The 57671-nt window shown below is 59.4% G+C and carries 39 protein-coding genes and 2 pseudogenes (1 of these 41 running past the window's edge); 24 read left to right on the top strand and 17 right to left on the bottom strand.

Annotated elements, in window-relative coordinates; translation table 11 throughout:
- Positions 1-3: the 5' portion of a Bug family tripartite tricarboxylate transporter substrate binding protein gene (locus tag ACQKP4_RS07085; RefSeq protein WP_427631683.1), read on the bottom strand. The gene continues 1014 nt to the left of window position 1, outside the view; the window shows 3 of its 1017 coding nt (coding positions 1-3); it begins with the start codon at positions 1-3; its stop codon lies beyond the left edge, outside the window.
- Positions 4-380: 377 nt separating this feature from the next.
- Here ACQKP4_RS07085 and ACQKP4_RS07080 point away from each other — a divergent pair, with 377 nt between their 5' ends.
- The 6 genes from ACQKP4_RS07080 to ACQKP4_RS07055 all read left to right on the top strand — a co-directional run bounded on the left by ACQKP4_RS07080 (position 381) and on the right by ACQKP4_RS07055 (position 7993).
- Positions 381-1724, top strand: a complete 1344-nt coding sequence (locus ACQKP4_RS07080; protein WP_427631681.1) for an MFS transporter — start codon at positions 381-383, stop codon at positions 1722-1724.
- Positions 1717-2688, top strand: coding sequence for an amidohydrolase family protein (locus ACQKP4_RS07075; RefSeq protein WP_427631679.1), 972 nt, complete (start codon positions 1717-1719; stop codon positions 2686-2688). The genes ACQKP4_RS07080 and ACQKP4_RS07075 overlap by 8 nt, the downstream gene beginning before the upstream one ends.
- Positions 2685-3689, top strand: a complete 1005-nt coding sequence (locus ACQKP4_RS07070; RefSeq protein WP_427631677.1) for a 4-hydroxythreonine-4-phosphate dehydrogenase PdxA — start codon at positions 2685-2687, stop codon at positions 3687-3689. The genes ACQKP4_RS07075 and ACQKP4_RS07070 overlap by 4 nt, the downstream gene beginning before the upstream one ends.
- Before the next feature lie 456 nt (positions 3690-4145).
- Positions 4146-5321: an L-rhamnonate dehydratase gene (locus tag ACQKP4_RS07065; protein WP_427631675.1), complete on the top strand. Its 1176-nt coding sequence runs from the start codon at positions 4146-4148 to the stop codon at positions 5319-5321.
- Between the two features lie 53 nt (positions 5322-5374).
- Positions 5375-6370, top strand: coding sequence for an AraD1 family protein (gene araD1 / locus ACQKP4_RS07060; protein ID WP_427631673.1), 996 nt, complete (start codon positions 5375-5377; stop codon positions 6368-6370).
- A gap of 42 nt (positions 6371-6412) precedes the next feature.
- Entirely contained in the window at positions 6413-7993 is a 1581-nt protein-coding gene (locus ACQKP4_RS07055; protein ID WP_427631671.1) for an aldehyde dehydrogenase (NADP(+)), read from the top strand.
- 131 nt (positions 7994-8124) lie between these two features.
- On the opposite strand, the gene ACQKP4_RS07050 is transcribed toward ACQKP4_RS07055, so the two are convergent.
- Positions 8125-9018: a DMT family transporter gene (locus tag ACQKP4_RS07050; protein ID WP_427631670.1), complete on the bottom strand. Its 894-nt coding sequence runs from the start codon at positions 9016-9018 to the stop codon at positions 8125-8127.
- Between the two features lie 180 nt (positions 9019-9198).
- Between ACQKP4_RS07050 and aceK the strand changes: the two genes are divergently transcribed.
- From aceK to ACQKP4_RS07035, 3 genes are all read left to right on the top strand, one after another.
- Positions 9199-10920 carry a bifunctional isocitrate dehydrogenase kinase/phosphatase gene (gene aceK / locus ACQKP4_RS07045; RefSeq protein WP_427631668.1) on the top strand — a complete coding sequence of 574 codons (1722 nt, stop codon included), beginning with the start codon at positions 9199-9201 and terminating at the stop codon, positions 10918-10920.
- A gap of 457 nt (positions 10921-11377) precedes the next feature.
- A complete protein-coding gene (gene hrpA, locus ACQKP4_RS07040) occupies positions 11378-15289 on the top strand; it encodes an ATP-dependent RNA helicase HrpA (RefSeq protein WP_427631666.1) in 3912 nt (1303 codons plus the stop codon).
- Between the two features lie 523 nt (positions 15290-15812).
- Entirely contained in the window at positions 15813-16934 is a 1122-nt protein-coding gene (locus tag ACQKP4_RS07035; protein ID WP_427631664.1) for a beta-ketoacyl-ACP synthase III, read from the top strand.
- Between the two features lie 138 nt (positions 16935-17072).
- On the opposite strand, the gene ACQKP4_RS07030 is transcribed toward ACQKP4_RS07035, so the two are convergent.
- The gene (locus ACQKP4_RS07030) at positions 17073-18404 is read right to left on the bottom strand and encodes a putative porin (protein WP_427631662.1); all 1332 of its coding nucleotides are present in this window, start codon (positions 18402-18404) and stop codon (positions 17073-17075) included.
- A 283-nt stretch (positions 18405-18687) separates the two neighbouring features.
- Here ACQKP4_RS07030 and ACQKP4_RS07025 point away from each other — a divergent pair, with 283 nt between their 5' ends.
- Positions 18688-19812: a GNAT family N-acetyltransferase gene (locus tag ACQKP4_RS07025; protein ID WP_427631661.1), complete on the top strand. Its 1125-nt coding sequence runs from the start codon at positions 18688-18690 to the stop codon at positions 19810-19812.
- A 15-nt stretch (positions 19813-19827) separates the two neighbouring features.
- On the opposite strand, the gene aqpZ is transcribed toward ACQKP4_RS07025, so the two are convergent.
- The 5 genes and pseudogenes from aqpZ to ACQKP4_RS07000 form a co-directional block, all read right to left on the bottom strand.
- A complete protein-coding gene (gene aqpZ / locus ACQKP4_RS07020) occupies positions 19828-20523 on the bottom strand; it encodes an aquaporin Z (RefSeq protein ID WP_427631659.1) in 696 nt (231 codons plus the stop codon).
- A 207-nt stretch (positions 20524-20730) separates the two neighbouring features.
- Complete coding sequence (locus ACQKP4_RS07015; protein WP_427631657.1) at positions 20731-22563, bottom strand: ABC transporter ATP-binding protein; 1833 nt, start codon at positions 22561-22563, stop codon at positions 20731-20733.
- 85 nt (positions 22564-22648) lie between these two features.
- The gene (locus ACQKP4_RS07010) at positions 22649-23212 is read right to left on the bottom strand and encodes a peptidylprolyl isomerase (RefSeq protein ID WP_427631655.1); all 564 of its coding nucleotides are present in this window, start codon (positions 23210-23212) and stop codon (positions 22649-22651) included.
- A 3-nt stretch (positions 23213-23215) separates the two neighbouring features.
- Positions 23216-24021 (bottom strand): annotated as a pseudogene (locus ACQKP4_RS07005) (alpha/beta fold hydrolase).
- Positions 24022-24035: 14 nt separating this feature from the next.
- On the bottom strand, positions 24036-24959 hold the full coding sequence (locus ACQKP4_RS07000; RefSeq protein WP_258697054.1) for a LysR family transcriptional regulator: 924 nt from the start codon (positions 24957-24959) through the stop codon (positions 24036-24038).
- 49 nt (positions 24960-25008) lie between these two features.
- On the opposite strand from ACQKP4_RS07000, the gene ACQKP4_RS06995 reads away from it, so the two are divergent.
- The 3 genes from ACQKP4_RS06995 to ACQKP4_RS06985 all read left to right on the top strand — a co-directional run bounded on the left by ACQKP4_RS06995 (position 25009) and on the right by ACQKP4_RS06985 (position 27611).
- Positions 25009-25323 (top strand): 3-phosphoglycerate kinase, encoded by a 315-nt coding sequence (locus tag ACQKP4_RS06995; RefSeq protein ID WP_427631653.1) that lies wholly within the window; start codon positions 25009-25011, stop codon positions 25321-25323.
- 234 nt (positions 25324-25557) lie between these two features.
- Complete coding sequence (locus ACQKP4_RS06990) at positions 25558-26157, top strand: FMN-dependent NADH-azoreductase (RefSeq protein WP_427631651.1); 600 nt, start codon at positions 25558-25560, stop codon at positions 26155-26157.
- A 587-nt stretch (positions 26158-26744) separates the two neighbouring features.
- Positions 26745-27611 (top strand): carboxylate/amino acid/amine transporter, encoded by an 867-nt coding sequence (locus tag ACQKP4_RS06985; protein ID WP_427631649.1) that lies wholly within the window; start codon positions 26745-26747, stop codon positions 27609-27611.
- A gap of 79 nt (positions 27612-27690) precedes the next feature.
- Here ACQKP4_RS06985 and ACQKP4_RS06980 read toward each other — a convergent pair whose 3' ends face one another.
- Positions 27691-28578, bottom strand: coding sequence for a LysR substrate-binding domain-containing protein (locus ACQKP4_RS06980; protein WP_427631647.1), 888 nt, complete (start codon positions 28576-28578; stop codon positions 27691-27693).
- Positions 28579-28737: 159 nt separating this feature from the next.
- On the opposite strand from ACQKP4_RS06980, the gene ACQKP4_RS06975 reads away from it, so the two are divergent.
- The gene (locus ACQKP4_RS06975) at positions 28738-29382 is read left to right on the top strand and encodes a hydrolase (RefSeq protein WP_427631645.1); all 645 of its coding nucleotides are present in this window, start codon (positions 28738-28740) and stop codon (positions 29380-29382) included.
- Positions 29383-29505: 123 nt separating this feature from the next.
- On the opposite strand, the gene ACQKP4_RS06970 is transcribed toward ACQKP4_RS06975, so the two are convergent.
- Positions 29506-30804 (bottom strand): mechanosensitive ion channel family protein, encoded by a 1299-nt coding sequence (locus ACQKP4_RS06970; RefSeq protein ID WP_427631643.1) that lies wholly within the window; start codon positions 30802-30804, stop codon positions 29506-29508.
- Between the two features lie 193 nt (positions 30805-30997).
- On the opposite strand from ACQKP4_RS06970, the gene ACQKP4_RS06965 reads away from it, so the two are divergent.
- Positions 30998-32344 (top strand): DEAD/DEAH box helicase, encoded by a 1347-nt coding sequence (locus ACQKP4_RS06965; RefSeq protein ID WP_427631641.1) that lies wholly within the window; start codon positions 30998-31000, stop codon positions 32342-32344.
- A 64-nt stretch (positions 32345-32408) separates the two neighbouring features.
- Here the strand turns inward: ACQKP4_RS06965 and ACQKP4_RS06960 are convergent, their stop codons facing one another.
- Positions 32409-32684 (bottom strand): hypothetical protein, encoded by a 276-nt coding sequence (locus ACQKP4_RS06960; protein WP_427631639.1) that lies wholly within the window; start codon positions 32682-32684, stop codon positions 32409-32411.
- Positions 32685-32967: 283 nt separating this feature from the next.
- On the opposite strand from ACQKP4_RS06960, the gene ACQKP4_RS06955 reads away from it, so the two are divergent.
- The 4 genes and pseudogenes from ACQKP4_RS06955 to ACQKP4_RS06940 all read left to right on the top strand — a co-directional run bounded on the left by ACQKP4_RS06955 (position 32968) and on the right by ACQKP4_RS06940 (position 48083).
- The gene (locus ACQKP4_RS06955) at positions 32968-34674 is read left to right on the top strand and encodes a ShlB/FhaC/HecB family hemolysin secretion/activation protein (protein WP_427631637.1); all 1707 of its coding nucleotides are present in this window, start codon (positions 32968-32970) and stop codon (positions 34672-34674) included.
- A 24-nt stretch (positions 34675-34698) separates the two neighbouring features.
- Positions 34699-35565 (top strand): annotated as a pseudogene (locus tag ACQKP4_RS06950) (filamentous hemagglutinin N-terminal domain-containing protein); the annotation flags it as partial.
- A 225-nt stretch (positions 35566-35790) separates the two neighbouring features.
- Entirely contained in the window at positions 35791-47655 is an 11865-nt protein-coding gene (locus ACQKP4_RS06945) for a hemagglutinin repeat-containing protein (protein ID WP_427631742.1), read from the top strand.
- Positions 47656-47669: 14 nt separating this feature from the next.
- On the top strand, positions 47670-48083 hold the full coding sequence (locus ACQKP4_RS06940) for a hypothetical protein (protein WP_427631635.1): 414 nt from the start codon (positions 47670-47672) through the stop codon (positions 48081-48083).
- Positions 48084-48309: 226 nt separating this feature from the next.
- On the opposite strand, the gene ACQKP4_RS06935 is transcribed toward ACQKP4_RS06940, so the two are convergent.
- Both ACQKP4_RS06935 and ACQKP4_RS06930 read right to left on the bottom strand, forming a co-directional pair.
- The gene (locus ACQKP4_RS06935; RefSeq protein ID WP_427631633.1) at positions 48310-48969 is read right to left on the bottom strand and encodes a MarC family protein; all 660 of its coding nucleotides are present in this window, start codon (positions 48967-48969) and stop codon (positions 48310-48312) included.
- 154 nt (positions 48970-49123) lie between these two features.
- A complete protein-coding gene (locus tag ACQKP4_RS06930) occupies positions 49124-49855 on the bottom strand; it encodes a DUF899 domain-containing protein (protein ID WP_427631632.1) in 732 nt (243 codons plus the stop codon).
- Between the two features lie 176 nt (positions 49856-50031).
- On the opposite strand from ACQKP4_RS06930, the gene ACQKP4_RS06925 reads away from it, so the two are divergent.
- Entirely contained in the window at positions 50032-50421 is a 390-nt protein-coding gene (locus tag ACQKP4_RS06925) for a transcriptional regulator (protein ID WP_427631630.1), read from the top strand.
- 125 nt (positions 50422-50546) lie between these two features.
- Here the strand turns inward: ACQKP4_RS06925 and ACQKP4_RS06920 are convergent, their stop codons facing one another.
- From ACQKP4_RS06920 to ACQKP4_RS06910, 3 genes are all read right to left on the bottom strand, one after another.
- Positions 50547-51416: a DUF6279 family lipoprotein gene (locus ACQKP4_RS06920; protein WP_427631628.1), complete on the bottom strand. Its 870-nt coding sequence runs from the start codon at positions 51414-51416 to the stop codon at positions 50547-50549.
- Positions 51417-51495: 79 nt separating this feature from the next.
- Positions 51496-52212 carry a TorF family putative porin gene (locus tag ACQKP4_RS06915; RefSeq protein WP_427631626.1) on the bottom strand — a complete coding sequence of 239 codons (717 nt, stop codon included), beginning with the start codon at positions 52210-52212 and terminating at the stop codon, positions 51496-51498.
- 206 nt (positions 52213-52418) lie between these two features.
- A complete protein-coding gene (locus ACQKP4_RS06910) occupies positions 52419-52607 on the bottom strand; it encodes a hypothetical protein (RefSeq protein ID WP_017337097.1) in 189 nt (62 codons plus the stop codon).
- A 351-nt stretch (positions 52608-52958) separates the two neighbouring features.
- On the opposite strand from ACQKP4_RS06910, the gene ACQKP4_RS06905 reads away from it, so the two are divergent.
- The 3 genes from ACQKP4_RS06905 to ACQKP4_RS06895 all read left to right on the top strand — a co-directional run bounded on the left by ACQKP4_RS06905 (position 52959) and on the right by ACQKP4_RS06895 (position 55381).
- Complete coding sequence (locus ACQKP4_RS06905; RefSeq protein WP_427631624.1) at positions 52959-53795, top strand: CvfB family protein; 837 nt, start codon at positions 52959-52961, stop codon at positions 53793-53795.
- Between the two features lie 46 nt (positions 53796-53841).
- Positions 53842-54234, top strand: coding sequence for a DUF2177 family protein (locus ACQKP4_RS06900; RefSeq protein ID WP_427631622.1), 393 nt, complete (start codon positions 53842-53844; stop codon positions 54232-54234).
- Between the two features lie 214 nt (positions 54235-54448).
- Positions 54449-55381, top strand: coding sequence for a DMT family transporter (locus ACQKP4_RS06895; RefSeq protein WP_427631621.1), 933 nt, complete (start codon positions 54449-54451; stop codon positions 55379-55381).
- Here ACQKP4_RS06895 and ACQKP4_RS06890 read toward each other — a convergent pair.
- On the bottom strand, positions 55326-56507 hold the full coding sequence (locus ACQKP4_RS06890; protein ID WP_427631619.1) for an MFS transporter: 1182 nt from the start codon (positions 56505-56507) through the stop codon (positions 55326-55328). The genes ACQKP4_RS06895 and ACQKP4_RS06890 overlap by 56 nt on opposite strands.
- 103 nt (positions 56508-56610) lie before the next feature.
- On the opposite strand from ACQKP4_RS06890, the gene ptrR reads away from it, so the two are divergent.
- Entirely contained in the window at positions 56611-57504 is an 894-nt protein-coding gene (ptrR, locus tag ACQKP4_RS06885; RefSeq protein WP_427631617.1) for a putrescine utilization regulator PtrR, read from the top strand.
- Positions 57505-57671: the final 167 nt, after the last annotated feature.

Here is a 57671-nt window from a genome sequence, read left to right as displayed (position 1 = left end):
CATGGAAGGGCCTCGTTTTTGTAGTTGTTATGAGTGGCTTGTCTGAGCGGTAAAGCCGCAAGCCTGGCCTGAGTGTGGGAAGCCTCAGACCTCGCGTCTAGTCAAAACAATACATACACCGATAGCCTGGGGTTATACGTCGCGGCGGACAAAATCGTGTGAATCGCCAAAGGCTTTGCGCTAGAGCCGTTTGAGAGGAAAGTCGCGGTAGCTGTTACACGGTGAAAGCGGGCTGAAAGCCGGGTATGCCATAACCCGAGGCTATCGCCTTATTTCAAGTTTTGATTAGACGGTTATCACTGAGCCTTCGATAGTGCTCACCAATGCCGCCACGAAGCGGTCACGTAACACCCACAAAAATAATAACCGAGGTACGCACCATGGCTCGTCCCAGTGCTTCCCTGCAGCTGCCTGACGCAGTTGCCCGATCCGCAACGGCAGCGGCGATACCGCAAGCCTCGACCACCAAGGCCAGCAGCGTGCGCTGGCGCATCTTCGCGATCATCTTTGCGTTGACCATGGTCAACCTGATCGACCGCGTGTCGCTGTCCATCGCGATGCCGACGATTGCCCATGAATTTTCCCTGTCGCCGAGCATGCAAGGGCTGATCCTCAGCAGCTTCTTCTGGGCGTACGCGCTGTTGCAGATTCCCGGCGGCTGGATGATCGACCGGTTCGGCCCGCACCGGGTGATCAGTTGGTCCACCGGGCTGTGGGGCACCTTTCAGGTGATCGCAGCCTTTGCCACGGGCGGTTTGTCGCTGCTGTTCGCCCGCGTCGCACTGGGTGCCGCCGAGGCGCCGTTGTTTCCCTCGGGCGGCAAGCTGATTTCGTTGTGGCTGGCGCCGAGTGAGCGCAGTCGCGGCGCGGTGCTGATGGACAGCGGCAGCCCGCTGGGCGTGGCGCTGGGCGGGTTGATCATTGCTTACCTGATTGCGTCGCTGGATTCGTGGCGCCTGGCGTTCGTCATCGCCGGTATCGCCACGCTGGTATTGGCCTGGCTGGCGCGGCGTTATCTTCGCGATGACCCGGCCACGCACCCGCAGGTGAATGCCGAAGAGCTTGAGAAAATCAACGCCGGCCGCGCAACGCCAGCGGCTGAAGCGGCGCGTGTACCGGTCAAAGGCTTGGGCATTGCCGCACGCTCCCTGAGCGGATTACTGATTGGTCGCGCCAGTTGGGCCATGGTCTATTTCGGCTTGCTGACCTGGGGCCCGAGTTACCTGGCGCAGGCGCGCGGCTTTGATATCAAAGGCATCGGTGCGGCGACGTTCGTGATTTTCATCTGCGGCGCGCTGGGTTCGTTGACCGGTGGTTTCCTCTGCGACGGGCTGATTCGCAAGGGCGTCAGTCGTGGCGTGGCGGTCAAGAGCCTGTTGGCGTTTTCCGGTGTGGTAGCGCTGGGTGCCTTCCTGTTGCTGCCGACCCTGAGCAATCCTTTTGCGGCCGTGGCGTTGTTGGCCATGACCGCGTTTTTCCTGATGTGGGGCAGCCTCTACTGGAGCTTCCCGGCGTTGCTTGCGGCGCCGGCGCGGGTCGGGCTGATCGGCGGCGTGATGAACATGGCCGGCAGCACTGGCGGCATTGCGGTGCCGATCCTGGTGGGGATCATTTTGCAAATGGCCGGTGGTTTCGCGCCGGTGCTGGGCTTCTTCGCCGTGTGCTCGGCGATCTTCGTGCTGGCCACGCTGTTCATCAGCCTCGATGAGGTGCGCCATGCCTGAACGCCTTGAAAGCAGGCTTTGGACCGGGCCGATCATCGACGCCCATCATCACTTCTGGGACCCGTCGATCAACGATCATCCGTGGCTGGCGCCGGACGCCAACATCCCGTTTCGCTACGGTGACTACAGCGCGATCAAGCGGCGCTATTTTCCCGAAGAGTATTTCGCCGATGTCGGTGCCCATGACGTTGTGCAAACGGTGTACATCGAGACCGAATGGAACCCGCAGGACCCGATTGGCGAAACCCGTTTCATCGAAGGGCTGGCCGCTCGCTACGGCGTGCCGAATGCCATCGTTGCGCAAGCCTGGCTTGATCATCCGGACGCCATCGCGGTGCTGACCGAACAAGCCGCTTTCAAGTGCGTGCGCAGCGTTCGCCATAAACCGGGAGGGCCGACAACCCCCGCGCAAGTCGGCCACGTGCGCAGCCTTATGAGTAACGAACACTGGCGCCGCAGCTACGCCGCATTGCAAGGGCTGGGGCTGCATTTCGATTTGCAGGCGCCCTGGTGGAACCTGCACGAGGCCGAGCGCCTGGCGCGGGACTTCCCCGGCACCACGCTGATTCTCAACCATGCCGGGCTGCCCAGCGACCGCAGCGCCGAAGGCCTGGCGGCTTGGCGTTTGGCCATGGCGCGGCTGGCCGAGTGGCCCAACGTGCAGGTGAAGATTTCCGGCCTGGGGCAGGGCGGTCAGGCGTGGCGTGCCAAAGACAATGCATGGATCGTGCGCGAGGTGATCGCAATGTTCGGCAGCGATCGCGCGATGTTCGCCAGCAACTTCCCCGTCGACAGCCTGTGCGGGTCGTTCGACACCATTTACAGCGGTTTCAAATCCATCGTCGCCGATCTGCCGAGCGCCGATCAGCAGCGACTGTTCTACAGCAACGCGCAGCGGGTGTATCGCTGCGAACCTTGCGCCATTGACCGGACATGGCCTGAAGCCTTGAGGAGTGAAGCATGAACAAAACCACCATCGCCATGGTGCTGGGTGACCCGGCAGGTATCGGCCCGGAACTGATTGCACGCCTGCTGGCAGAACCTCAGGTTCGCAGCCAGGCCAACGTGATTCTGATTGCCGACGAAGCGGAAATGCAGCGCGGCATGCGCATCGCCGGGGTCGAGTTTCCGTACCGCCGTGTGGAGTCGCTAGAGCAACTGTCGTTTGTCGATGGCACGCCGCTGTTCTATGACTTTCGTGGCGACACAATCGGTGAATTTGCCCGCAGCGAAGCCAGTGTCATCGGCGGACGCTACAGCCTCGACACCCTGGAAAAAGCCCTGCGCCTGACCGAGGCCGGTACAACCGATGCGGTGCTGTTCGGGCCGTTGAACAAGACCTCGCTGCACATGGCCGGCATGGCGCATAACGATGAGCTGCACTGGTTTGCCGAACTGCTGGATTTCCATGGGCCGTTCTGCGAATTCAATGTGCTCGACAACCTCTGGACCTCGCGGGTGACCTCCCACGTGGCGCTGGCCGAGGTGCCGGGCATGCTGACGCAAGCGCGAGTGGTGGAGGCGATCCAGTTGATCGAGACCGCGCTCAAGCGCAACGGCCTGGAAAAACCGCGCATCGGCGTGTGTGGCTTGAACCCGCACAACGGCGACAACGGCTCGTTCGGGCGCGAAGAACTGGACATCATCGGCCCGGCGGTGCGCTCGGCCCAGGCGTTGGGCATTGCGGCGGAAGGCCCGTATCCCGGCGACACGATTTTCCTCAAGGTCCAGGGCGATGCGAGTGCTTTTGACGCGGTGGTGACGATGTACCACGACCAAGGGCAGATCGCGATCAAGTTGATGGGGTTCTCCCGTGGGGTGACGGTGCAGGGCGGCTTGCCAATCCCCATCACCACCCCGGCCCACGGCACCGCGTTTGATATTGCGGGGCAGGGCAAGGCCAACGTCGGCGCGATCCGTCAGGCCTTCGAAATCGCCTGCCGAATGGGCACCAACAACTACTGACTCCCTCCCTAAAACACATCCCCCTGTGGGAGTGAGCTTGCTCACGATAGCGGCAGTCCAGACACCTTTGCAGTGACGGACCGACCGCTTTCGCGAGCAAGCCCGCTCCCACAGGGGTTTTGTATTGGTCACAAAATCAGACAACAGCCTCAATCATTGTGGGAGCGGGCTTGCTCGCGAAGACGGCATGACAGTCACCGATGAATTGACTGCCCGACCGCTTTCGCGAGCAAGCCCGTTCCCACATTTTTTTGTGCTGTCTCTGATAACCGGACTTGCGCAATAACTCGATTCTGCGATCACCTCAGGTTATCGACGGATGCGCATAAGTGATTATCCGTCGCCCCCAGGCGCTGGCTAAAGTCGCTTCATCGAATGCCCGAAGCCGGCCATCCAGGCGGCTCTGCGCAGCGACTCAACAACTATAAAAAACCGGCAGCGCAAGGAACTGTATTCATGAAAATCAAAGCCATCCGTACCCGCGTTTTCGAGTGGAAAGGCAAAGTCGTCCCGCCGCAAGCGCACTTCTGCACCAACGCCAGTGACATCCTGTTCGAGCGCGGCGACGCCATGGGCTCGTTCCGTTTTCACGGCTGGCTGGTGGTGGAAATCGAGACTGACACCGGTCTGGTCGGCATCGGCAACTGCGCCCTCGCGCCGCGTGTGGCCAAGGAAATCATCGACACCTATCTGGCGCCCATCGCCATTGGCGAAGACCCGTTCGACAACGAGTACATCTGGCAGAAGATGTACCGCCAGAGTCACGCCTGGGGCCGCAAAGGCATCGGTATGGCGGCGATCTCGGCCATCGACATCGCCATCTGGGACATCATGGGCAAAGCGGTCAACAAACCGGTGTTCAAACTGCTCGGTGGTCGTACCAAGGAAAAGATCTGGACCTACGCCTCCAAGCTTTATGCCAATGACAACCTCGACCTGTTCCTCGAAGAAGCCCAGGGTTATCTGAACCAGGGCTTTACTGCGCTGAAAATGCGTTTCGGCTACGGCCCGAAAGATGGCCCGGCGGGCATGCGCAAGAACATCGAGCAAGTCCGCGCCCTGCGTAATCTGGCCGGCCCGGACGTCGACATCATGCTCGAATGCTACATGGGCTGGACCTTGGAATACGCGCGCCGGATGTTGCCCAAACTTGCTGAGTTCGAGCCGCGCTGGCTCGAAGAACCGGTGATCGCCGACGACATCGAGGGCTACATCGAGCTGAAGAAAATGGGGATCATGCCGATCTCCGGCGGCGAGCATGAATTCACTTCCTACGGCTTCAAAGACCTGCTGGAGCGTCGCGCCATCGACGTAATCCAGTACGACACCAACCGTGTCGGCGGCATCACCGCTGCGCGCAAGATCAACGCCATGGCCGAAGCGTGGTCGGTGCCGGTGATCCCCCACGCCGGGCAGATGCACAACTACCACCTGACCATGTCCACCACCGCGTCGCCGATGGCCGAATTCTTCCCGGTGTTCGACGTGGAGGTCGGCAACGAACTTTTCTACTACGTGTTCAAGGGCGAGCCGCAACCGGTCGACGGCTACATCCAGCTCGATGACGACAAACCGGGCCTGGGCCTGGAAATCTCCGATGAATACCTGAGCGACTTCAACATCATCGAGTGATCTTGATGCGCCGCTTGAGAGCGGCGCCATCCACGACTTTCTGGAGGGCCGACATGCGCCTGATTCAATTTGAAAACTCTGCCGGCGAACGCCAGGTCGGCGTCGTCGAAGGCTCGCAGGTCCAGGTGCTGACGGGCACCCGAAACACCCGTGAACTGGCACTCGCGGCGATCCGCGCTCAACGCAGCCTGCAACAAGAAGTCGCGCAGCGCGGCACCGAGCCTGGCCCGGATTACCCGCAACTGTTGCAACAGGGAAAAGTCCTGCCGCCGCTGGACCACGAAGACCCGGCGCATTGCCTGATCAGCGGCACCGGCCTGACCCATTTGGGCAGCGCCTCGGCGCGGGACAAAATGCACCAGCATGAAGGCGAAGTCGAAGCCGGCATGACCGACACCATGCGCATTTTCAAGTGGGGTCTGGAGGGTGGGAAACCAGCGGCGGGCCACGTCGGTGCGCAGCCGGAATGGTTCTACAAAGGTGACGGCAGCATCGTCGTGCGCCCCGGCGCGGATTTTCCGGTGCCGCCGTTTGCCGAAGACGCCGGCGAAGAGCCAGAGCTGACCGGCCTCTACGTCATCGGCGACGACGGTCAGCCGTATCGCGTTGGTTATGCCTTGGGCAACGAGTTCTCCGACCATGTGATGGAGCGGCGCAATTACCTCTACCTCGCGCATTCGAAGCTGCGCTTCTGCGCCTATGGTCCGGAGCTGCGCGTCGGTGAACTGCCCAGGCACCTGGCCGGCACCAGCCGGATCATTCGCAACGGCGACACCCTCTGGGAAAAAGAATTTCTCAGCGGCGAAGACAACATGTGCCACAGCCTCGCCAACCTCGAATTCCATCACTTCAAATACGCGCAGTTTCTGCGGCCCGGCGATGTCCATGTGCATTACTTCGGCACCGCCACGCTGTCGTTTGCCGACGGCGTGAAAACCCTGCCCGGCGATCGTTTCCAGATCAGCCTCGAGGCGTTCGGCGCACCGCTGGAAAACGGTATCGGCGAAAGCGCCCAACCGTTGGCCATCGGCCAGGTTCGCGCGCTTTAAGCCTTCAATCACCGGCGCTGCTGGCCGGTCAAGGACACCCTCATGACCACGCTACTGGGACACAACTACATCGGCGGTCGCCGCAGCGCCAATGGCAATTTGCAGCTGCAAAGCCTCGACGCGACCACGGGCGAACCGCTGCCCGGCACGTTCTTTCAGGCATCGGAAGCTGAAGTGGATGCCGCCGCCAAAGCCGCTGCAACCGCGTACCCGATCTACCGCAACCTGAGCGCGGAAAAACGCGCGCAGTTCCTCGACGCCATCGCCGACGAAATCGATGCGCTGGGCGATGAGTTTGTCGCCACCGTGTGCCGCGAAACGGCGTTGCCGGCCGGACGGATTCAGGGCGAGCGTGGACGCACCAGCGGCCAGATGCGCCTGTTCGCCAAGGTCTTGCGGCGCGGTGATTTCTACGGTGCGCGGATCGACCGCGCATTGCCGGATCGCCAGCCGTTACCGCGTCCGGATCTGCGTCAGTACCGTATCGCCCTCGGCCCTGTCGCCGTGTTCGGTGCCAGTAACTTTCCGTTGGCGTTTTCCACTGCCGGCGGCGATACCGCGTCCGCGCTGGCCGCCGGGTGCCCGGTGGTGTTCAAGGCTCACAGCGGCCACATGGCGACGGCGGAATGGGTAGCGGATGCGATCCTCCGTGCTGCGCAGAAGACCGACATGCCGGCCGGCGTGTTCAACATGATTTATGGCGGCGGCGTCGGTGAGTGGCTGGTCAAGCACCCGGCGATTCAGGCTGTCGGTTTCACCGGTTCGCTCAAGGGCGGCAACGCGTTGAGCCACATGGCCGCGACCCGGCCACAACCGATCCCGGTGTTTGCCGAGATGTCGAGCATCAACCCGGTGTTCCTGTTGCCGGAGGCGCTGACGGTCCGGGGCGAGCAGATCGCCGCGCAACTGGCCGGCTCGGTGACCCTGGGTTGCGGGCAGTTCTGCACCAATCCGGGGTTGGTCATCGGTGTCCGTTCGCCTCAGTTCAGCCTGTTTCTGCAAACGTTTTGCGCGAGCATGAACCAGCAACCGGCGCAGACCATGCTCAATGCCGGCGCATTGGTCAGCTACAGCCGTGGCTTGGGCGAGCTGCACGAACATCCGGGGCTGACGCATCTGGCGGGCAAACCGCAGCAGGGCAATCAGGCGCAACCGCAGGTGTTCCAGGCGGATGCCAGCCTGTTGCTCAAGGGCGATGAGTTGTTGCAGGAAGAAGTGTTCGGGCCGACCACCATCGTTATCGAAGTTGACGATCAGGCGCAGCTGGCGGCGGCGTTGCAAGGTTTGCGCGGGCAGCTCACGGCGACGCTGATTGGCGAGGCCGACGAGTTGCTGGAGTACCGCTGGCTGGCGGACCTGTTGCAGGAAAAGGTCGGGCGGATCTTGCTCAATGGCTATCCGACCGGCGTCGAAGTGTGTGAGGCGATGGTGCATGGCGGGCCGTATCCGGCGACCTCGGATTCACGCGGTACGTCGGTGGGGTCGCTGGCGATTGACCGATTCCTGCGCCCGGTGTGCTTCCAGAATTACCCGGATGCGCTGCTGCCCGAAGCGTTGCAGAACGCTAATCCATTGGGGATTCGGCGGTTAGTGGATGGCGAGGTGAGCCAGGCAGGCTTGTAGCGCCGGAGCCGACGCCTTCGCGGGCAAGCCCGCTCCCACAGTGATTGGTGCAGGACACAAATGCTGTGTTCAAGGCACAACCCTGTGGGGGCGGGCTTGCCCGCGAAGGCGTCATTTGCAACACCCTTAATTTACTGGGCAGCCACCTTCGCGGGCTTCAATACCAACCACAACGCCGCCGCAATCAACACCCCGCCATAGATGTGCGCCATCGACAACGGCTCATCCAGCAGCAACGCGCCCCACAACACGCCAAACGGCGGGATCAGGAAGGTGGTGGTCATCGACCTCACCGGCCCGATGGAGCTCAACAGCCGGAAATAGACAATGTAGGCAAGCGCCGTACACAGCAGCCCCAACCCCAGCAGCGACAACCAGACGTTCCAGCCACCCCAGCTTGCCGGTGGATGGCTGATCACGCTGTAACCGAATAGCGGCAGCAGAAAGAGGGTTGCCCCGAGCATGCTGCCCACCGCCGACAGGCGACTGTCGAGCCCGCCGGCCTGGTCCAGCCAGCGCCGCGCCAGAAACCCGGCAAAGCCATAACAGGTGGTGGCGAGCAGGCAGGCGAGGGCGCCCATCAGCAGTTGCAGATCGAACGCCACCGGCCCGGCGCGGGTCAGCACACCGACGCCGAACAGGCCGAGGAACACCCCGCCCAATTTGGCGGCGGTGAGTTTTTCGTGGAAGAACAGACCGCCGATCAACACGCCCATCAGCGGTGTCGTGGCGTTGAAAATCGCCGAGTATCCGGCCGGCAGCACTTGCGCCGCCACCGAATAAAGCGTCGCCGGAATCCCCGAGTTGATCACCCCCAGCAGCATCACGGTCTTGAGTTTGCCTTTGAAATCCCAACTGATGCGCATCAGCCCGAGAATCACCAGCAGCCCGGCGGCGGCAATCGACACCCGGAAAAAGGCAGTCGGCACGGTGCCAATCACCGGGGCAATGATGCGCATGAACAAGAAGCTCGCACCCCAGATGGCCGCCAGTGACAGCAAACGGAAAATATCGACGGGGCTCACGGTGTACTCCTTCCTTGATCGGGACGAGAGTGTTGCCGAGCGCCTTGTGCATGGCAACCGAAAAACGAGCAAGCAACTCACAAACGCATTGGTGATGAGGCCGGCGCAAAAATTACGCTTCTCCTGCACCCGGTTCACTGGCTAAGCTCAGGGCTCACGAATTCCCGCAGAGGTCTCACCATGCCGCAGCAATGGCCAGCCGCCGACATCGCCCGAATGATCCTCGATGGCTTTGACGATTACCGCGAGCATTTCCGTCAAATCACCGACGGTGCCCGGGCCCGCTTCGAGCAGGCGCAGTGGCAGGAGACGCAATCGGCGTCGGCGGCACGGATCAATCTTTATGAAGAAAAGGTCAGCGAAACCGTTGAACGCCTGCGTGCGTCCTTCGAGACCGACGCGCTGAGGGACGTCAGCTGCTGGCCGCTGGTCAAAAGCGCCTACATCACGCTGATCGACCTGCGTTTCGACGATGAACTGTCCGAGACCTGGTACAACTCGATCTTCTGCGGGTTGTTCAGCCATGACCTGATCAGCGACGGTTGCATGTTCATCCACACCACCCGGCCAAGCCTGCGCCGGGCCCGCGCCGCGCAAACCCGCACTTATAAACCTCAAGGGCAACTGTCCGGCATGCTCGCGAGCATTTTTGCCGACTACAGTTTCAGCGAAGACTACGCCGACCTGGCCGGTGACCTGCGTCGCCTCGAAGCGCAACTGCGCGAGAACCTGCCGGACTGGGTCTGCAAGGACCCGGAACTGAGCGTCGAACTGTTTTCCTCGGTGCTCTACCGCAACAAGGGCGCGTACCTGGTCGGGCGCATCTACACCCAGGACGAGCAATGGCCGCTGGTGATTCCGTTGCTGCACCGCGAAGGTCGCGGGATTCAGATCGATGCGTTGATCACCGATGAAGCGGACGTGTCGATCATCTTCTCGTTCACCCGCTCGTATTTCATGGTCGATGTGCCGGTGCCGGCCGAGTTCATCGGTTTCCTCAAGCGCATCCTGCCGGGCAAGCACATCGCCGAGCTGTACACCTCGATCGGCTTCTACAAGCACGGCAAGTCTGAGTTCTACCGGGCGCTGATCAATCACCTGGCCAACACCGACGACCAGTTCATCATGGCTCCCGGCGTGCGCGGCATGGTCATGAGCGTGTTCACCCTGCCGGGTTTCAACACGGTGTTCAAAATCATCAAGGACCGCTTCTCGCCGTCGAAAAACGTCGACCGCGCCACGGTGATCGAGAAGTACCGTCTGGTGAAAAGCGTCGACCGCGTCGGGCGCATGGCCGATACCCAGGAATTCGCCGATTTCCGTTTTCCACTGAGCAAATTCGATCCTGCGTGCCTGGAGGAACTGCTCGAAGTCGCCGCGTCCACGGTTTCGGTGGACGGCGATACCGTGCTGATCCGCCATTGCTGGACCGAGCGGCGGATGACGCCGCTGAACCTGTACCTGGAAAATGCCAACGACGACCAGGTTCGCGAAGCGCTGGAAGACTACGGGCTGGCGATCAAGCAACTGGCGGCGGCGAATATCTTTCCCGGCGACATGCTACTGAAGAACTTCGGCGTGACCCGTCACGGGCGCGTGGTGTTTTATGACTATGACGAGATTTGCTTCCTGACCGAGGCCAACTTCCGCCACATCCCGCAACCGCGCACCCCGGAAGATGAAATGGCCTCGGAGCCGTGGTATTCGATCGGGCCGCTGGACGTGTTCCCCGAGGAGTTTCCGCCGTTCCTGTTTGCCGATTCGGGGCAGCGCAAGTTGTTCGATCAACTGCATGGCGAGCTGTACAACGCCGATTACTGGAAGAGTTTGCAGGAGGCGATTCGAGCGGGGAAAGTCATCGACGTGTTCCCGTATCGGCGCAAGGGCCTGGATAACGAATAACGCCCTTGAGCGAATACCTGTGGTGATGGGGCTTGCCTGTGTGGTGGGCTTTCTGTGGCAAGGGGGCTTGTGTGGCGAGGGGGCTTGCCTGTGGCGAGGGGGCTTGCCCCCGTTGGGTTGCGAAGCGACCCCAAAACCTTCCAACTCGGTGTTCCAGATAGACCGCGATGTCTGGATTACGACTGCTTCGCAGCCGAACGGGGGCAAGCCCCCTCGCCACAGGAAACCCACCACACAGGAAGCCCACCGACACAGGCAAGCCCACCAACACAGGTAAGCCCACCAAACAGGCAAGCCCACCACACAGGCAAGTCCACCACACAGGCAAGCCCACCCACAGACAAACCCACCACAGGCAACCCCCCCCTAACCACAAAAGCAGGTTGCATTCGTCGCCATGCACCCAAATCTGCGACAATCGCCCCCCTTGCGCCACGACGACTGAATTGCGTACCCGATGACCGACGAATCGCCCTCCATCGACAAACTGCTGAAAAACCTCGATCACGCCATGCTCGCCGACCGTCACCGGCTGCGGCGGCAGTTGCTTGAGCTGCGCAAAAAACCTGACGAGGCCAAGCTGGCCGCGTGGGTGACGCGCATGCAGGCGTCCTGTGATCAGGTGTTGGCGCGGCGCGCCAGCCTGCCGCTGATTCGTTACGACGACAGTTTGCCGATTGCCGCCAAGCGCGACGAAATCAAGGAAGCGCTGCTCAAGCATCAGGTGCTGATCATCGCCGGCGAAACCGGTTCGGGTAAAACCACCCAGTTGCCGAAGATCTGCCTGGAAATCGGTCGCGGCCAGCATGGTTTGATCGGCCACACCCAGCCGCGTCGAATCGCGGCGCGCAGCGTGGCCAGCCGGGTCGCCGAAGAACTGGCGACGCCGCTGGGTGCGCTGGTCGGTTATCAGGTGCGGTTCGAGGACCAGAGCGATTCCAACACCCTGATCAAACTGATGACCGACGGCATCCTGCTGGCGGAAACCCAGAACGACCGCTACCTCGAACGCTACGACACGATCATCGTCGACGAGGCCCACGAACGCAGCCTGAACATCGACTTCTTGCTCGGTTACCTGAAAACGCTGCTGCCGCGTCGTCCGGACCTGAAAGTCATCATCACTTCGGCGACCATCGATCTGGAGCGTTTCTCCAAGCACTTCGACGATGCGCCGATTGTCGAAGTCTCTGGCCGCACCTTCCCGGTGGACACCTGGTATCGCCCGCTGACCCTGGAGCAGGACGAAGAGGGCAACCGCGTCGAGGACGACTTGACGGTGGATCAGGCGATCCTCGCCACTCTCGACGAAATCGCTGACTTCGAACGCAGCGAGCGCAAGAGCCCCGGCGACGTGCTGGTGTTCCTGCCCGGCGAGCGCGAGATTCGCGACGCCGCCGACATGCTGCGCAAGGCCCAGCTCAAGCACACCGAAATCCTGCCGCTGTACGCGCGCTTGTCACCGGCCGAGCAGCAGCGGATTTTCCAGTCGCATCCGGGGCGTCGCGTGGTGTTGGCGACCAACGTCGCCGAAACCTCGCTGACCGTGCCGGGCATTCGTTACGTGATCGACAGCGGCACCGCGCGCATCAGCCGTTACAGCTACCGCGCCAAGGTCCAGCGCCTGCCCATCGAAGCGATTTCCCAGGCCAGCGCCAACCAGCGTAAGGGCCGTTGCGGGCGGGTCGAGCCGGGGATTTGCATTCGGCTTTACAGCGAAGAAGATTTCATCGGCCGCCCGGAATTTACCGACCCGGAAATCCTGCGCACCAACCTTGCCGCCGTGATCCTGCAGATGCTGCACCTGCGCCTGGGCGAGATCACCGATTTCCCGTTTATCGAGCCGCCGGATGGCAAAGCCATCAGCGACGGTTTCAACCTGCTGCAAGAACTGTCCGCCGTAGACCGCAACAGCCAACTGACCCCGCTCGGGCGGAACCTGGCGCGTCTGCCGGTGGACCCACGCATGGGCCGCATGCTGCTCGAAGCGGCGAAACTCGGCAGTTTGCAGGAAGTGCTGATCGTCGCCAGCGCCATGTCGATCCAGGACCCGCGCGAGCGTCCGCCGGAGCGTCAACAAGCGGCGGACCAGGCCCACGCACAGTGGAAAGACGTGGATTCGGACTTTGCCGGGCTGGTCAATCTGTGGCGTGGTTTTGAAGAGCAACGCCAGGCGCTGACGGCGAGCCCGCTGCGCAATTGGTGCCGCAAGAACTTCCTCAATTACCTGCGCTTGCGCGAATGGCGCGACTCGCACCGTCAGTTGAGCCTGATCTGCCGCGACATGCAGTTGACCATCAACAAAGAGCCGGCCGATTACCCGAAACTGCACAAAGCGGTGCTGTCGGGCCTGCTCAGCCAGATCGGCCAGAAAACCGATGAAGGCGATTACCTCGGCGCCCGCCAGCGGCGTTTCTGGATTCACCCGTCCTCCGGGCTTGGGAAAAAGCGCCCGCAATGGCTGATGACCGCCGAACTGGTGGAAACCACCAAGCTCTACGCGCGAATGGTCGCCAAGATCGACGCCGACTGGATCGAGCCGCTGGCCGGGCACCTGATCAAGAAAAACCACTTCGAACCGCACTGGGAGAAGAAGCGCGGCCAGGTCGTGGCGTTTGAGCAAATCACCTTGTTCGGGCTGATTGTGGTCGGTCGCCGCCCGGTGCATTACGGGCCGATTGACCCGGTGGTGTCCCGTGAGTTTTTCATCCGCGAAGGGCTGGTGCGTGGCGAGATTCAGTCCAAAGCCAAATGCCTGACGGCCAACCAGCAACTGCTGGAACAGCTCGACGAACTGGAAGCCAAGGCCCGCCGCCGCGACATTCTGGCCGACGAAGAAACCCTGTTCGCGTTCTACGACGCGCGCCTGCCGGCGGAGATTCACCAGACCGCGACCTTCGACAGCTGGTATCGGGTCAACAGCCAGAAAGACCCGCAACTGCTGATCATGCGCGAAGAAGACGTGCTGGCCCGCGAGGCCAGCGAAGTCACCGCGTTGCATTACCCGGACACCTTGCACATCGGTGATCTGGAACTGGCGCTGAGTTATCACTTCGAGCCGAACCACCCGCGTGACGGCGTAACCCTGCGCGTGCCGGCGCCGCTGTTGCCGATGCTGCCGCCGGAACGCCTGGAATGGCTGGTGCCGGGCGTCATTGAAGCCAAATGCGTTGCTTTGGTCCGCAATCTGCCCAAAGCCCTGCGCAAGAACTTTGTGCCGGTGCCGGACTTCGTCAAAGCCGCCTTGCAGCGCATGACCTTCGCCGAGGGTTCGTTACCGCAGGCGCTGGGCCGTGAACTGCTGCGCATGACCGGCGCGCGCGTCAGCGATGAAGCCTGGGCCGAGGCGGCGCAGCAGGTCGACAGCCATTTGCGGATGAACCTGGAAATCGTCGATGGCCAGGGCAAGTTCCTCGGCGAAGGGCGGGATCTGGCGGAACTGACCGCGCGCTTCGCCGAAGCGAGCCAGGCCGCATTGGCGGTGCCGCAAACCGCGAAAAACCAGCTGCCGGTGGAGCCGAAAGTCTTCGCCGCGGTCGCTGAGAAAACCCAGCAGAAGATCGCCGGGCTGTCGATGACGGTGTATCCGGCGCTGGTGGAAGAGGGCGGGACGGTCAAGGAAGGGCGGTTCTCGACCCCGGCCGAAGCCGAATTCCAGCACCGCCGCGCCTTGCAGCGTTTGTTGATGCAGCAACTGGCGGAACCGGCGAAGTTCCTGCGCGGCAAGTTGCCGGGGCTGACCGAACTGGGGCTGATGTACCGCGAGCTGGGGCGCGTTGATGCCTTGGTCGAAGACATTTTGCTGGCGAGTCTCGACAGCTGCATTCTCGATGGCGAAGACCCATTGCCACGCGATGGCGCCGGGTTGGCCTCGCTGGCCGAGCGCAAGCGTGGCGGCTGGACCGAGCACGCCGAGCGTCTGGCGAAGCTGACGCTGGAAATTCTCAAGCTCTGGCACGGCCTGCAAAAACGCTTCAAGGGCAAGATCGACCTGGCTCAAGCCGTGGCCCTGAATGACATCAAGCAGCAGCTCAGCCATCTGGTGTACCCGGGGTTTGTCCGGGAAACGCCGATGGTGTGGCTCAAGGAACTGCCGCGTTACCTGAAAGCGGTTGAGCAGCGCTTCGAGAAAATCGGCGCCCAGGTGCAGCGGGATCGGGTCTGGAGCGGCGAATTGTCCGGGCTGTGGACGCAATACCAGACCCGCGCCAGCAAACACGCGCAGGAAGGCAAGCGCGATCCGCAGTTGGAGCTTTACCGCTGGTGGCTGGAGGAATACCGGGTTTCGCTGTTTGCCCAGCAACTGGGGACCAAGGTGCCCATCTCCGATAAGCGCCTGAACAAACAGTGGAGCCAGGTCGAGCCATAAGTCCCTGTGGGAGCGGGCTTTTGTGGCGAGAGGGCTTTTGTGGTGGGTGGGCTTTTGTGGTGACAGGGCTTTTGTGGTGATGTGGCTTTTGTGGCAAGGGGGCTTTTTGTGGCGAGGGGGCTTGCCCCCGTTCGGCTGCGTAGCAGTCGTAAAACCAGCGAACTCGATAAAACTGATTCACAAAATCACAGGTTTTGGGGCGGCTTCTCCACCCAACGGGGGCAAGCCCCCTCACCACACAAGCCCTGTCACCACAAAAGCCCCCTGGCCACAACAGCGCCCTCACCACACAAGCCCGCTCCCACATTGGGTAGGTGTTTGATCTAGCAAAAGGGGCCAAACCCCAGCGTTTATGGCAAACTTCGCGCCTATAAACGCCGGCCCCGCGGTTTTGAGCCTCTACAGGTTCGGGCGGCTCGGAATAAAGCGATGCCCGGTGTGCTTCCCGTGACGGGAACAGACCCTTTGTGTGTTGGTACGTCGGTGCCAACGCTTTCTGCCTGAACAGATTAGAGAAACGACCATGCATAACGTCGTCATCAGCGGCACCGGCCTGTACACCCCGGCCAACAGCATCTCCAACGAAGAGCTGGTGCAGTCTTTCAATGCGTACGTCGCGCAGTTCAATGCTGACAACGCCGACGCCATCGCCCGTGGCGACGTCGAGGCATTGACCGAGTCCAGCGCGGCGTTTATCGAAAAGGCCTCCGGCATCAAAAGCCGCTTTGTCATGGACAAGGAAGGCATCCTCGACCCGCAACGCATGGCGCCGCGCCTGCCCGAGCGTTCCAACGACGAATGGTCGGTGCTCTGCCAAATGGCCATCGGCGCCGCCGAGCAAGCCTTGCAACGCGCCGGCAAGACGGCTGCGGACATCGACGGCGTGATTGTCGCCTGCTCCAACCTGCAACGCGCCTACCCGGCCATCGCCATCGAAGTCCAGGAAGCGCTGGGCATCGAGGGTTTCGGTTTCGACATGAACGTTGCGTGCTCCTCGGCAACCTTCGGCATTCAAGCGGCCGCCAACAGCGTGCAACTGGGCCAGGCCCGGGCAGTCCTGATGGTCAACCCGGAAGTCTGCACCGGTCACCTGAACTTCCGTGACCGCGACAGTCACTTCATCTTTGGCGATGCCGCCACCGCGGTGATCATCGAGCGCGCTGACCTGGCCACGTCCAAGCACCAGTTCGACGTGGTCAGCACCAAACTGCTGACCAAGTTCTCCAACAACATCCGCAACAACTTCGGCTTCCTCAACCGCGCGGCGGAGGAGGGCATTGGTGCCAAGGACAAACTGTTCGTGCAGGAAGGCCGCAAGGTGTTCCGTGATGTGTGCCCGATGGTCGCCGAGCTGATCGCCACGCACCTGGAAGAGAATCAGTTGAACGTCAGCGACGTGAAGCGCTTCTGGCTGCACCAGGCCAACCTGAGCATGAACCACCTGATCGTCAAGAAACTGCTGGGCCGTGAAGCCACTGAAGAAGAAGCGCCAGTGATTCTCGACACCTATGCCAACACCAGCTCTGCCGGTTCGGTGATCGCGTTTCACAAGAATCAGGATGATCTGGCGGCTGGATCGCTGTCGGTACTCAGCTCGTTCGGCGCGGGTTATTCGATTGGCAGCGTGATTCTGCGCAAGCGCTGAGTCCGTCTTAAAGATCGCAGCCTGCGGCCGTTTCATGCCGCACGCTGCGATTTTTTTTGTCTGTTTTTTTTGGCCAAGGAACTGGCCACAGGGTAAAGAAGAGCCCGGGCTTCCTTGCCCGAGTCATGTCGCGGCGAATCAGAACTTCGCTTCAGCATCCAGTTGCAGCGTGTTGATGTCGGAATCCTTCTTGTTGATGCTGGCGTTGGTGTAGTCGGAGTTAGCCATGAAGTACGTCGCGCCGAGGGCGAAGTTCTTGTCGATTTCGTAGCTCACTTTCAACTTGCTGCCCCGCGAACCGGTGAAGCCGTTAGCGAAGTCAGAGTCAGTGAAGGCCCCCACCACCGCGTTACGCTGCACGTCGCGGTAGTTGTAGTCGACTGCAAAGCCATAGAGTTTGGTCTTGACCCCCGCCAGCCAGCCCATGTCCTGATCGTTGCTGGCGTCGTCGTTGTTGACGATTTGGCCGTACAACGACAGCGGCATTGGCAGGCCGCCGATGTCCAGTTGACCAAAGCCTTCGTACAACTTGAACTGCTCGCCCGGGCTGTTGCCGTTGACGGCCAGTGCGCACGGTGCGGTGACGGTGCCGGTGGTCGGGCAAGCGCTGTTGTCATCGTTGTCGTAGGCGTAAAGGCTGCCGCCCAAGGTCATTTTCAGGTTGTCGGTGATCGCGAAGCGCGCGCCCAACTGGCCCGCGTACAGACGCAAGTCGTGTTTGAACTGCACGCCTTCGCCATCGACGTTGTCCTTGAGGGTGTAGTGGCCGGCGCTGCCGAACAGCTCGGCGCTGCTGCCCAGCGGGTATTTGTAGGTCAGGGCCAGACCTTCCGGGTTGATGTCGCTGTCCCAGATGATGTCGCCCATGCTCACCCATTGCTGCGGCATCTTGCCGCCGACGATGTGCAGGTTCTTGATCGCGTCAGGGTGGTAATCGACGTAACCCTGGTCCAGCCAGATCGACTTCTTGTCGAAGTAGTTGTTCAGGTCCTGGTTGGTAGAGCGCGCGTCGTCGTTGCTGCCGGTGGCGATGCGGATACCGGTGTCGACTTGCGGGTTGATCTCGCTGTAGGCACCCAGACGGGCACGAATGCGCTGACGATCCTGGTCTTTGTTGTTCGGCACGCCGTCGTTGTGCACGGTTTCTTCACGGAAACGCACGTCACCCTTGAATTGGGTCTTGGCCGCCCACGCCAGTTTCTGGTCGAAGGTGCTCAGCTCCGTGGTTTTCTTCGCGGTGGCCGCGATCTGCTCGTTGGTCTCTTGCTGAGCCTGACGGGCGATTTGCTGGTCTTTCTGATCCCTGGCCAGTTCGGCTTGCAGTTCGCTGTATTGCGCGTTGGTAATCGAGCCGTTGGCCTTGAGCATGTCGAGCAGTTTGGCGTCGACTGCGGCACTGGCCGGAACACTCATGGCCAGCAGCAGACCGCCACACAAGGCTGCCGCAGTTTTCGTGGAAGCAAGACGCATATCAATCTCCGAAAATGTAAGGGGATGACCAGGCCATCCAGGACACAACCGACCGTTGATGGACGGAAAAAGGCTGCGGATTAGAACCGGACGCTCTAAAAACTGGCGCCAGTATCGCGATGGTTTATGACAAGGCAGTGGCAAAGTGATGGCGTCTCGATGACGATCCAAAAGCGTCCGCGACCGTTCTATTTCGGGGCTTGTTGCTGAATCGCGGGTGTGGATTGCGCGCCGATAAGCGATACTCGCGAGGCTGTCGTGCCGGGAAGTGGAGAGAAAGTTGATGCCGTTGCAACGTCTGGAAAGTCTGTCCGATATCGCACTGCAGACGTGGGATGCCCTGGTGCCCGAACGTCAGCCGTTTCTGCGCCACGCGTTCCTCAGTGCCTTGGAAGACAGCGCCAGCGTCGGCCCGCATTCCGGCTGGCAGCCCGAGCATCTGCTGCATATCGAGGGTGATCGGCTGATCGCCGCGTTGCCCAGTTACCGCAAATGGCATTCCTACGGCGAGTACGTGTTCGATCACGCCTGGGCCGACGCCTGTGAGCGCGCCGGCATCGACTATTACCCCAAGCTGTTGACCGCCGTGCCGTTCAGCCCGGTCAGCGGGCCACGATTATTGGCGGCCACCCTCGAGGACGGTTTTGCACTGCTGCAGAGCCTGCCGGGTTATCTGGAAATCGAAGAACTCTCCAGCGCGCACATCAACTTCACCGACCCGTTCACCGACGCCGCCCTGGCCGAACAGCCCGGCTGGTTGCAGCGAATCGGCTGCCAGTACCATTGGCAAAATCGCGGGTATCGGGACTTTCAGGACTTTCTCGATGCGCTCAGTTCGCGCAAGCGCAAGCAGATGCGCAAGGAACGAGAGCAGGTGGCGGGGCAGGGTTTCGAGTTTGAATGGCTGGAGGGTCGGCAACTGGATCAGGCGCAGTGGGATTTCGTCTACGCCTGCTACGCCAATACCTACGCGGTGCGTCGGCAACGGCCGTACCTGACGCGCGAATTTTTCAGTCTGCTGGCCGAGCGCATGCCCGAATCCATTCGCGTGGTGCTGGCCAGACAAGGCTCACGACCGGTGGCCATGGCGTTCAGCCTGGTGGGTGGCGACAGTTTTTACGGTCGTTACTGGGGCTGCCTGGCCGAGTTCGACCGTCTGCACTTCGAGACCTGTTTCTATCAGGGCATGGACTACGCGATTGCCAATGGCTTCCAGCGCTTCGATGCCGGCGCCCAAGGCGAGCACAAACTGATTCGCGGGTTTGAACCGGTGATTACCCATTCCTGGCACTACTTGCGTCACCCCGGCCTGAAAGCCGCCGTCAAAGACTTCCTGCAACAGGAGCGTCTTGGCGTGCTGGCGTATGCCGAGGAAGCGAGGACCGCGTTGCCTTATCGGCAAGGCTGATCCTCGCGACGGGCCTCAGGTGCCTTCCTTGCCCAGCCATCGATACGTCACGCCACCGACCACCGCGCCGAGCAGCGGCGCGACCCAGAACATCCACAATTGCGCGATGGCCCAACCGCCGACGATCAATGCCGGGCCGGTGCTGCGCGCCGGGTTGACCGAGGTGTTGGTGACCGGAATCGAGATCAGGTGGATCAGCGTCAGGGCGAGGCCGATGGCAATGGGCGCGAGCCCGGCGGGGGCGCGTTGGTCGGTGGCGCCGAGGATGATCAGCACAAACATCGCCGTCATCACCAGTTCACAGACAAAGCCTGTGGCCATTGAGTACTTGCCGGGGGAATGTTCGCCATAGCCATTGGAAGCCAGGCCGGCGGAAAGATCGAAGCCTTCCTTGCCGCTGGCGATGTAGTAGATCAGTGCGGCGGCGATGACCGCGCCAATCACCTGGGCAATGATGTACGCGGGCAACTCCCTGGCTGGAAATCGACCGCCGACGCACAACCCGACCGACACGGCGGGGTTGAGGTGACAACCGGAAATATGACCAATGGCGAAGGCCATGGTCAGGACGGTGAGGCCGAACGCGATGGCCACCCCCAGCACTCCGATTCCCAAGGGCGACGACGCAGCCAGCACCGCACTGCCGCAGCCCCCCAACACCAGCCAGAACGTACCCAGCAACTCAGTAACTGAACGTTTGAACAGAGACATGAGAGAGCGTCCTTGATAGGCGACCTATCGAGACTGTATCGAGTGATGCTTCCTGCAGACTTACGACAGGCTCATCTCCAGAACCTTGGCTGAGTACAGCAGGGATTCTGCCGATTTCCAGCAGGCATGAAAAAACCGCCAGGGCCCGTGGGTGGCGGGTTCTGGCGGTTTTTTTTGTATTCGGAGGCTCTAACAGGGGGGGGTTGTTCAATCGATCCCGACAAACCCGCCCGTCTGGTGCTGCCACAACCGCGCATACAAGCCGCCATGGGCCAGCAATTCGGCGTGGGTGCCGGTTTCGGCGATCCTGCCGTTTTCCAGTACCACCAAACGGTCCATCCGGGCGATGGTCGAGAGCCGGTGGGCAATGGCAATCACGGTTTTACCCTGCATCAGGGTTTCCAGGCTTTCCTGAATGGCGGCTTCCACTTCCGAATCCAGCGCCGAGGTGGCCTCGTCCATGATCAGAATCGGCGCGTCCTTGAGCAGCACCCGGGCAATCGCGATCCGCTGCCGTTGGCCACCGGAGAGCTTCACCCCGCGCTCCCCGACATGCGCATCGAAACCGGTGCGGCCTTCGGCGTCCGACAGCAACGGAATGAATTCGTCGGCACGGGCCTTGTGCACCGCTTCCCAGAGTTCGGCGTCCGTAGCGTCCGGTTGGCCGTACAGCAAATTGTCGCGAATCGAGCGATGCAGCAGCGACGTGTCCTGGGTGATCATGCCGATGCGTTCGCGCAGGCTCTCCTGGCCGACTTCCGCGATGTTCTGCCCGTCGATCAAAATCCTTCCGCCTTCGACGTCGTAAAGACGCAGCAACAGGTTGACCAAGGTCGATTTGCCCGCACCGGACGGCCCGATCAAGCCGATTTTTTCACCCGGTTTGATGTTCAGGTTGAGGCCGCCAATGATTCCGCTCTTCTTGCCGTAGTGGAAATCCACGTGCTCGAAGCGCACCTCGCCACGGGCTACCGCCAGCGGTTTGGCCTGATCGCGGTCAGTGACGCTGACCGGTTGCGAGATGGTCTGCAAACCGTCCTGAACCATGCCGATATTTTCGAAGATGCCCGTGACGACCCACATGATCCAGCCGGACATGTTGACGATGCGGATCACCAGGCCCGTGGCCAGTGCAATGGCACCGACCGAAATCAGTGACTGCGTCCACAGCCAGAGAGCCAGGCCGGTGGTGCCGACGATCAGCAAGCCGTTCATGCTGGTGATGACCACGTCCATGCTGGTCACCACGCGGCCGGCCAGTTGCGCTTTGACCGTTTGTTCTTCGATGGCTTCCTTGGCGTACTGCTGTTCGAAATTGGTGTGGGCGAACAGTTTCAAGGTGGTGATGTTGGTGTAGCCGTCGACAATCCGCCCCATCAGTTTGGAGCGCGCATCCGAGGACACCACCGAGCGTTCCTTGACCCGTGGCACGAAGTAATACAGTGCGCCAATGTAGGCGGCGATCCAGCTCAGCAGCGGGATCATCAGGCGCCAGTCGGCTTCGGCGAACAGCACCAGCGAACTGATCGCGTAGATCAGCACGTGCCACAAGGCGTCCACCGCTTGCACGGCGGAATCGCGCAGCGAGTTGCCGGTCTGCATGATGCGTTGGGCGATGCGCCCGGCGAAGTCGTTCTGGAAGAAATTCAGGCTTTGTTTGAGCACATAACTGTGGTTTTGCCAGCGAATCATGCTGGTCATGCTGGGGCTCAAGGTCTGGTGCACCAGCAGGTCATGCAGGCCGACGAACACCGGGCGCAGGATCAGCGCCACCACGGCCATCCACGCCAGTTCGATACCGTGTTCCTTGAAGAAATTGACGTTGGGCGTGCCTTGGGCGAGGTCGATGATGCGGCTCAGGTAGCTGAACAACGCCACTTCGATCAATGCGCCAAACAGGCCGACCGTCAGCAGGGCGGCGAAACTCGGCCAGACCTGCTTCAGATAATAGGTATAGAAGGGGAGAACCCGATCCGGCGGAGCCGCCGTCGGTGCATCGCGGAAAATGTCGATCAGGTTTTCAAAACGTCGATAAAGCATCAGTTCTCCGCCCGCGCACGGGCTCTCCTTTGAACAATGTGAGCGGCGCCGGACGCCGGCGGCCGCTCAAGCCTTGCGGGTTGGCTTAGTCGATGACCTTGGCCGACTTGATGTACACAGGATCGGCCGGCACATCTTTCATGCCGTTTTTGGTGGTGGTCTGGGAGTTGACGATGACGTCCACTACATCCATGCCTTTGACCACTTTGCCGAATACGGCATAGCCGTCGCCGCTGTCGAGGAAGTCGTTGTCCTTGACGTTGACGAAGAACTGGCTGGTGGCCGAATCCGGATCGGAAGTGCGGGCCATGGACAGGGTGCCACGGACGTTATGCAGGCCGTTCTTGGATTCGTTCTTGATCGGTGCCTTGGTCTCTTTCTGCGACATCTGTTGAGTGAAACCACCGCCCTGGATCATGAAACCAGGAATCACGCGGTGGAAAATCGTGTTGTTGTAGAAACCGCTGTTGACGTAATCAAGGAAGTTTTTGGTACTGATCGGCGCCTTGACCGGGTCCAGTTCGATCTCGATCTGGCCGTTGGTGGTGTCCAGCAGGACGTGCGGCGCCTTGGTGGCAGCAGGCGTTGCAGCCATCAGGTTGGCGGCAAACAGTACGGAGCCGGCGACGAGGGCGATTTTTTTCAGCATGGGTCAGTGATCCTGAGTGGGGTGGTGTCGACTGCGGTGAGAAACTCGAGCAGTGTTTGGTTGAAACGTTCGGGTTGATCCAGCGGGGTGGCGTGGCGCGAATCGGCGATCACCACCAGCCGCGCATCGGGCAGCAGTTTTACATAGGTTTGCTTCAACGCCACCGGGGTGTAATCGCGGTCGGCGCTGATGATCAGCGTTGGACAGGATACCCTCGAAAGTCGTTCCTGAACCCCCCAGCCCACGATCGCATCGAAACTGGCGAGGTACGCATGTTTGTCATTCTTCGCCCAGCGCTCGGCCATTTTCTGACGCAAGTCAGCCTGTTCCGGCTTGGGAAAGAGCTTGCCGCCCAAGGCCTTGCCGATGGTGCCCAGGCTGAGGGCGCGCATCAGGCTCCAGCGTTTGAACCACTGCCAGTAATCGTCGCGGCTGCGCAGTTTGACCTCGGGCGCGCTGTTGACGATGCACAGGCTTTTCAGCAGTTGCGGCTGATCCACGGCCAGTTGAAAGCCGATCATGCCGCCCATGGACAGGCCGACGTAATGAACAGGGCCGAGGCCGAGGTGTTCGATCAGCGCCACCAGGTCTGCGCTGAAGCCGGCGATACTGTAGCGCTCGCGGGGCTTGTCGGAGCGCCCGTGGCCGCGCACATCCGGGACGATCACCCGGTAGCGGGCTGACAATGCCGGGATCTGCATTTCCCAGTCCAGGGTGCTGGAACCGAGCCCGTGAACCAGCAGCAACGGCGTGCCGTGGCCATACTCCTCATAGTGCAGGTTGCAACCTTCATGTTCGAAATAGGCCATCGGTTCACTCCGTGTCAGGCTTGTTCAGGGGCGGCGAAAGGCGCATCCAGCGGCGCGGTGTCGAAGGTGCGCAGCAGTTCGATGAGAATCTGCGTCGCCGGGCCCAAGGGTTTGTCCTTGTTCGAGTACAAGTAAAAACTCGGGTTGCGGCTGCCGCCCTGATCCAACGGTAGCAGCTTGAGCGTGCCTTCCTTGAGTTCACGTTCGATCATGTGCCGGGGCAACCAGGCGAAACCCAGGCCGCTGCTGACGAAAGTGGCGGCGGTGGCCAGGCTGCCGACGGTCCAGCGCTGTTCGGCGCCGAGCCAGCCAACATCGCGTGGCTGCTGGCGACCGGAGTCGCGAATCACCACTTGCATCTGGCTTTCGAGGTCCTGGAAGCTCAGTTCGCGGTTCAGACGATGCAGTGCATGTTCCGGGTGCGCGACGGCGACGAACTCGACATCGCTCAATTCCGCGCCCAGATAACCCGGAATGCTGAAACCGGTGATCGCCAGGTCGGCGACGCCTTCCAGCAACACTTCTTCCACGCCCGACAGCACTTCCTCACGCAGACGCACCCGGCAGCCACGGCTTTGCGGCATGAACGCGGTCAAGGCGCGCACGAGGCGGGCGCTCGGGTACGCGGCGTCGACCACCAGCCGCACTTCCGCCTCCCAGCCTTGCTCCATGTGATGGGCCAGGTCTTCGAGTTGGCTGGCCTGTTTCACCAATTGCCGGGAGCGGCGCAGCAACACGCCGCCGGCTTCGGTCAGCACCGCTTTGCGACCGTCGATGCGCAGCAATGGCACACCGAGCTGGTCTTGCATGCGCGCCACGGTGTAGCTCACCGACGATTGCGAGCGGTGCAGCGCTTCGGCGGCCTGGGCGAAACCACCGTGGTCGACCACGGCTTGTAACGTTCGCCATTGATCAAGGGTCACGCGGGGCGCTTTCATGAATAGCTCCTCTTGTCCTAAGCTGGCAGCCCTTAATGGAGGCTGCTGAATGAAAAAGTTTTTTTGCGTGCTGCTGGCGATGCTGCCGCTGACGGCATTGGCGTACCCGATCGATGTGCAGAAGGACCTCAGCGGTTTAAAAATCGATTACGAGACGTTCGATACGGATAACGACATAGGCTCGATCCGGATCGCTAACTACGGCGACGTCGACGCGAGCTGCAAGGCGGTTTTCTCCAACGGGCCGGAAGCGCCGCGTACCCGCAAGGTCGATGTGCCGGCCGGCAAGCATAAAAATGCCACCGCCAAGTTCACTCGCAGCATTATCAAACTGCGCATCGAATTGACCTGCACCCCCAAATGACATCGCGGTCTTGTCCTGTGGTAGCGGGCTTGCTCGCGAAAGCGGTGGGTCAATCGAAAAATATGTTGAATGACTCACCGCTTTCGCGAGCAAGCCCGCTCCCACAGGGTATCTCCAGCTTATAAACGAATTTATTGATGGGTTATAGCAGTTATTTGCGCTTTTTCATCGATATGACTCTGTTTAGCCTTCACTCCATCGCCTTACAGCATTCTCAGATGGAGCCTACATCCCATGTCACGCGTTCTGATCATCGAAAGCAGCGCCCGTCAGCAAGACTCGGTTTCCCGCCAACTGACCCAGACCTTCATCCGCCAGTGGAAAGCCGCGCACCCCAACGACCAGATCAGCGTGCGTGACCTCGCCGTCAATCCGGTGCCGCACCTGGACATCAACCTGCTGGGCGGCTGGATGAAACCCGCCGAACAACGCAATGACATCGAACAGGCTTCACTGGAACGCTCCAACCAGTTGACCGACGAATTGCTGGCCGCCGACGTGCTGGTCATGGCCGCGCCGATGTACAACTTCGCCATCCCGAGCACGTTGAAAGCCTGGCTTGACCATGTGCTGCGTGCCGGCGTGACCTTCAAGTACACCGACACCGGCCCGCAAGGTCTGCTCAGCGGCAAGCGTGCGTACGTGTTGACCGCTCGCGGCGGGATCTACGCCGGCAGCGCCGCCGATCACCAGGAACCGTACCTGCGTCAGGTCATGGGCTTCATCGGGATTCACGACGTGACGTTTATTCACGCCGAAGGCATGAACCTGGGCGGCGACTTCCAGGAGAAGGGCCTGAACCAGGCAAACGCCAGGCTTTCCCAGGTGGCTTGAGGTTTTAATCGCCAGATAATCGCTGGATGTTCAAGTGACCTGGCGCAACCCCTTCAAGGCTTTATGCGCATCGAACCTCCCTTGTGCACTTGTTGCTCCTGAGTGCTGTAGCCCGATTGAACGCTTTAGCGAGATCGGGCTTTTTTTTGCCTGCGATTTGGTGGATGGATCCTGAACCGCTGTGGGGAGCGGGTTTGTGGGTGTGGGCTTGTGTGGTGTGGGGCCTGTGTGGTGAGAGGACTTTTGTGGTGATGGGGCCTGTGTGGATAGGGGGCTTTTGTGGTGATGGGGATTGTGTGGTGAAAGGGCCTTTGTGGCGAGGGGGCTTGCCCCCGTTCGGCTGCGAAGCAGTCGTAAACCAGTCACCGCGATTTTTATTAAGGATTGCGGTGATTGGTTTTGGGGCCGCTTCGCAGCCCAACGGGGGCAAGCCCCCTCGCCACAAAAGCCCTCTCACCACAAAAGCGCCCTCACACAGGCCTCCTCACCACACGGGCTCGCTCCGACAGGGGATTTATGTGTTGCCTGATGATTCGCGGTAAATAGCAAAACCCGCTATCGTCGCTGCCATTCGAAACGAGGCGAGCATGGGTTATCTACTTTTTGTGACGCTGATTCAGGCGTTTTCCTTCAGCCTGATCGGCGAATACCTGGCCGGGCATGTCGACAGTTACTTCGCGGTACTGGTGCGTGTGGTGCTGGCGGGGCTGGTGTTCATTCCGTTGACCCGCTGGCGCAAGGTCGAGCCGGCGTTCATGCGCGGCATGCTGCTGATCGGCGCGTTGCAGTTCGGCGTGACCTACGTCTGCCTGTACCTGAGCTTTCGCGTGCTGACGGTGCCGGAAGTGTTGCTGTTCACCATCCTCACGCCGCTGCACGTGACGCTGATCGAAGACGCGCTGAACCGCCGCTTCAATCCATGGGCCCTGGTCGCGGCGCTGGTGGCAGTGCTGGGTGCGGCGGTGATTCGCTTCGACCGGATCAACCCGGATTTCTTCATGGGTTTCCTGCTGCTGCAACTGGCCAACTTCACCTACGCCGCCGGGCAGGTGCTCTACAAACACCTGGTGGCGCGTCATCCAAGCGATCTGCCGCACTACCGGCGCTTTGGCTACTTTTACCTCGGCGCATTGGCAGTGGCATTGCCGGCGTTTCTGCTGTTCGGCAAACAGAATTTCCTGCCCGAAGCGCCGTTGCAATGGGGCGTGCTGGTGTTCCTCGGGCTGGTCTCAACGGCACTGGGTCTGTACTGGTGGAACAAAGGCGCGTGCCTGGTCAACGGCGGGACGCTGGCGGTGATGAACAACCTGCACGTGCCCGTGGGCTTGTTGATCAACCTGTTGATCTGGAATCAGCACGAAGCGCTGGGGCGGCTGTTCCTTGGCGGGTCGGTGATTCTGATGGCGGTGTGGATCAGCCGATTGGGTGTACGCAAGTCGTTGCCTGTCACCTGACCCTGTGTGGGAGCAACTGTCTTAACCCTGCCATTCGTCACCGCTTTCGCGAGCAAGCCCGCTCCCACAGGGGATTGCACTATGTCTCCGATAGCTGCTCCACCAGAAAATCGATAAACGTGCGGGTCTTCTGCGGCACCCGCCGTGCCGACGGGTACACCGCGTTGATCGTGATGGCGGGCGCCTCCCACTCACACATCACCGGCACCAGCCGCCCGGCCGCCAGCGCATCCTCGACGATGAAGTTGGGCAACAGCGCGATACCCATCCCGGCTTCGGCCGCCTGCGCGAGCAAGTCGCCGTTGTTGGCGTGCAGCGGACCGTTCACGGTGACCCGTTGCGTCTCCTTGCCATTGCACAATTGCAAACTGACCCCGCTTTGCAAATACCCGTAGTTGAGGCACTGATGGGCACGCAGGTCCTGCGGCGTCTGCGGTATGCCGGCCCGCGCCAGATACGCGGGGGACGCGACCATAATGCGCGGCGCCGGCGCCAGTTGCCGCGCGATCATGGTCGAGTCTGGCAGGCTGGCGATGCGGATGGTCACGTCGAAACCACCGCGTACCGGGTCCACCTGCTGGTCGCTGAGCACCAGTTGCAGCTCGATGTTCGGATGCTGTTCATGGAACAGCGGAATCAGCGGTCCCAATCGGCGCAACCCAAACGACATCGGCGCATTGACCCGCAAGATCCCGCGCAACTCGCCAATGCCATTGCGCGCGCGTTGTTCGGCTTCGTCCAGCGCAGCCAGCACTTCACGCGCCGCGTCGAAGTACTCGGCGCCAGCCTCGGTCAGGTGCAGGCTGCGCGTGGTGCGTTGCAGCAATTGCACGCCGATGGCGTCCTCCAGCGCCTGAATCTGTTTACTGACTTTTGAACGTGGCACATCCATCGCCCGCGCCGCCGCGGCGAAGCCGTTCTCCCCGACCGTGACGACGAACGCGCGCATGCATTCGATGCGATCCATGATTGTCCCTGTTTTAGAATCAATGATTCTCGATTTTAGGTAATTGTCCCTTCGAATGCTAGCGCCTAAAGTGACATCCAAGCCGACGACAAAGCCTCTGAACGCAGCGTCGACTCCCCCATTACTCATTTGAAATATCGACATCAAAAGGAACGCGCCATGTCTATTCGTGAATTGCTCAACCCAACCAACTCCGCCCTGATCCTGATCGACCACCAGCCGCAAATGGCTTTCGGCGTGCAATCGATCGACCGCCAGACGTTGAAAAACAACACCGTCGGCCTGGCCAAGGCCGCCAAGATCTTCAACGTGCCGACCATCTACACCTCGGTCGAAACCGAAAGCTTCAGCGGCTACATCTGGCCGGAGTTGCTGGCGGTGCACCCGGAGCAAAAGCCAATCGAGCGCACCTCGATGAACTCCTGGGAAGACAAGGCACTGGTCGACGCGGTGAAGGCCACCGGTCGCAAGAAGCTGATCATTGCCGCGCTCTGGACCGAGGTCTGCCTGACCTTCCCGGCGCTGGAAGCTCTGGCTGAAGGCTTCGAGGTGTACATCGTCACCGACGCCTCGGGCGGCACCACCAAAGAAGCGCACGACATGTCGGTACAGCGAATGATTCAGGCGGGCGCGGTGCCGGTCACCTGGCAACAAGTGCTGCTGGAATACCAGCGCGACTGGGCACACAAAGACACGTACGAAGCGGTGATGGAACTGGTGCTGGAACACAGCGGCGCGTATGGCATGGGCGTGGATTACGCGTACACCATGGTGCACAAGGCATCGCAGCGTCAGGCCAAGTAACCCGCAAACACCGATGCAACCTGTGGGAGCGGGCTTGCTCGCGAAGGGAGAGTTTCAGTCAACATCCTCGTTGAATGACTCACCGCTTTCGCGAGCAAGCCCACTCCCACAGGTGTTTTAGGTCTACAGGAGGTGTTTTTCCGGTTCGGCAATGTGCGCTGAGCCCAGCACCGCCGGCAATAATCCCGCCCGTAAATCCCCGCCACTCGGCTGCTGATACAGGCTCAAGCCAAACTCCGGCAGCACCGCCAACAGATAATCGAAAATATCGCCCTGAATCCGTTCGTAATCCGCCCACGCCGTGGTGCGGGTGAAGCAGTAAATCTCCAGCGGAATGCCCTGCGCGGTGGTCTGCATCTGCCGGACCATGCAGGTCATGTTCAGCTGAATCTCCGGATGACTCTTCAAATACGCCAATGCATACGCGCGGAATGTGCCGAGATTGGTCATCCGGCGCCGGTTGGCCGACATCGCCGCGACATTGCCCTGGGCTTCGTTCCAGGCCTTGAGTTCGGCGTGTTTGCGGCTCATGTAGTCGGTCAGCAGGTGCACCTGGGACAACTTCTGCTCTTCGTCATCGCGCAGAAAACGCACACCGCTGGCGTCGATGAACAGGCTGCGCTTGATCCGTCGGCCGCCGGACTGCTGCATGCCGCGCCAGTTCTTGAACGATTCGGACATCAGGCGCCAGGTCGGGATCGACACAATGGTTTTATCGAAGTTCTGTACTTTCACCGTGTGCAGCGTGATATCGACCACATCGCCGTCGGCGCCGACTTGCGGCATCTCGATCCAGTCGCCGACCCGCAGCATGTCGTTGCTGGTCAGTTGCACGCTGGCCACGAACGACAGCAGCGTGTCCTTATAGACCAACAGAATCACCGCCGACATCGCGCCCAGACCCGAGAGCAGCAACAGCGGCGAGCGGTCGATCAGCGTGGCGACGATGATGATCGCGCCGAACACGTAAAGGACCATTTTCGTCAGTTGCACGTAACCTTTGATCGAGCGCGTGCGCGCATGCTCGGTGCGTGCGTAGATGTCCAGCAGGGCGCTGAGCAGGGCACTGAGCGCCAGCAGCAGGAACAGAATGGTGAACGCCAGCGCGACATTGCCGAGGAAGTTCAGGCTGGTCTTGCTCAGCTCCGGCACCAGGTGCAGGCCGAACTGGATCACCAGCGATGGCGTCATCTGCGCCAGGCGGTGGAAGACTTTGTTGTGCCGAAAATCGTTGACCCAATGCAGCGCCGGTTGTCGGCCAAGCATCTTGGTCGCGTGAAGAATGAGGTAGCGCGCCACTCGTCCGAGGACTAGCGCAATCACCAGCAACACCATCAGCGCCAGGCTGGAATGCAGGAGTGGATGCTGTTCAAGAGCACCCCAAAGGTCTTGGACGTTGAGCCAGAGCTGTTTGATATCCATGTGCAAAAACGATTCTTCTGTAAGACGCGACCGGGCGATTAGAGCATTTAAGACGCTTCGTATTACGTTCGGCGACAAATCAGGCAACAAAAAAGCCGCTGTTTACTGCCGTTTGCATAAAGAAACTCGGCCTGAGCGCTCGAAACCGTTACCCTATGCAGCTGTTTTTTTGCATTTCTTCGAGGTAGCACCCGTGTTTTCCCAATTCGCCCTGCACGAACGCCTGCTCAAAGCCGTGGCCGAGCTTAAATTTGTCGAGCCAACGCCAGTGCAAGCAGCGGCTATTCCGCTGGCGCTCCAAGGGCGTGACCTGCGGGTGACTGCGCAAACCGGCAGCGGCAAAACCGCTGCTTTTGTTTTGCCGATCCTCAACCGTCTGATCGGCCCGGCCAAAGTCCGCGTCAGCATCAAGACCCTGATCCTGCTGCCGACCCGCGAGCTGGCTCAGCAGACCATCAAGGAAGTCGAGCGCTTCGCCCAGTTCACGTTCATCAAATCCGGCCTGATCACCGGCGGTGAAGACTTCAAGGTCCAGGCTGCCATGCTGCGCAAGGTGCCTGACATCCTGATCGGTACGCCGGGCCGGATGATCGAGCAACTGAACGCTGGCAACCTCGATTTGAAAGAAGTGGAAGTGCTGGTCCTCGACGAAGCCGACCGCATGCTCGACATGGGCTTTGCCGACGACGTCCAGCGTCTGGTGGCCGAATGCACCAATCGCCAGCAGACCATGCTGTTCTCCGCCACCACCGGCGGTTCGGGCCTGCGCGACATGGTTGCCAAGGTCCTGAACAACCCTGAGCACTTGCAGGTCAACAACGTCAGCGACCTGAACGCGACCACACGTCAGCAGATCATCACCGCCGACCACAACCAGCACAAAGAACAAATCGTCAACTGGCTGTTGGCCAACGAGACCTATCAGAAGGCCATCGTCTTCACCAACACCCGGGCCATGGCCGACCGTATCTACGGCCGTCTGGTGGCGCAGGAATACAAAGCGTTCGTGCTCCACGGTGACAAAGACCAGAAAGACCGCAAACTGGCCATCGACCGCCTGAAGCAGGGCGGCGTGAAAATCCTCGTCGCCACCGACGTCGCCGCGCGCGGCCTCGACGTGGAAGGCCTGGACCTGGTAATCAACTTCGACATGCCACGCAGCGGCGACGAATACGTGCACCGCATCGGACGTACCGGCCGCGCCGGCAACGAAGGCCTGGCCATCTCGCTGATCTGCCATGGCGACTGGAACCTGATGTCCAGCGTCGAGCGCTACCTGAAGCAGAGCTTTGAGCGCCGCACCATCAAGGAAGTCAAAGGCACCTACGGCGGACCGAAAAAGGTCAAGGCCTCGGGCAAAGCCGTTGGCGTGAAGAAGAAAAAAGTCGACGCCAAAGGCGACAAGAAGAAAACCGGCGCCAAGGCCCCGACCAAACGCAAAATCGCCAACCGCCCGAAGACCGACGCCCTGTCGCTGGTCAGCAAGGACGGCATGGCGCCGCTCAAGCGCCGCAAGCCGGAAGCGCCGGCTGCTGAATAAACCGTTGCCGTGATCCAAAAAAAACCGGACAAACATCCGGTTTTTTTATGGGCGGGATTTGTGATCAGCCTTCGGTTTTCTTCTCTGCCGAATCCAGTTCCTTCAAACGCTGATCAATCAACTGGCACTTGTCCGGCAAATCCTTGCTGGCCGTGCCCAGGTCCATCTTCTGCAACTCGTCGTTGATCTCTTTGGCCTTGGCCGGATTCTGCTGGGTGAGCTTGGTCACTTCCTTGGCCAATTGCTCGCGCTTGGCGGTGGCTTCTTCGGGGGTGCAGGCCCAGACGGGCAGGGCGCAGGCGAGGGTGGTGGCGAGTGTGAACGTCAGGAGCGTTTTCATGGGAGGCCTCGGGTTCCGTGTTGGGCGGTTAAACGGTTGAGGTTGCGGGTTGCTGAAAGTTCACACTTCGCCGTCTGTAGGACTCATCACCTTTCGCAGCACGGCCACTGTTTTTCTTGGCTCTAAGGGGAAAGTTCCTGCGTCCCTATCGGAAGCAGCTGATTCAGCCCCCACCGTTCGTCGCCTATTCTGCGCCAGCGAATTCATGATTTGACGCCAGAATGATGGCTCTTTAACATCGCGCCACTATTTTGATATCAGCTTCCGCTTCGAGGGATCGAACATGTTTTCACCCGCCTTTATGGCGAGGTTGTGCCTGGCTTGGCTGTGCCTTTCTCTGCTCAATCCTGTTCACGCCGCCACCACTCCCGGTGACACCGACCTGATCCGCGAACGCCAGACGCGTCTGCTCGAAGAGCAACGTCGACGTCTCGAAGAACTCAAGGAGTTACCCGGCAAGGAGGCTAAACCGGCCCAACCGGTGGCACCCGCTGACACGCGCTGCTTCCCGATCCAGGACATCGAACTCAAAGGCGCCGACAGCCTTTCCGAGCGCGAGAAAAGTCGCCTGCTCAAGCCTTACATCGGCCAATGCCTGGGCGTCACTCAGCTCAACGAGCTGCTAAAAGTCATCACCAACCACTACATCGAAAAAGGTTTGGTCACCAGCCGCGCCTACTTGCCGCAGCAGGATTTGTCCGCTGGGCATCTGAAGGTGCTGGTGGTCGAAGGCAAACTCGAAGGATTGAAAGGCGCCGAAGGCAGCAAGCTGTCAGATCGCGAATTGGGCATGGCTTTCCCCGGCAAAACCGGCGAGCTGGTCAACCTGCGTGAAATCGAGCAGATGGTCGATCAACTCAACCGTTTGCCCTCGAATCAGGCGCAGATGGAGTTGTCGCCGGGCAAGAACGTTGGCGGCAGCGAAGTGCTGGTCAAGAACACCCCGCGGACGCCGTGGCGCGCCGGGTTGTCCCGCAGTAACGATGGCCAGCGCAGCACCGGCGAGCAGCAGTGGGGCACGACATTTGATTGGGACAGCCCGTTAGGCTTGGCCGATCAGTTGAATCTGCGCGGCGGTCACGATGCGATGACCGATCACCAGCACACGTCCAGCAACGCGCTGCTCAATTACAGCCTGCCGTGGGGCTGGTGGAACTTCAGTTATACCTACAACCAGAGCGACTACCGCTCGCAGGCGCAAGCCAATGGCTTCAATTTCAAGCAGACCGGCGACAGCGAAAACCATCAGTTGCGCGCCGAGCGAGTGATTCACCGCGACGCCGTCAGCAAAACCTCGCTGAGCACCGGTTTGTCGTACCTGCGCACCAATAACTTCATCGAAGACAGCAAGCTCAAACTGAGCAGCAACCGCATCAGCGAAGCACAGTTCGGCATCAACCACGGCCGGCGAATCGGCAGTGCGTTCATCAACCTCGACCTGGGCATGCAGCAAGGCATCGGCGCGTTCGATGCGCAGGGCAACGGCCATCCAGGCCCCGGCGAGCCGGACGCGCGCTACCGCAAATACACCGCCACCGCGAGCTACCTGCAACCGTTCAAGGTGTGGGGCGAGTCGTTCAGCTTCAGCAGCCTGATGACCGGCCAGCGCAGTGAAGATGTGCTGTTCAGCCCGCAGCGCACCAGCCTCGGCGGCTTGTCGTCGATTCGTGGTTACAAGGACCAGTCCCTGTCCGGCGACAGCGGCGGTTACTGGCGCAACGACCTGCGCTGGACGCGCCCGGTAACGCTGGAATGGCTACGCCCGGCGTTCGCCGAATACGGCACCAGCCTCGGTTACGACCAGGGCGTGATTCGTGGCGATCGGTACAACGGTGACCAGCACGGACGTATGTCCAGCAACTCGGTGGAGTTGTTTGCCCGTGGTCAGCACCTGGCCGCCAGCGTGACCTTTGCCCATTCCCTTGAACGTCCCGACGCCCTGACCGAGCGCGAAGCGCCGATCTATTTCCGCATCGATTTTTTCCTCTAATAAAAATATTTCGAGATCACCGACATGGACGCCCGCCAACACGCCTTTCTCTGCCGTCAGCCTTCGTCTGCCATGAAACCCCGCGAACACTTCTGGGGCATGCCCAAGCGCGGATTGGCGTTCCTGTTGGCGAACGTGATGTTCTGGCAACCGATGTGGGCGCAAGCCGACGGCATCGTCGTGGCCACGCCCGGCACCAGCCTCGGGCAGGCGGGCAACGGCGTGCCGATCGTCAACATCGCCACCCCCAATGGCAGCGGCCTGTCGCATAACCAGTTTCACGACTACAACGTCGGCACCCAAGGCGTGATCCTCAACAACGTCGCCAACCAGACCGGCGCGACGCAGTTGGGCGGCATCATCATCGGCAATCCCAACATGACCAACCGGGCCGCCGCGCAAACCATCCTCAACGAAGTGATCGGCGGCAGCCCCAGCCAGTTGCGCGGTTACACCGAAGTGGCGGGGCAGTCGGCGCGCGTCATTGTGGCCAACCCGTACGGCATCAGCTGCAACGGTTGCGGGTTCATCAACACCCCACGTGTCACCTTGACCACCGGTAAACCGGTGCTGGATGGCGCGGGTCGGCTGGATCGTTTCCAGGTCGATCAGGGCAGCATTTCCATCGACGGCGCCGGGCTCAACGCCAACAACGTCGACAGCTTCGAAATCATCACCCGCAGCGCGCAGATCAACGCCGAGATCCAAGCGAAAAACCTGACGATTGTCGCTGGCCGCAACGACGTCAACGCACAGACGCTCAACGCCACCGCCCGTGTCGATGACGGCAGCGCCAAACCGCAACTGGCCATCGACAGCTCGGCACTGGGCGGGATGTACGCCGGGGCGATCAAACTGGTCGGCACCGAAGCCGGGGTCGGGGTGAAACTGGCCGGCAACCTGGCCGCCAGTGGTGGTGATATCCAGATCGATGCCAACGGGCATCTGAGCCTGGCGCAGACCTCTGCCGCCGGTGCGGTCAACGTCAAGGCCGCCAGCCTCGACGCCCAGGGAGCGGTCTATGGCGGCGCCGTCAATGTGCAAACCCAAGGCAGCCTGACCAACCAGCAAACCATCGCGGCCCGGGACGGTATTTCCCTGAGTGCCGGTGGGCAGTTGACCAACAACGGCGTCATCGAGGCCGGGGTCAACGCGGATAACAGCCGGAACCTGACGGGTGATGTGAGCCTGAGTGCGCAGAACCTTAACAACACCGGCAAAAGCGTCGTCGCCAGCCGTAATCTCGCGATTAACACCGCCCAAATGTTGAACAACCAGGGCGGTACGCTGAGCGGGCAAAGCACCCAAATCACCGCCGTAGGCCTGGACAATCAGAACAACGGGCGGGTGTTGAGCAACAGCACGTTAAACCTCAATGTCAACCAGTTGCTCAACTCCAAAGGCGTGATCAATAGCACCGGCAATCTCTCCGGCAACTTTGGCCGGCTGAACAACAACAGCGGCGAATTGAGCAGCCTGGCTGATATCGTCCTGAACGTGGCCGCACTGGATAACGTCGCCGGTCTGGTGACGGCCGGTAGCTTCCTGGACATCACCGCCAGTGGCGGCATCAACAACATCGGCGGCACCTTGGGGGCGAAAAAGGCCCTAACGGTCCGGGCGCAAAACCTCGATAACAGCCAGCAAGGAAAGTTGAGCAGCGAAGGCCAACTGACGACCCGCGTCAGCGACTTGCTGAACAACCAGAGCAAAGGGCTGATACAGGCCAACGGTGCGATGGATGTACAGGCTACGCGCTTGGACAACCGCGAAGGCAAGATTTCCAGCCTTAACACCCTGAACGTCAACAGCCGCAACACCGACAACCGTAATGGGGTGATTCGAGCGGATCAGGCGGTGCAGCTACTGATCACCGAGCTGGATAACCGCGACAAGGGCCGGCTCGAAAGCAAGGCTGCGTTGACCTTCGATGGCAGCAAACTGGACAACCGCAATAATGGCTTGTTGACAGCCAGCGGCTCACTGACCCTCAAAGCCAATGAAGTCGCCAACGATGGTGGCCGAATCTCCGGCAAGGGCAATATCGAAGCCAGCATCGATCACTTGAGCCAGCAGGGCGGCGAACTGGTGGCCGAGGGCAATCTGAAATTGACGGGCAAGTCGCTGGACAACCGAAAAGACGGTCTGGTCGCATCGCTCAAAACACTGACACTCAACGTCGATCAGATCGACAACCGTGCCGGCTCGCTGTCCAGCCAGACCGAGCTGCGTATTAACGGCGCGAGCCTGAACAACAGCGACAGCGGTAAAGTGCTGTCCGACACGACCTTGGCGCTGAAAGTCGATCAGATCATCAACCAGACTGCCGGCCTGATTTTTAGCAAAGGCGTGAGCACGGTCGGTGGCGTCGGGCTGGACAACTCGGGTGGCAAGATCGTCAGCCAGAACACCCTCGCGTTAACCTTCGACGGCATCAAGAACAACCAGCAAGGACTGATCAGTAGCGAAGGCACGCTGACACTCAACGCCGGTAGCCTGGACAACCGACTGGGCAAGCTGTCGAGCCTTGAAGCCATGATGCTCAACGTGGCGGCAGCCCTGCAGAACCAGGGTGGTTTGATCGCGTCGCAAAAAGGTCTGGTGCTGACCAGTGCGACCCTCGACAACAGCGACGCAGGCATCGTCAGCGCCATGGCGGCGTCAACCGTCACCACCGGCGAATTCAACAATAGCAAGGGTGGCAGCCTCGCGACTGACGGCACCCTCGACCTGACAGCCAAGCATCTGGATAACTCGGCCGGGCAGATTGGCAGTCAGCAACAGTTGAACGTCTCGGTCACGAGCCTGGATCAGGATGGCGGCGAGCTGTTCAGCAACAGCGACCTGACCCTCGACTTGAACAACGGTCTGTTGAACAACCAGCGTGGCAACATCCACACGCCGGGATTGTTGCTGTTGAAAAACCTCAACGAGGTGAACAACAGCCGCGGTGAAATCTCCGGTGCCAAAGCGTATAGCGTCAATGCACAAAGCCTGAACAACGATGACGGAAAGCTCCTGAGCAACGAGAAACTGACGCTGGTCATCCACCGCGTGCTCAGTAACGTCAAAGGCCTGATTGCCTCAGCCGGTCTCGACAGCCGCAGTGCCAGCCTGAATAACACCGGCGGTGAAATTCGTGGTCGCGGCGAGGTAGATCTGACGGTCACCGGTACTTTCGATAACCAGGCTGGTGTGGTCATCGCCGATGATGGCATGACCGTGATAGCTGCCAGCCTCGATAACCGTCAGGAGGGCTTGGTAGGGGCCACAAAAGCGCTGAAACTAACGGTCGATACGCTCGATAACCGAGGCGGAGAGCTGTCTAGCAAGGCGGACGTGACACTGCTCGGCCAACAACTCGACAACAGCGATGCCGGCTACATCCTGGCCGGTGGCAATCTCGCACTCACCGTGGACAAGGTCATCAATCGCACTAGAGGGCTGCTGTCCGGCGACGGCGGGCTGACGCTGACCGGACAGACCCTGGACAATGGCGGTCGCCTGACCACCCAGAACAACCTCACAGTCAACCTCTCTTCGGATCTGACGAACCACGGCAGCCTCGTCAGCGAAGGCGAACTGGCGATCAATGCCCAGAGCCTAAACAACGACGCCGGCACAGTCTCCAGCGCCAAGGCACTCACTGTTGTCACCCGAGGCGCAATCAGCAACCAGAGTGGCAAACTGCTGACTGACACCACACTGACCCTCAACAGTGCCAGCCTCGATAATCAGTTAAAAGGTGCGATCAGCAGCAAAGGCAACCTGAGCATCAACACCGGCGCGCTCAATAACAGCAACCAGCAAAGCACGATTTACTCAGGCGATCGGCTGGACCTGAATGCCGGGCAAGTTACAAATACCGAGGGCGGCATCAGCGCAGCCACCTCGCTGATCGCTAACATTACAGGCCTTGATCAGCAGGGCGGCAGGCTGTCCAGCAAAGGCAGCTTGAGCCTCGACCTGAACGGCGGGGCATTGAACAACCAGGGCGGTTTCATCAGTGCTCCAGGCCAGCTGCTGCTGAAGAATCTTGCCGCCGTGAACAACCGCAACGGCGAAATCTCCAGTGAAGAGGCCTTCGAACTGGTCGCCAATCGGCTGGATAACAATGGCGGTCAACTGCTCAGCAACCAAAAGCTCACGCTGAAAATTGACAACGCATTGACGTCGATCAAAGGCAAAATCGCCGCTGCCGCCTTGCAAATTCGCGCCGCGAGCCTGGACAACAGCGCCGGCAAGATGCTCAGCGATAGCGACCTGGAAGTGACGGTCGATGGCCAACTGATCAATCAGAACGAGGAGCAGACCCGAGGCCTGATAAAAGCGGCAGGGCAACTCAATCTCAACAGCAACGGCTTGAACAACCAGGGCGGCAACCTGTTGGGTGGCACCGGCATCCGTATCGATCTGGGCAATGCACCCGCCGACTTGAATAACCAGGATGGATTGATCAACACCAAAGGCGTATTGAGCATCGCCCACCTGCGCGACATCAATAACCAGCAAGGTGAAATTTCCAGCGTCCGCAGCTTCAGCTTGACCGCAAACCAACTGGATAACCGAGGTGGCAACCTCATCAGTAATGATCAGTTGACGCTCAACGCAGTGAGTCTTAACAACCAAGACGGTCTGCTGTCCGGCTGGAACAAACTGGCCTTGACGGGTGGCAGTCTCGATAACAGTCGCGAGGGCGCGCTCTCCAGCCTGTACGGTAATCTGGACATCAACCTGAGCGGCGCACTGATCAATACCGGCAAGGGCGGCATCGGTGGCAACGGCGACGTGACCATTACCGCTGCCAGCCTCGATAACAGCAATGGCATCGTCAGCAGTAATGGTAAGCAAACACTGACGATGAACCAAGGCTCGATCAACAACTCCGCCGGCGGTGTGATCGAAAGCGGCGACACCCTGGACATCAATGCGACGAGCCTGAACAACCACTCAGGGAAAATCACAGGCGTAAAAGCCCTGACGTTCACGGGTACCAGCCTGGACAACAACAACGGCGGCCTGATCGGAAAAGACAGCATCACCCTCGACTTGCTCGGTGCGCTCATCAACACCAACGGAGCGCTCGGCAGCACCGGGGCCCTGGTGATCAAGCGTTCCAGCCGCATCGACAACGAGGGTGGCCAACTCCTCAGCCAAGGCCTGTTGAGCCTGCTGACGGGTGACCTGAATAACAGCCAGCGCGGCACCGTCTCCGCCAATGGACAGCTCGACCTTAGAGCCACTGGCAGCGTTCGCAACAATGCCGATGGTTTGATCTACAGCCGTGACGCCGGTCTTGGTGTTAAAGCGGCCTCCTTCAACAATGTCGGTGGCGCGCTGCAAAGCCTGGGGGCAATGACCCTGGACGTGACGGGGGGCGATATCGATAACCAGAGCGGCAAGATAATCGCTCAAAACGGCGACCTGACTCTCACCGCGGCCAATCTCGACAGCCGCAGAGGCGTCCTCTCCAGCCTCAAAGGTTTGCTGCAAACCCGCCTCACCGGTGTATTACGCAACAGCGAGGGTGGAAAGATCGAAGGCAGTCGTCTCGACTTGCAAGCGTTGGGCGGCCTCTATAGCAGCGGCGGGCGTATCGCCGCCAACGGCGGTGATATTTTGCTCAACGCCGGCAACGCTGCAGTTGATAACAGCAGTGGCGGGATCTATGCCAAAGGCTTGGTCAACGTTGTTGGCGGCACGCTGAACAACAACACGGGTCAGATCAGCGGCAACGGGATTGATCTAGGTTTCAATGGCGCTCTCACCAATCGTGACGGCCTGATTGAAAGCGCTCGCGCCTTGGCCGTTCGTGCTGCCAGCGTCGACAACCAGGGCGGCAAACTGCGTGCGCTGGGCTACGGCGGAAAAACCAACTTCCAGATCGGCAGCCAGTTTGATAACCGTAATGGCTTGCTGGAAACCGCTAACACCGACCTGACGCTGAACACGCCAAGCTTCCTGAACTTCGGCGGCACCGTGACCCATGTCGGTGTCGGTGAGTTCGACATCTCGACAGCCAACGTCATGAACGCTGGCGGCACGATGGTGACCCGTGGCGGGTTGACGCTGAATGCGGATAGCTGGACCAACAGCAGCGTGATTCAGGCGGGGCGGCTGACGATTAACGTCAACAACTTGAGCCAAACCGCTGACGGCCAGTTACTGGCTTCCGACAGCTTCGTCGGCAGCGGCGGTAACTGGACCAACGACGGCCTTATTGCCAGCAGTGGGACTTTGAGTGTCGACCTCAGCGGGGCCTACGGCGGCAATGGACGCATCAGCAGCCTCGGCAACATGGGGCTCACAGCGTCGCAGATCGACTTGACTGTCGCAGCCAGCATCACTGGCGCTTCCGCCGCTACGGTCACCAGCCGAAGCAGCCTGACCAACCTCGGGCGCATGACTGCCGTTGACAGCCTGACTGTCAACGCCGCTTCGCTGATCAACAACGGCACCCTCGGCAGCGCCGAAAAATTGCGCATCAACAGCAACTCACTACTCAACCAGAACGGCCTGATCTTCAGCGGCCGCGATATGGACCTGCGGGTAGGCACACTGACCAACCGTTTTGCCGATATCTATGGCATGGGCAACATCAGCATCGCCAGGGATGACAGCAATGGCTGGAGTTCATCGATCAACAACATCTCGGGGACGATTGAAAGTGTTGGCGACCTCACCATGGCAGCCAGTTACATCGAGAACCGCAAGGATGTGTTCGAGGTGGCCGGTGGTGGGCTGATTTCAGGTGCCATTGGGATCCAGTGCAAGGCTTGTTCTTCATTCGACGATTACATGCAGCAATACCCAAGCTATCTGGTTTGGGTGGAAAACTATCAGTCCGAAATCGTCCGGGACTCGGCATCGGCGACGCTCACTGCTGGACGAAATCTGCTGGTAAATGGCGGGACTTTCCTCAACAAGGTTTCCACCGTCACGGCCGGAAACGACATGACGCTCAATCTTCAGAGCTTTACCAGTGAAGGGGCGTCGGTCGGTACGTATAGCGTCAGGAAGTCCTTTGCGATTCCATCCAAGAGTTATGATTTCTGGCATTCGATACTGGAGTACAACGCCGCCAATGATCCTCTGTACGATTCCGGTGAGCTCGCTTATATAGGCGGTAAGCAAGTTATCCGGCCCAACATTCGTTTGTGGACCACCAATGGTGTTGAATCGCTCAAAGGGGTCGGCACCAGGCAAGGCGGAGAGCAGACTCCTTACGTGGTATTTGGTCCGGTATGGATCGAGATGCCGGGTAAGCTCTATATACCCGCACCTCACTATGACGACGGTGTACGCAGTGAAGCGCCGGACCTCGTCAAAAATGCCGGTTTTTTTGAGAACACCATTACCGAAAGCAGCCCCTCGTCAACCGCCAATGCTGTCGTTCAGGCCGGTGGCAACGTCTACATCAACGCCACTAAAAATCTAACCAATACTGTGCTTCGTGACGGCTACGCTCCAGGCACACGGGGCCCCCGGGTAGGGTCTACGCAACTCGCCGGCCAGGTCACCCCGACCGTCATCAGCATCAACTCACAGTTGCCCCCGGACCTGGCCCAGCAACAGGTGAACCCGCTGACACTTCCTGGTTTTACCCTGCCGACGGGCGATAACGGCTTATTCCGCCTTAGCCATAAGGATGGTACCGAGCAAGCGGGGGGGGCGGGTCAAAACTGGGTCATCGGCACCATCGACTCAGACCTGATTCAGCGCGCTCAAGTTTCCACGTCGGTGAGGGCCACTGACTTCAAGTTCGACAAAAATGACCCAGTCTCGGTGAAGGCTCGCGACCTGGCCTTGGCGAATCGCCCGCCGGTAGACTTCAGCGACAAAGCGGCGATGGTCAGTGTCAATGCCGCCGCGGGCGATGGACCGGTGGGCGTGTTGTTGCCGAACCGCGCCAGTGGACCGATGAGCGTTCCACGCGTGCAGGGTTTGCCCGACATCAGCGTGCGCTCCAACCCGCACAAGTACCTGATCGAAACCAACCCGGTGCTCACCAACCTCAAGCCGTTCATGAGTTCGGATTACCTGCTGAGCAATCTCGGCTACGACCCGGACAACAGCGCCAAACGCCTGGGTGACGGCCTGTTCGAGCAACGGATGATCCAGCAGGCCGTGGTCGCACGCACCGGCCAGCGCTTTATCGATGGCCAGACCTCTGACGAAGCCATGTTCAAGTACCTGATGAACAACGCCATCGCCAGCAAGGAAGCACTCAACCTCTCCCTTGGCGTGACCCTGAACGCCCAGCAAGTCGCCGCCCTGACCCACGACATCGTCTGGCTCGAAGAGCACGTGGTGAACGGCGAAAAAGTCTTGGTGCCAGTGCTCTACATGGCTCAGGTCAACAATCGCCTGGCTCCTAACGGCGCATTGATTCAGGGCGGCGACGTCACCCTGATCGCCGGTGAGAACCTGGACAACGCCGGCAGCCTGCGAGCCACCAACAATCTGTCGGCCGAGGCCGGCAATGACCTGACCAACAGCGGTTTGATCGAGGCGGGCGATCGCCTGACGCTGAAGGCTGGCAATAACATCGTTAACAAATCCGGCGGTGTCATCACCGGGCGTGACGTGACATTGACAGCGACCAATGGCGATGTGATCAACCAGCGCGATGTGACGGGTGTTGATGTGATCGGGGGCGGGAATATTCGTCATCGCGACTACCTGGATAATGCAGCGCGTATCGAGGCAGCTAATGATCTGACCATCAACGCCGGCCGAGATATCAACAACATCGGCGGCGTGATGAAGAGTGGTCAGGATCTCGAACTTGATGCAGGACGTGACGTTAACATCAGCTCGGTCCAGGATCGCAACAGCACCTCGCGTGGCAGCAATTTCCTCGATCAGACCATCACTCAGTACGGTGCAGAAGTAACGTCTGGTCGGGATCTTTCGATCAGTGCGGATCGCGATGTTGCAGTCGTTGCCAGTCGCCTGGACGCCAAACGTGACATAGGCGTTAATGCGGGCAAGGACATCGTGATCACGTCGGCGGCCAACGAGAGCGATTACGTCACTCGCAGCAAAAAATTCGCAAACGAAACCCACAGCACAACGCAACAAGCCTCGGTACTGAACGCTGGTCGTGACATTGCGCTGAACGCGGGCAATGACCTGGGGATCATCGCCAGCCGGATCAAGGCTCAAGGAGACATCAGTCTTGATGCGGTACAGGACATCACTGTCGCGTCGGCCAAGGACGAAAGCTCTTCCTACTACTACAAGAAGAAAACCGGCTCTTTCGGACGCAGCAGCACAACCCAAAAAGAAAGTTATGACAGCAGCAACGTCGCTTCAGTGATTGATGCGGGTCGTGACCTGACCGTCAATAGCTCCAAGGATGGGGACGGTGGGGTCAGCCTTGATGGCGGGCGCAACGTCACCATCATTGGCAGCCAGTTGAAGGCGGGTAATGACTTGGTGCTGGGGGCGACAAACGATGTCGCAATCCTGTCTGCCACTGAAGAAACTGGTGATTACAGCAAAAAAACCAAAACCGGTCTGTTTGGCATGTCGAGCAGTGGCAAGAGCCAACTCCAGACTACCGTTACCCAGATCGGTAGCGAGCTGAATGCCGGTCAGGATGCCGTCATTCTGGCGGGACGCGATGTTCGTTTGAATGCCAGTGAAGTCTCAGCCAAAAATGACGCGGAGTTGCACGCGGGGCTGGTGGACAAGACAGGTGATATCACGCTGTCGTCGTCTGATGACCTGGCCTACAGTCGTGCCGAGGAATACAAGAAAAAGGTGGGTCTGACACTCAAGGACGCCATCGGATGGGCGGTTGGTACACCAAGTTTCGGAGGCGACATTACCTTCAGCTCGTCGCACAAGGAGGGCCGTGAAGTTGTCAGCTCCAACAGTGTGGGCAGCCAGGTCAATGCCGGGAATGACGCCATTCTGAATGCTGCCCGTGACATCAACATCATCGGCAGTGGCATCAGCGCTGATAACAGTGTCAAGCTCGATGCCGGGCGTGACGTCAACGTAGTTGCTTCTACCGATCAGCAGCGCAGCAACAGTTGGGAAACCGATAAGAGCTTTGGCCTCAAACAAACCGCCGACAACAACGGTTACACCACGTTTGTTGGAAATGAAACCAAAAAGCACGGCGTAGACAGCAGCGGTTATTCCGCCGCCGGCAGTTCCATCGATGCGGGGCTTAATCTCAGCGTCAACGCCGGTCGTGATATCAATCAGCAGGGCTCTGACCTGCATGCTGAAAACAACATCAAGCTCAAGGCCGGCCACAACATCAACATTGATGCGGCGGAGGAAGCCAGCGTTGTCACCACCCGTGACAGCGTGAAACGAACCGGTTCGACGACGACTGTCGCCTACAACTTCGGCAACACCGTTGATAGCCTCAAAGGCACTGGCAAGGGGGAGGATGGCGTCAGCAAGGGTTCCAGCGTTCTCAAGTCGGTCGATGCCCTGGGGTCGTTTTTCAGCGGGCCTACGTTCGATGGGCATATTGGTTCTTCCAGTACCGGCCAGACTCACACCCAGACATCCATAACCAACCGACCATCCAGCCTGTCGGCCGGTGGCGACATCACGCTAGAAGCTGAAAATGACGTCAACGTCAAAGGCAGCCAATTCGATGCTGGTCGCGATATCAATGTCACTGGCCGCAACATCACTTTCGATGTGGCGCACGGCGCCGAAAACAGCGAAGACAATCAGACCCAAAGCAAGGGCGGCATCAAGGGCGGCACCACTGGCGGCTTCAAACTGGGGGTCGGTATCAGTAATGCCGGTAACCAAGGCGAGTCGAGTCAAGGCTCGTCCACCGCGACGCAACTCAATGCCGGTGGCAGCGTCAAGCTGGACGCAAAAAATGACCTGACACTGGTCGCCACGCAAGTCACCGCCGAGCGTGATATCAAGCTCAAGGCTGGCAACGACCTGAACGTGCTGTCGGCGCAAAACGCATCCAGTATCGAAAACGACCGCCGCAGTTGGGGCGCTGAGGGCGGCATCATCCTCGGTAAGGACGGGTTCGGTATCTATGGCTCGGCGAATATCGGCATTGGCGATCTGAACCGCGAAGGCGTGAAGCAGCAGGAGGCTTACGTTTATGCGGGCGGCAACCTCAGCTTTGAAAGTGGCCGTGATACCAAGATCGCTGGCGCGACAATGCACGGCGATGAAGTGACGGGGGACGTTGGTCGTAATCTCACGGTGAGCTCGGTGCCGGACACCGGAAAAGCGCGCGGGCAAGAACTGGATCTGAGCATCACCGGTTCGTTTTACGGTGCCAGCGGATCGGTCGGGTACGGCAAAACCACTGGCCAGACCAATTGGGTTGAGAACCAGACGGTGATCAACGGCACTAACAAAGTCGATATCCGTACTGAAGGCCACACACAGATCGATGGTGCGGTGCTGACCGCGGACAACGGCAACCTCAAACTCGATACCGACACCCTGGGTTTTCGCAACATCTACGGCAAGGACAACGAGCACGGTTACTACCTTAACGTTAGCGGCAGCTATGGATCTGAGAGTAACTCCCAATCTGACAAACCCAATCAGGGTATGGAAGGACCGAAGAAAAGTAGCTGGGCGGTCGAAGGCTACAACTATGAAAAAGATCGTGAACAAGTGCTTCGGGCAACTGTCGGCAGCGGCGATATCATTGTTCGTCATGACAAAGTAACGGGTGCGGATTCGACGTCCGGTCTTAATCGTAATGTCGATCAAGCATATGAAGTCACTCGTGACGATGAACACCGCACTGATCTTTACGCAAGTAGCACTTCAACGAGTGCAGTAATGAGTCCGCAGCAAACAATAGATAAGTGGAATGAGCAGGTTGCAAAATATGGTGAAAATAGTCTTGAATCGCTGAGTGTTCTGAAAGATCTATTGTTTGGTGCAGGGCTGATTGCTGCTGGATACGGTTTCGAAAACGCTGACAAATTACAAATGCGTCGGATATATCTGAGGCAGTTGGGTGGTAAGGATGAAGTGCTTCGGCGCGCGATAGTCAGTGCTATGTTGTCTGACATTATCGGTGAAAATAATTCTGCTGAAGCCCAGGCCTTAACAGAAAAACTGGTTGAATTAGCGAGGCGTGATCCTGTACAAGCGTATGCGATGTTGGATCTGCTTAGCAATTTGCAGAGGCCTGGCTCTGGTGCCGGCGAGTACAAGTATGTTCATGTTGCTGCTGTTGTGGCCCTTGGCTTAGTAGTAGGGTTAGGGGCGGTGCTGTTAGCCTCTCAAAGTTCCGCACAAAATCAGGAGAATATTCGCGTTGCAGTCAACGCGGTTGTGGAGGAACTGCAGAAGGCTGGGTTTACAGTGCAGCAGCAGCTGAAACTGTCAGTCGAACTGTGGGAGAGCGTTACTAGTACTGAATTTCCAATACATTTGCTTGATAAAAAATATCAGACGTTGATAAGACTGGCCGTGGACAATAACGTCGGTCATCCAGTGAGTGTTGGTGGCCTAGAAGTGCATCCCTCCCTGCCGACGAGCACCGATGGAAGCCCGATTGATAATTCTGGTGGTTGGAGTACCACATCCCCAGCGGTGGATCCGAATCTGTCGCCAGGCAATATGTACAACAGTCCAGTTGACTATTCTCATATAATCGGCGCGGACTACAAGAGCGATGGCACACCCACTGGTGCTCATACGTTGTTGAATGGTGATGTGAGAATTGTGCCTGGATCTGCGTCAACGCCTGACCCATTTGGTGTCTATCTGGCACGGGTTGAAGTGCCTGATATAAAAAATCCAGGCCAGTGGATTGTTAAACCGGCCAGAGAGCATACAATGTTCCCTGCTGCATGGGATGAGGCACGAATCAGATCAGAGGTTGATGCTGCGTGGAATAGCCCGAAAAAAATTGTCACCGGCACTAGTTGGCGCTCAGAAACGCCGTCTGGAGTTAGTGTTCAAGGATACACATATCCAAGAGCGACGGTTTACCCTGTTTACAAACCTTAGTATTGAGGGCGCCTATGGAACTGAAGTTTTATTACGTGGCCGGGGGGATTTACCCTAACGTAGGGCGAATTTTTCATGCTGTGGCTGAGGTGTCTCCCGGACAGGATGATGCGCAACGCTACGAACTCTACGTATGTAGCACTCTGGGCGCTATCGCTCAGATTCCGCAGCAGTGTGATCGACTGTTGAGGGCTATTACATTGGTCGAGGAAGGTGCTCAGGTATCAATATCTGACGGGGCAAATGATGTCCTATTGAACATCGACTCTTCAGGTGTGCAGGTTGATATTCTGGTTAACGACGACTGGGTGGGACAGCCGGAGAGTAAGTTTACCTTGCAGGAATGGCGCATGGTCCTTGAGCAATGGAAGTACCTGCTGCAGCTGCCTAAAGGTTCTGATGAGGTTGTAATGGTGAAACTTCCATAGAAAAAATGGGCGGCGAAAAAGGAGGGGGGCGATTTGAATGACAGGAATGGAATAAGGGGACAGATTTATTTAAGTTTCATGTCCCGCTCCGATAAGTTTTATGCCTGTCTCAAGGCTAGCCCCCCGTCTTTTTCTGAAAGAGGGAAAAGGGACGGATTTATTTGTTTGCCCTGTCCCGCCCTGAACCATGTGCAAACCCATCTCAAATCTAAACAGCGACTACCAACTACCCCTTCACCCCATTCAGCAGCACCCCATAAGACTGCAAAAACTCCACCGTCCCATGAAAGATCAACCCGACGCCCATGGCCGAGACGAAGAAGCCGACGATGCGAGTCGCAGCGTCTATGCCTTGCGGGCCGATTTTATTGAGGATGCCCTTTGCGTAGACCAGTGACAGGTAGGTCGTGAACATGGTCGCGCAAATGGCCAGGGCCACTACGGTAAAGGACTGTACGGCGCGGTCGGAGTCTTTGATGGTGCTGGTCAGGCCGATCACGGTGGCAATGGCGCCGGGACCGAACATGATCGGCATGGCCATCGGGATGAAGGAGACGTCCGGGTTGCCTTTGCCGCCGCTGGGGATCAGGGAGTTGCCGGGCGAGGGAGCGAAGAGTTCGAAGCCGATTCGCATCAGGATCACCCCGCCGACTACACGGATCATGCTCAGCGGCACTTCAAACAGGCGCAGCAACATGTTGCCGAAGATCAGGAAGAAGAACATCAGCAGCAAAGCGTAGAGGCATGCCTTGCGTGCGACTCGGCGGTGTTCGGCGTCGTCCCTGTCTTGCAGCAGGCCGAGGAACACCGGTATGGCCTCCAGTGGATTGATGATCGCCAGTAAGGTCGAGAACATTCCGAGAAACAAGCTGACGTAGGAATTCATGGCGGTGCCTGTCGGGGAGGGGCGGTTGAATCAGCTTGTGTCTGTGTACTCGAACGACGCTCGGTAACTGTAGGACACATTTTGATCCTCAGGCTGCAATGGTCTTGCCGCAGACCAATAACCTTCCTCACCGGCAGGCTCGCGCTCATTGTTTTTATGAGTGGCAGCAACTCGGCAGCGCTTTCTCCTCGTATTTGTCGTGGTGCCGCACCCATTCCATGATTTCTTCCTCGTTGCGGCCCTTGGGCGTCAGGTCGAGGTAGTTGTAGGCGCCGACCAGCAGGTCGAGTCCACGGGCATAGGTGGAATAAGTGTGAAATATCTCGCCGGCATCGTTGCGATAAAACACGCTAAGCCCTGGGAGTTCTTCCTCGGCGCCGTCGGATTTTTCGTAGTTGTAGGTGGCTTTTCCGGCAGCGACGTCTTCCGCTCGGGCGGAGACGCCAAAGTCGTAGTTGAAGTCGCAACCTTCTGACGACACCCAGTCGAATTTCCAGCCCATGCGTTGCCTGAAGGCCTGGAATTCGACAAACGGCGCGTGCGACACCGCGACCACCGCCACGTCATGGTGGGCCAGGTGCAGGTTCGCGCCATCGATGTGGTCGGAGAGGAACGAGCAGCCGGAGCAGCCTTCGTCCCAGCCTTCGCCGAACATGAAGTGGTAAATGACTAACTGACTGTGGTCGCCAAACAGGTCAGCCAGTTTCAGTTCGCCGTTGGCGCCTTGGAAGTGGTAGTCCTTGTCGATTTTTACCCAAGGCAACGCCCGGCGTTCGGCGCTGAGTTTGTCGCGTTCCTTGGTGAAGGCTTTTTCGTGCGCCAGGTGTTGTTTGCGCGCGGCGAGCCATTCTTCGCGCGACACGACGGGATGATTCTGAATCTTCATGACGTTTTCTCCTGCGGGGTGCTGGGAGGTGGCTTACACAGCCTAGTCGTTCGGCCCGCGTGCATTTCGACAGGTCGCCGGTCGGTCGTTGCACAAACCCTGGCTGAACGGCTGCGCCCGCCATCGGTCACAACCTATGAAGGCCATCTCACTCTCTGGCTTGGAGGTTATTCAGGATGACGACTTATAACTGGGATTTGATTGAACGCTTGCTGCACGAAGTGCAAAACGCCGAGCCCAGCTTCACGCCACGCCCTTACGCCGAGCAATATGCGGCGGCGAAAGCGGCCGAAGGCGAGCAAACCGAGAACCTCGACCACCTGAAAGCGGTCGCTGGCGAGTACGAAAAGTTACTGCTGACGCGTGGTTACATCGAGTCTCGGCCTGAGGAGCAGGGCGGTACCGGCTCGAACTACATTTTGACGGCGCGGGGCTCGAGTTTATTGAGCCTGATCGACAGCAGCATTCCGGGTAACGACCATCCGCGGCAGGTGTTGGATGAGCAGGTGGATGCCTTGGATGAAGCGACATTTGATGAGGTGGCATCTAAGGCGCAGATTGCCTGAAGCCCCAAACACCCAATGTGGGAGCGGGCTTGCTCGCGAAAGCTGAGTATCAGTTAACGACGATGTCGACTGATGCACCGCCTTCGCGAGCAAGCCCGCTCCCACATTGGAACCCTGTTGGGCACTTAACCCTGTTTTGCCGCTTTCAGGCACTTCAAATCATTGAAGTCCTTCCTCACCCCATCGATCTTCTTCAACAGCCGCTGCCGTTGGGCTGGCGTGCTCTCGGCCATCAAATCCACGATCAATCCCCGCGCCTGGGCTTCGGTGTTGGCGTAGGCCTGACGATAAGCCGGTGTCCATAAACTCTCGCGATTCACCAGAAGCGTCTCGATTCTTTGTGGGAATTCGGGACTTTGTCGCTGCGCAACCGCCGCACTGAACTGTTTCTGCCAATGCACGCGGTTGGCGATCCATTGCGTGTTTTGGTCGCCCAAGGCATTCGACCAGGCGATCACCCGTTGTTCCTGCGTCGTGCTGAGCGGCCCGAGCCAGTCATCCAGACGTTTTTCCATGCGGTCCGCGCGTTCCTTGATCTGTTGATCAAGTGGCGGTTTGAGGTATTCGTCCTGACGCTTGCGTTGGTCCTTGGCGAAAGCCTCGTTCATCTCCGCGACTTGCTTGTCATCCAGCCCTTGCAGCAACTCTATGGCGGACGGTGTGATTTCCCGGGCGGTCTGGGCGATGGCGGCTTTGGCTTCCTGTGTGCGGGTTTGCAGCGCGGCGTCGGTGACCTGGTTGGTTTCGACCATCACCTGCAAGCGGTCGAGCCAGTCGAGATAGCCGGGCAGTTGCGTGGTGCAGTGCCAGCTCAGGTGCTCCTTGAGGCGTTCGTTGAACCAGCCTTTTTGCTCACCGTTCATGTCAAGGTAGTCGCTGAGCGTCCACGGAATGATCACGTCGAGGTTGCGATAGGCCAGGCCCACGCGGCTGCAGGCGCCGAGGGCGAGGCTGACGGTGATGATGATGGCGAGATGTTTCAACCAGCGCGACATGGGCGAATCCTTGCGAAGGCGTGGCTTCTTCAATTGGCTTCTCTATGTGAACGCAAGATGAGCGCGGCAGTTCAGCCGATCAATAGAATGCGCGTTCGGCCTTGAGGGTGACGAGGCCGTCACACTGGCTGTTGTGCCCGGAATAGGCGGAGCAGGCGCTGCCGCTGAGGTTTGAGTCGCTGTAGATCAGATCGAGGTCGACGCCCATGAATGGGCGTGAGAGCTGCACCGACCAATCAGTGAAACTGCCGACGTAACCCCCGTCGACGGACACCGGCGTGTTGAGCTGGTGGGTGGTGTATTTCATGCTGATCCCGATTCCGAACGGCTGATTGCCACCGAGATCGGCGAAGAGCGTGCTGTTCTGTTTGTCCGGGTCATTGCTGAACGCGGCGCCGAAACGACTGCCCAGAAAGGTCAAGCCACCGAATAGCTCTTGGCTGTCGAGCGTTTCTACCTTCGGGTAGCTGTAATGGATCATGCCGACTTCATAGCCGAGCGTATTGTCGAAAGGTTGTTTAAAGCCCAGGTAGGAATCGACTTCAAGATTGGCGCCAGGCGTGATTCCCATGCTCGGTGCCCATTGGCCCACGTAGAAACCGCTGTCGTGGCTGAGGTCGAGACCGCCGTGGAACGAGCCGGTGCTGGCAGGTTTGACCAACCCTTGCGCCATGCTGCGGCTGGGCGTGGTGCCGAGTTTCAGGTCGAAGTCGCCCAATTCACGCTGAAATACTTGCGCGTTGGCGACCGAGCACGACAGGAGGCTGGCGAGCAATAAACAGTAGGTTTTGAGCATGCGTCACTCCATTAACAGCGAGGGCAGGAGCAAAAATCTGCTGAAACGCTTGATCTAGACGTGTGCAAGCATACCGACGAAAACCCGGCATCGAGGGCCGTTCGTCTATTTCTGGAATATCGAGGGTGTGGGAGGGGTGTCGCGGGAGGGTTCCAGTCCAAGCGCTTCGAAGCTCAAAGCGCCTATGGACCAGTTAAAACGCCGTGTTACTTTTTGCCGAGCGTGATCTGCTTGGACGGGCCAAACGTCTGGCCGCTGACGCCTTTGGCAATTTGCTGGATTTCGCCACCGGACTTCAGGAACGCAGCGATCTGATTGTTGATCGATTCGCTGGTTTCAACGGCTGGAGCTGGCTTTGCTTTGCTGTTGGATGCTTTTACACGCATGGCGGCCATTAACCTGTAGAAAATTAACTTGGCCAGGCATCGTACAGGAAATACTTGACAATTGCTTGGCAAATATCCCCTCAAAATACAGATTGTACGGGCGTGATTGTTCGCCCGTTAATGTTCGAAATATCTCTCTAACCCACTGTTTTAAATAAGAACGTCATCGAAAAATATCGACGTTTTTCGAGGCTGAATCAGGCGTGAATGCCCCGGTCGGCCTGACGAGCGGCCAGCCCCTATCGGCGAAACCCTTGAAAAATAAGGCGTGCAGAACAATTTCTGCTGTCGCCGGGCTGGCCGCAGAAACGTAACGCACAAAACCGGGTAGAATGCCGCCACGCAATGAGGGTATTGGAAATGGCTTTAGTCGGGCGCTACAACAGTTTGCAAGTGGTTAAACACACTAACTTCGGTTTATATCTGGACGGTGGCGCGGAGGGCGAAATTCTTCTGCCCAATCGTTATATTCCCAAAGATATTCCCAGCGAAGATGAAGACTGGCTCAACGTTTTTATTTATCTGGACAGCGATGACAAACTCATCGCAACGACCGAAAAGCCGAAAGTTCAAGTCGGTGAATTCGCCAGTTTAAAAGTCGTTGAAGTCAACAGCATCGGTGTTTTCCTGGATTGGGGTTTGCCGAAGGACCTGTTGCTGCCGTACTCCGAAGAAAAGCGTCAGATGACCGCTGGCGAGTACGTTGTTGTGCACGTCTACCTCGACAAGCACACCCGGCGCATCACCGCGACCGCGCGTCTGGATCGCTACCTGGACAAGACCCCGGGGAATTACACGCCGGGCCAGGAAGTTGATTTGTTGGTGGCCGAAGCGACCGACATGGGCTTCAAGGCAATCATCAACAACAAGCACTGGGGCCTGATCCACAAGAACGAAATCTTCAAGTTCATGCGCGCCGGCAAAGAAGAGAAAGGCTTTATCAAAGAAGTCCGTGCCGACGGCAAGATCAGCCTGAGCCTGCAACCGGTAGGTGAAGAAGCGGCCACCAGTCTCAACTCGAAGATCCTCGCCAAGTTGCGTGAAAACAACGGCAGCCTGCCGGTCAGCGACAAAAGCGACCCGACGGTGATCAGCAGTCTGTTCGGCGTAAGCAAAGGCAACTTCAAGAAGGCTATTGGCGCGCTGTACAAGAATGGCCAGATCGTCATCCACGCGGATCGCATTGAACTAAGCTGACCTCGCGCCGGCCCCATGTAGGTCGCTCACATGGGGTTGGACTGCTATGAAAAAAGCGCTGTTGGCCTACGCGGGCACCTTGCTCGCGTTTCTCGTGCTCGACGGGCTCTGGCTCGGCGTGCTGATGGCCCCGACGTATCGGGCACTGCTCGGTGGCCTGATGCTCGATCAACCGCTGCTGGCCCCGGCGGCGGTGTTCTATCTTCTTTATGTGATCGGTTGTGTGGTGTTCGTGGTGTTGCCGGCGAATACCTGGCAGCGTGCCGCCCGGTTGGGGGCGTTGCTGGGGTTGGTAGCGTATGGCACGTATGACTTGAGCAACTGGGCAACGCTGAAAGGGTGGTCGGCGCAGTTGGCGTTGATGGACATGGCGTGGGGCGCGGTGGCGACGTGTGTTGCGTGCACCGTTGGGTTTTTGGCTGCGCGCAAGGCGTCTTGATCTGAGTTGTTTGCGATACGCCTTCGTCGGAACGCCGCCCGCAGCAAGCCCACCTCGGGGACGCAATCGGACATATAAAGGTCCCTTGCAGGCGGCAATTTCTGGCCATCTGGTTAATAATCGACGGCATGATTTTTCGCCCCCAGCCTCGCGCCGGGGGCTTTGCTTTTTACTGTCGAGTCACTGCCATGGATTGTTTGATCGAGGTGTCACGGTGAGCGCCAGCCGGCGTAGCGCCGACGGATTCGCCCTGCAAGTGATGATCGGGTTGTGCCTGATCTGGGGCATACAACAGGTGATGATCAAGTGGGCGGCGCCCGACATCGCGCCGGTCATGCAAGCGGCGGCGCGGTCAGGCATTTCCGCGTTGCTCGTAGGATTGCTGATTTGCTGGAAGGGCGGCTGGGAGCAGGTCGGCGTCACCTGGCGTGGCGGTTTGCTGGCCGGCGCGCTGTTTGGTCTGGAGTTTTTCTTCATCTCCGAAGGCTTGCAACTGACCACTGCGGCGCACATGTCGGTGTTCCTCTATACCGCGCCCATCTTCACTGCGCTGGGCGTTCATTGGCTGTTGCCGAGCGAGCGTTTACGGCCGCTGCAATGGCTGGGAATCCTTCTGGCTTTCATCGGAATTGCCATCGCGTTTGCCGGTGGCGTGTCCTGGGACAATCTTGATCGCCGCATGTTGATGGGCGATGCGCTGGGCGTGCTGGCCGGAGCGGCGTGGGGCGCGACCACCGTAGTAGTGCGCGCCTCGCGTCTGTCTGAAGCGCCAGTGACGCTGACCTTGTTCTATCAACTGATCGTCGGTTTCGTCGGGCTGATGCTGATCGCGATACTCAGCGGACAGGTCACTCACGTCAGCCTGACCGCCGTGGCGGTGGGCAGCGTGTTGTTTCAGGGGCTGGTGGTGTCGTTCTTCAGCTACCTGACCTGGTTCTGGCTGCTGCGTCGTTATCTGGCAGCGAACCTGGCGGTGTTTTCGTTTATGACGCCGTTGTTCGGCGTCACGTTCGGGGTGGTGTTGCTGGGTGAAGAACTGAGCTTCAACTTCGTCATCGGCGCGGTGCTGGTGTTGCTCGGTATCACCTTTGTCAGCGCTGAGCAGTGGGTGCGCCGCCGTTTGCGCAAAGCGCTCGGCCAGCACTGACGGGGCTCAGCAACAGACCACCGGCGATCAGCAATCCGCTGCCCGCGAAGATCAGCGCCGGCTGTAAACCGCCGCTGAAATGGCTGCTGGTGGCGGCCAGTAATGGCCCGGCGAGCTGGCCCATGGCGAAGCAAGCCGTGAGCAAGCCGGCATTGCGTTGGGCAGTGTGCGGCGCCAACTCCCGGGAACGTTGCATCACCAATTGCATGCAGGCCAGGAACGGCGTGCCGCAGAGGATCACGCCCAGCGCCAGGCCCGGGCCACTGCCCAGCAGGCAGGCAAACACCCCGGCGGCTTGCAGCCATAAGGTCGCCATCAGCCAATGGCGCGTGCCGTTAGGGTGAGGTCGACGCAGACTGACTAGCACGACACCGAGCGCCGATGCCAAGCCGAAGCATGGCCAAAACAGGTCGGCCTGCCATTGGCCGTGGAACTGCGCGCTGGCCATTTGCGAGAGAAACGTCGCCGGGATGATGTAGCCCAATCCGTACAAGCTGTAGATCAGACCCAGACGGCCAATGCCTTGATTGCCCGAGGTATCGGCGACCGGTGTGGCGGACACGGTGACCGACGGTTGCGGCAGGATCGGCAGGATTGCCAGCAGCATCACCAGCGCGACGAAGGCATACACCAACCACAATGTCGCTGAAGTCTGTTGCAACAGGTTCGAGCCCAGCGCCAACAGCCCTGTCAGAAAAATCCCCAAGCCCGGTCCGGCGAATACCAGCGCGCCCAATCGAGGTCGACCGGCGGCCGCAGCCAGTGGCTGACTCAGCGCGGTGATCATTACCAGCACCCATGCGCTGGCCACGCCGGTGCCGAAGCGCAGAATCAGGTGCGACCAGAAGCCGTTGGCCCAAAACGATGCCAGAGTCAGCAGCACACACAGCCACAAACCGCCCAGCAGCCGTCGACGGATTTGCTCGGGCCGCCGCGAGAACATCGCGTCCACTGCACCGACGAAGTAGCCAAGATAGTTGGCGGCGGCGATCAGACCGGCGGCGGTCAGGTCGACCTGACCTTCACTGAGCAAGTGCGGCATCTGTGGCGTCAGGGCGAAACGCCCGATACCCATGGCCATCATCAAGGCGATAAAACTGGCGAATAAGCGAATCAGCGGGGACATGGTCTGAATTCCGTCGAAGGATCAATGACCGTAAGGCTAGGACTGATTGACTTTCTTTTAAAATGAATAATAGTGAGTGACTTGTTCTGGTTTGGAGAATGGCGTGGAGTTCAGCCAATTGCGGATCTTTCAGGCGGTGGCGGAGGAAGGCTCGATTACGCGCGCTGCCGAACGTCTGCACCGAGTGCCGTCGAACCTGTCGACGCGGCTAAAACAGCTTGAAGAGCAGCTCGGCGTAGAGCTTTTCGTCCGTGAGCGTCAGCGTTTGCAGTTGTCGCCTGCGGGAAAAGTCCTGCTGGACTACACCGCCAAGCTGTTCGCCCTACGTGATGAAGCCAGTGCGGCCGTGCAGGGCGGGCAACCGGCCGGGGACTTTGTGCTAGGTACCATGTACAGCACGGCGGCGATTCATCTGCCGGCATTGCTGGCTCGATATCACCGCACGTACCCGGCGGTGAACCTGCAAGTGCAGTCCGGGCCGAGCGGCGAATTGCTCGAGGGTTTGCTCACCGGCCGCCTGGACGCGGCGTTGGTGGATGGCCCGCTGCAACTGGCGGGGCTCGACGGTGTGCCGTTGTGCGACGAACGGCTGGTGCTGATCAGCGAAGCCGATCACCTGCCGATTCTAAGTGCGCGGGATGTCGAAGGGCGTTCGGTATTTACCTTTCGGCAGGGGTGTTCCTACCGCATGCGCCTGGAGGCGTGGTTCGCGCACTATCACGCAGCGATGGGGCGGGCGATGGAGATCGAGTCCTATCCGGGCATGCTCGCCTGTGTTATCGCTGGCTCGGGTGTGGCGCTGATGTCGGAGTCAATGCTCGCCAGCCTGCCGGGCCGCGAGAGCGTGGCGGTGCACCCGTTGGCCGAGCCCTTCGCCCACGCGACAACGTGGCTGATGTGGCGCAAAGGCATGCTCGGGGCCAACTTGAATGCGTGGATTGAACAGCAACAAGTGGTTTATCCCTCGGCGCCGACCCAGGCTCAGGACACAGCTTGAACTATTGGTCAGGGAGCTTGATCAATTCAGTAACAGATCATTGCGGAATTGGGTGAGCATTGCGTAGGACTTCGGACTATTATCAGTGCGAAGTGGCTACAGAATTCAAGCCGCTCGGCACTACCCTGAAGGGGGCACCATGAAAGAGAAAATCCAAAACTGGCTGC

Source organism: Pseudomonas sp. NPDC086278 (genome assembly GCF_050280905.1).
GTDB lineage: Bacteria > Pseudomonadota > Gammaproteobacteria > Pseudomonadales > Pseudomonadaceae > Aquipseudomonas.
Note: the sequence above shows the minus strand (reverse complement) of the source record. Positions and strands in the feature narration are given on the sequence as shown.

Bases quoted from the DNA above. Each gene is read 5' to 3' on its own strand.
- ACQKP4_RS06985 (WP_427631649.1), top strand. From the start codon at position 26,745: ATGGGTTATCTACTTTTTGTGACGCTGATTCAGGCGTTTTCCTTCAGC.
- ACQKP4_RS06980 (WP_427631647.1), bottom strand. From the start codon at position 28,578: ATGGATCGCATCGAATGCATGCGCGCGTTCGTCGTCACGGTCGGGGAG.
- ACQKP4_RS07055 (WP_427631671.1), top strand. From the start codon at position 6,413: ATGACCACGCTACTGGGACACAACTACATCGGCGGTCGCCGCAGCGCC.
- ACQKP4_RS06955 (WP_427631637.1), top strand. From the start codon at position 32,968: ATGTTTTCACCCGCCTTTATGGCGAGGTTGTGCCTGGCTTGGCTGTGC.
- ACQKP4_RS06910 (WP_017337097.1), bottom strand. From the start codon at position 52,607: ATGGCCGCCATGCGTGTAAAAGCATCCAACAGCAAAGCAAAGCCAGCT.
- ACQKP4_RS07030 (WP_427631662.1), bottom strand. From the start codon at position 18,404: ATGCGTCTTGCTTCCACGAAAACTGCGGCAGCCTTGTGTGGCGGTCTG.
- ACQKP4_RS07070 (WP_427631677.1), top strand. From the start codon at position 2,685: ATGAACAAAACCACCATCGCCATGGTGCTGGGTGACCCGGCAGGTATC.
- ACQKP4_RS06990 (WP_427631651.1), top strand. From the start codon at position 25,558: ATGTCACGCGTTCTGATCATCGAAAGCAGCGCCCGTCAGCAAGACTCG.
- ACQKP4_RS06960 (WP_427631639.1), bottom strand. From the start codon at position 32,684: ATGAAAACGCTCCTGACGTTCACACTCGCCACCACCCTCGCCTGCGCC.
- ACQKP4_RS06935 (WP_427631633.1), bottom strand. From the start codon at position 48,969: ATGAATTCCTACGTCAGCTTGTTTCTCGGAATGTTCTCGACCTTACTG.
- ACQKP4_RS07000 (WP_258697054.1), bottom strand. From the start codon at position 24,959: ATGAAAGCGCCCCGCGTGACCCTTGATCAATGGCGAACGTTACAAGCC.
- araD1 (WP_427631673.1), top strand. From the start codon at position 5,375: ATGCGCCTGATTCAATTTGAAAACTCTGCCGGCGAACGCCAGGTCGGC.
- ACQKP4_RS07010 (WP_427631655.1), bottom strand. From the start codon at position 23,212: ATGCTGAAAAAAATCGCCCTCGTCGCCGGCTCCGTACTGTTTGCCGCC.
- ACQKP4_RS07065 (WP_427631675.1), top strand. From the start codon at position 4,146: ATGAAAATCAAAGCCATCCGTACCCGCGTTTTCGAGTGGAAAGGCAAA.
- aceK (WP_427631668.1), top strand. From the start codon at position 9,199: ATGCCGCAGCAATGGCCAGCCGCCGACATCGCCCGAATGATCCTCGAT.
- ACQKP4_RS07015 (WP_427631657.1), bottom strand. From the start codon at position 22,563: ATGCTTTATCGACGTTTTGAAAACCTGATCGACATTTTCCGCGATGCA.
- ACQKP4_RS07025 (WP_427631661.1), top strand. From the start codon at position 18,688: ATGCCGTTGCAACGTCTGGAAAGTCTGTCCGATATCGCACTGCAGACG.
- ACQKP4_RS06900 (WP_427631622.1), top strand. From the start codon at position 53,842: ATGAAAAAAGCGCTGTTGGCCTACGCGGGCACCTTGCTCGCGTTTCTC.
- ACQKP4_RS06970 (WP_427631643.1), bottom strand. From the start codon at position 30,804: ATGGATATCAAACAGCTCTGGCTCAACGTCCAAGACCTTTGGGGTGCT.
- ACQKP4_RS07035 (WP_427631664.1), top strand. From the start codon at position 15,813: ATGCATAACGTCGTCATCAGCGGCACCGGCCTGTACACCCCGGCCAAC.
- ACQKP4_RS06920 (WP_427631628.1), bottom strand. From the start codon at position 51,416: ATGTCGCGCTGGTTGAAACATCTCGCCATCATCATCACCGTCAGCCTC.
- ACQKP4_RS06930 (WP_427631632.1), bottom strand. From the start codon at position 49,855: ATGAAGATTCAGAATCATCCCGTCGTGTCGCGCGAAGAATGGCTCGCC.
- aqpZ (WP_427631659.1), bottom strand. From the start codon at position 20,523: ATGTCTCTGTTCAAACGTTCAGTTACTGAGTTGCTGGGTACGTTCTGG.
- hrpA (WP_427631666.1), top strand. From the start codon at position 11,378: ATGACCGACGAATCGCCCTCCATCGACAAACTGCTGAAAAACCTCGAT.
- ACQKP4_RS06940 (WP_427631635.1), top strand. From the start codon at position 47,670: ATGGAACTGAAGTTTTATTACGTGGCCGGGGGGATTTACCCTAACGTA.
- ACQKP4_RS06925 (WP_427631630.1), top strand. From the start codon at position 50,032: ATGACGACTTATAACTGGGATTTGATTGAACGCTTGCTGCACGAAGTG.
- ACQKP4_RS07075 (WP_427631679.1), top strand. From the start codon at position 1,717: ATGCCTGAACGCCTTGAAAGCAGGCTTTGGACCGGGCCGATCATCGAC.
- ACQKP4_RS06995 (WP_427631653.1), top strand. From the start codon at position 25,009: ATGAAAAAGTTTTTTTGCGTGCTGCTGGCGATGCTGCCGCTGACGGCA.
- ACQKP4_RS06905 (WP_427631624.1), top strand. From the start codon at position 52,959: ATGGCTTTAGTCGGGCGCTACAACAGTTTGCAAGTGGTTAAACACACT.
- ACQKP4_RS06890 (WP_427631619.1), bottom strand. From the start codon at position 56,507: ATGTCCCCGCTGATTCGCTTATTCGCCAGTTTTATCGCCTTGATGATG.
- ACQKP4_RS06975 (WP_427631645.1), top strand. From the start codon at position 28,738: ATGTCTATTCGTGAATTGCTCAACCCAACCAACTCCGCCCTGATCCTG.
- ACQKP4_RS07080 (WP_427631681.1), top strand. From the start codon at position 381: ATGGCTCGTCCCAGTGCTTCCCTGCAGCTGCCTGACGCAGTTGCCCGA.
- ACQKP4_RS06915 (WP_427631626.1), bottom strand. From the start codon at position 52,212: ATGCTCAAAACCTACTGTTTATTGCTCGCCAGCCTCCTGTCGTGCTCG.